Source organism: Aeribacillus composti (assembly GCF_031760945.1).
GTDB lineage: Bacteria > Bacillota > Bacilli > Bacillales > Aeribacillaceae > Aeribacillus > Aeribacillus composti.
In genome coordinates this window covers 2,691,018-2,748,688 of sequence record NZ_CP134501.1, presented here as the reverse complement: position 1 = coordinate 2,748,688, position 57,671 = coordinate 2,691,018, and the positions used below count along the sequence as shown (strand labels likewise).

Here is a 57,671-nt window from a genome sequence, read left to right as displayed (position 1 = left end):
CGTTTATTCGGTTATTTGGGGATTTGTTTATGGAGCGGCTGCGACTTCATCTTGTGCATTGGCTCTGTCTGCATTATTTCCTGTCTTGCCTTTATGGGTATGGGCGGTTATAAGCGGTTTGTTAGGTTTTTTATTAACATGGATGGGGCAATATAAGCTATTTGAAAAAGTTATGAATCTTTTAATTCTACTTATGTTTATTTCGGTTGTCGGCTCAGCTGTTATTGTTCTGCCGGAACTTTCTGATATCATGGACACTGCTGTTCCGGCGTTGCCGAAAGGGTCACTGCTTTACGCACTCGGATTAATTGGGGGAGTTGGCGGATCCATTACCATGGCGTCTTATGGCTATTGGCTGCAGGAAAACAATTGGAAGGATCGATCCTACCTCCGCTACGTTAGATTTGACTCCATGATTGCCTATATTACTACAGCAGTTTTTACAATTTCTTTATTAATTTTAGGGGCTGCATTACTATATGGAACGAATACAAACATTAACGGTGAGCAAGGTCTCATATCATTTGCTACCATTTTAGGAAACGAGCTGTCCCCAACTGTACGTATCTTATTTCTCATCGGTTTTTGGTCAGCTTCCTTTACATCAGTATTAGGTGTTTGGAATGGCGTCTCTTATTTATTTGCTGATTTTGTCTATACAGTTAAAAAACATGATGTGAATAAAGAACAATTAAGTAAGACAAAAGCTTATAAATTTTTTGTTTTTTGGTTAACATTCCCGCCAATGCTCTTGCATTTTATAGGAAAACCTGTGAGCCTCATTATTTTGTATGGTGCCCTTGGTGCGCTATTTATGCCCTTTCTGGCGCTGACCCTTATCTATTTGCTTAATAGTAAAAAGCATCTTCCTCATAAGGAAGATCGAAATAAATGGTTTTTCAACGTACTTTTGAGTTTAAATATTGTTTTATTTTTCATTTTATCGATCAATGAACTAGTCAACCTATTTCGTTAAGCGGCTTCAAATAAAAGGCAGTCTAGCTTTTGTGTTAATTCACCATATACTACTATTTCAAAAAGAAGACGACAAAAGCATTTTGTGGTCTTCTTTTTGATTTCAAAATTTTGCTTTTCTCGGATAGCGCCATATTTTATTTTGCTTCATCCAGTATTCCTTTGAACCAGAAAACAGTGAAGAACCTACTTACTAGGTTGTAGGTAAAAGTTCTTTATCAAGGTCAAAGATAAACATTTGCCTAGATATCGCTTTAAGAAATGCAAAATGGCTTTATTGTCATAAACGGTAAGGACAGGGCATAAACTTGTACAAAATTGCAAAAGGATGATGGATGATGAATCGTCGAGCAAAAGAAATAAAAAAACGAATAGCAAAGCGTAAACGAAAAAGAATGAACAGCATGCTTTCGAGCAGTTCAAGCAGCAGTGATGATATATCTGTTCCATTTATCAATCAAATCACACAAGAAAACGTGCAAGTTGACGCGGACTCCCCTCTTTATGTAGAGGCAGAAGGAAGTAAAAATTTTCATCCATTGTTCCGTTCGGACGTTTTTATAACAAAATTGCTAATCTCTGCCTGCATCGTCCTGATGATCGGTATTATTTTTAAAAATGACCGGGCAGAATTTCTGAAAGCTAGAGATTTCGTCAGCCATGTGATGGAAAAGGAGTTTAACTTTGCATATGTTTCCAAATGGTACGAAGAACAATTTGGGAATCCATTAGCGTTTTTGAAAAAACAATCGAAAGAAGAAAGTGGATCTAAAGAAAGTCAATATGCGGTTCCGGCATCAGGAAAGGTGCTTCAGAGCTTTAAAGATACCGGGCAAGGCGTGATGATCGAAACAAATAATAAAACGGTAGAGGCCATGAATGAAGGAATTGTTATTGAAGCTGGAAAGAAGGAGGATACTGGTCTGACTGTGGTGATTCAACATGCTGATGGAATAGAAACCTGGTATGGGAACCTGGAAGAGCTAAATGTAGCGCTGTATGACTTTGTCGAAACAGGAAAACCTGTAGGCAAAGTAAAGCAAAGCCAAAACCAGCATGGAACATACTATTTTGCCATAAAAAAGGGCGACACATTTATTGACCCGAGTCAGGTGATCTCATTTGAATAAATATTTTTCCTTATTGTCGAAAATACATATTCATCCTATCTTTTGGGTGTTGATTGCAATCGGAGCAATGACAGCGCAATTTAAAGCTCTTTGCATCCTTTTCTCAATAGTTTTTATTCATGAAATGGGGCATGCTGTTTGCGCCAGTTTTTTTTCATGGAGGATCAAGTCCATTCAGCTTCTTCCTTTTGGCGGTGTAGTGGAAATGGAGGAGCATGGAAATCGTCCCTTGAAAGAAGATCTGTTTGTTGTTATATCTGGACCGATTCAGCATTTATGGATGCAAATAGCTGCATGGATTTTTTGGGAAGCGAATTTCATAAACGACTCTACATATGAAATGTTTATTTTTTTTAATATGTCTATTTTCCTTTTTAATCTTGTTCCCATTTGGCCCCTTGATGGAGGAAAGCTTCTTTTTATTTTGCTGAGCAAACAAAAACCTTTTTCAGTTGCTCATAAGGAAATGCTTCGCATATCTGCAGTTGTTTTTTCATGTTTGTTCCTTTTTTTGCTTTTTTTTAACCCTACTCTTTTAAGCGGGTGGATTATCGCAGCCTTTATCGTCCACTCCATTTATACGGAATATAAACAAAGACAATTTGTATATATTCGCTTCTTGATGGAAAGGTATTATGGAAATCATAAAGCGTTCACAGTGTTAAAGCCGATCATTGTTGATCGCGATGATTTGATTTACCACGTGCTGCTGAAATTTCAGCGGGGTTGCAAGCACCCTATTATAGTGGAGGACGATGGAAAAAAACTTTTTCAGCTTGATGAAAATGAGCTTCTGCACAGTTTTTTTTCGGAAAAAAAGACGGACGGAAAAATGGGCGATTTACAGTACGTTTATTGACGCCTGCAGGAAAACATGGTATTGAAATAGGAAACAATACATGAAAAGAGGTTGTTGGGTTGCGGCAATTAATTATAAATAAAAAAACGGATGATGAACGCATTGCATTATTGGAAAACGGACGACTGGCGGAAGTATGGATAAAAGAAAAAAACACGATTGTCGGCAACATTTATAAAGGAAAAGTAACAAAAGTCCTTCCTGGTATGGAGGCTGTTTTTGTTGATTTAGGTCAGGGAAGAAACGGCTATCTTCACCGGAATGACATTATGTCGTATTTTGAGGCGTTCCGAACGAATGAGGCATTAAAAAATAAAAATGTCCGGCATTTTATTTCTCAAGGTGAAGAGGTAATCGTTCAAGTTGTAAAAGAATCAGGAGAATTTAAAGGCCCTAAAGTCACAATGAATATTGAATTGCGGTCCCCTTTTTTTGTATATCAGCCCTTTGGCCGCACGGTGGCAATTTCTAAAAAAATTATTTCCCAGGAAGAAAGAAAAAGATTGCAGCTTCTCGGGGAAACGTTATGCTCAAACAAAGGGGGCATCGTTTTCCGAACTGCTGCGGAAAGAGCGGATGACCAAACAATAAAAAAATGGTTCGATGACATGCTGAGCAGTTTTGAACAACAGCTGAAAAGCAAAAAAGTGCCGAGCTTATTATTCGGTTCAGAAAGTTTTATAGAGCAAATTATCGCTGAAATTTCACCGCATGTATTGGATGAAATTGTCATTGATGACATAAGCACTGTAAAAGAATTGAAAAAAAATTACGGAGATTTGTTCCCATTTTCCATTGATTTTTATTCCGAAAACGAAAATATTTTTTCTTATTATGCAATCGAACATGAAATCGAAAAGGCGCTGAAAAAAATTGTTTGGCTAAAAAACGGCGCGTTTATCGTAATTGAAGAAACGGAAGCAATGATTGTCATTGATGTTAATACAGGGAAATTTTCGGGGAAAAATACGTACCGAGATACGGTTTTAAAAACCAATGAGGAGGCGGCAAAAGAAATTGCCCGGCAGTTAAGATTAAGAAATTTGAGCGGAATCATTTTGATCGATTTTATTGATATGGAGAAGGAAGATCGAAGCCGGATTTTGAGATTGTTTCAAAAAGAATTGGAAAAGGACCGCATTTTCACAAAAGTCATCGGTTTTACCGAATTAAATATATTGCAATTAACAAGGAAAAAAACTCGAAAATCTCTTTCCGAGCTTTTGCTCGAACCATGTCCAGCATGCGGCGGAACAGGAAGAAAAAGGACGGTTGAAAGCATTGCTTTTGAACTTGAAAGAACCCTTCTTGAACATGCTGGATCAGATGACGAAGCCGTCCTTGTAGAAGCGGCCCCAGAAGTTTGCGATTTTTTTACATGTGAATATGAGAAACATTTAAAAAAGCTTGAAGAACTAATAGGCATGAAGATTTTCTTCAGTCCTTCCGATCATGTAAAAGGATTCGAAATTCGCCAATGGGGAACAGAAGAGGAAGTGTCTTTACGGATCTCCAAAATGTATTGACATATACATTCATATTTTGTTAAGATCAATTTGTTATTGTTTTTTGTAGCACCCGTGCTACAACCGCTCAGTTTGGGTTTGAAGCTCGGTTATCCGACACCCTAATCTGGCGAGTCTTAGTTAAATAGGAGGTGCAGAATATGTACGCAATCATTGAAACTGGCGGGAAACAAGTGAAAGTTGAAGAGGGTCAAGCCATTTATGTGGAAAAATTAGACGCTCAAGAAGGTGAAACAGTTACTTTTGATAAGGTGCTTTTCGTTGGAGGAGACAACGTAAAGGTAGGTAACCCGCTGGTAGAAGGAGCTACGGTTACGGCAAAAGTTGAAAAGCATGGCCGAGGTAAGAAAATTATCGTTTTTAAATATAAACCGAAAAAAAATTACCGTAGAAAACAAGGTCATCGCCAACCGTACACAAAAGTTGTCATTGAAAAAATTAATGCATAATAAAGGCTGTTTCATATGATACATGTGACCATCCATCGTTCGAAAGAAGGATTCATCCGGTCGTTTACAATGAAAGGGCATGCGGACTTCGCAGAGCACGGGAAGGACATCGTATGTGCAGGCGCTTCAGCTGTTTCTTTTGGAGCAGTAAATGCGATCAAAGCTTTAGCCAATGTCGATATGAATGTTGAACAATCGGAAGAAGGCGGATTTTTGCACGTACAGGTTCCTGATCAAGTTGACACGGATTCATTTGAAAAAATCCAATTATTGCTTGAAGGAATGCTTGTTTCATTACAAACGATCGAGCGAGGGTATGGAAAGTTTATTCGAATCGTTACAAAAAAAGATTAGGAGGTGGCACTCATGCTAAAATTGGATCTTCAATTTTTCGCATCGAAAAAAGGAGTTGGGTCCACGAAAAACGGACGTGATTCCATCGCAAAACGATTAGGTGCAAAACGTGCGGACGGCCAATTTGTTACAGGCGGCTCCATTCTTTATCGTCAAAGAGGTACAAAAGTTTATCCTGGTTTGAATGTTGGCCGCGGCGGGGATGATACGCTTTATGCGAAAGTAGACGGCATCGTCCGTTTTGAACGATATGGACGCGACAAGAAAAAAGTCAGCGTGTATCCGATAGCAAAAGAAGCATAAGCAAACACTTGAAAAACTCTAGCCTTTTTGGTTAGAGTTTTCTTTTTCGGTGTTTTTTTAATGGAAAGTTGATATAATTTTTGTACATGTTTAAAAAGATAGCTTGATGGGAGTGGAACCATGGCTGATCAAAGAGAGAGATGGAGTATTGTTGACGCATTAAGCCACTCCAGACATGATTGGATGAATAAATTGCAATTAATTAAAGGCCATTTATCATTAAAAAAATACGATCGGGTGAAGGAAATTATTGATGAAATTGTCGTGGAAGCAAAGCAAGAATCAAAACTTTGCAATTTAAACATGCCCAGTTTTGCAGAGCTGCTTTTAACATATAACTGGAAAGGACACCTTCTCATTTTGGATTATGAAGTGCTAGGGGAAGCGATGGATTGTTCTAGTCTAGATGAGGAAATGTTCCATTTTACAACAGATCTTTTTCAAATCCTTAATCAAAATATTGATAAAAAACAAGAAAATCATATAACCGTAACATTAGAACTCTTTAAAACAGAAAACAATGTCCGGTTCTTTTATGATTTTAATGGTATACTAACGGATGATAAGACTCTTTTAACATTTTTAGAGCAGTACCAATCAGATGCAATCACCATTCAACAAATACATTTTGATACATATGAATTTACATTGATGGTCAGTAAGTCGTGATGAAACAATGAAAGGAGGCTGAAGCTCAATGTTTGTCGATCAAGTGAAGGTATATGTGAAGGGCGGAGATGGCGGGAACGGCATGGTTGCTTTCCGCCGTGAAAAATATGTTCCGAAAGGAGGCCCTGCAGGGGGAGACGGCGGAAAGGGCGGAGATGTGATTTTTGAAGTGGATGAAGGTCTTCGGACGTTAATGGATTTTCGCTATAAAAAACATTTTAAAGCTCCAAAAGGCGAAAACGGGATGTCTAAAAATCAGCACGGGAAAAATGCCGAACCCCTTGTTGTGAAAGTTCCTCCCGGTACTGTTGTAATAGATGATGATACAAAAGAAGTGATCGCAGATTTAACCGAGCACGGGCAAAGAAGCGTGATTGCCAAAGGAGGACGGGGCGGCAGAGGAAACACCCGATTTGCCTCGCCAACGAATCCGGCGCCTGAAATATGCGAAAAAGGGGAGCCGGGCGAAGAACGATATGTAACATTGGAATTAAAGCTTTTGGCTGATGTCGGGCTTGTCGGATTTCCGAGCGTTGGGAAGTCCACTCTTTTATCAGTTGTATCAAGTGCTAAACCAAAAATCGCTGCCTACCATTTTACGACGATTGTGCCGAATTTAGGTGTTGTTGAGACCGAAGACGGACGCAGTTTTGTGATGGCAGATTTACCGGGTCTTATTGAAGGCGCTCATCAAGGAGTAGGTCTTGGACATCAATTTTTGCGTCATATTGAAAGAACAAGAGTCATCGTTCATGTCATTGATATGTCCGCAATGGAAGGCCGTGATCCGTATGAGGATTACCTGACGATCAATGAAGAATTAAAACAATATAATTTAAGGCTGACGGAGCGGCCGAAAATTGTTGTCGCCAACAAAATGGATATGCCAAATGCTGCTGAAAATCTTTCACAATTTAAAAGAAAGCTGCAAGACAAAAATGTCAGCATTTTTCCAATATCAGCCGTTACACGCCAAGGAATTCGCGAGCTGTTATTTGCTATTGCCGATTTACTGGAAAAAACACCGGAATTCCCTCTTTACTTTGACGAAACGGAAACATCTGCTCCGAATCGCGTCGTGTATACATTAAAGGATGAAAAGCCGAGCTTTACCATCAGCCGTGACAGCGATGGAGCGTTTATTTTATCAGGTGAAAAAGTTGAAAAGCTGTTTAAAATGACCGATTTTTCAAGAGACGAATCCGTTCGCCGTTTTGCAAGACAGCTTCGCAAAATGGGGGTAGACGACGCATTAAGAGAGCGCGGTGCAAAAGACGGGGATACAGTCAGGCTGCTGGAATTTGAATTTGAATTCATTGAATAAAACATTTTGCACATAAAATCTGTGTCCTTCATGCTTCATCGCATATGGGTGGGAAAGGAGACGGTAGATGAAAGACGAAATTTTTTATTTGGTAAGGGAAGATGTGCTGCCGGAAGCAATGAAAAAAACGCTCGAAGTGAAAAAGCTTCTTGAACGAGGCAAAGTCTCGTCCGTTCAAGAAGCTGTGCAGCTCGTTGACTTGAGCCGAAGTGCGTTTTATAAATACAGAGACGCGGTTTTTCCTTTTCATACTGTTGTCAAAGAAAAAATCATTACGTTGTTTTTCCATTTAGAAGATCGTTCCGGAACGCTGTCGCATTTGCTTAAAGTTGTGGCTGAAGCAGGCTGCAATGTGCTGACAATTCACCAAACCATTCCGATTCAAGGAAGAGCCAATGTGACTTTATCATTAAATACGAACGGAATGAAAGAGGATATGAACGTTTTATTATTAAAATTGCGGAAGCTAGAATTTGTAGAAAAGGTCGAACTATTAAGTTCAGGTGCATAGAATTAGGAAGGAAGATATACAGATGAAAATCAGCTATTTGGGACCGAAAGCAACATTTACTCATTTGGCCGTCTCAAAATTTTTTGAAAACGATGTAAAACTAGTCCCTTACCGAACGATTCCACATGTCATGGATGCAGTCGTCAAGCAAGAAACAAACATTGCTGTTGTTCCGCTTGAAAACGCGCTTGAGGGGTCGGTCAATCTTACAATTGATTATTTAATTCATGAAAATACACTGCATATTGTCGGTGAAATTGTTGTTCCAATCAAGCAGCATTTAATGGTTCATCCTTGCAGGAAGGATGATTGGAAAAAAATCGAAAAAGTATTTTCTCATTCACATGCTATTGCACAATGCCATAAATTTTTACATGAGCATATGCCGGATGTTTCGATCGAATATGCCACATCGACAGGAGCCGCTGCAGAATATATTCATCAACATCCGGAAGAAAATATGGCTGTCATTGCCAATGAGTTGGCGGCAAAAGAGTATGATTTAGCTATTGTGAAATATAATATTCACGATTATGATTACAACCATACACGATTTGTTATTTTACATCCGGATCAAGATTTTCAAATAGAAAATAACCACCATAATAAAGTCGGTGAAAAGACGACATTAGTTGTAACGTTGCCGACAGACCATGTAGGTGCCCTGCATCAAGTATTGTCTGCATTTGCATGGAGAAAACTGAATTTATCAAAAATTGAATCTCGTCCAATGAAAACGGGATTAGGAGATTACTTGTTTATTATAGATATAGAATCAAAAATGGATGATGTTTTAATACCCGGGGCAATCCAAGAACTGGAGGCTTTAGGCTGCGGCGTCAAGATTCTCGGAAGCTTTCCGGCTTATAAACTATAAAAAAAGCCGAGCATCCATTGCAGGATGCCTGGCTTGATTAATCAATGATCGTCACGAATTAAAAATCCTGCTTGATCAAGAGCTGCACAAACATCATTTAAAGTTTTTTCATTGTCGGCAAGAATGGTGTGCAAATGAATGCCGTTCGTTAATTCCGACAAATAAGAGGCGTTTGTTGTTTCGATTTTTTTTATGAACTCATCTACTTCTTTTCGATTGCTTACCATAATCGATGCGGTCAAGTCCCCGTACACTGGATGTTCAACGATCACATCTTTTACAGTCGCTCCGTAATCAACAATAATGTTCAATTCCTCCTTTGTTTTTTCCGGAGCGTGCTTGCAGGCAATAAGACGTTTCGCTTTTTTTGCCTCATTCGTTCTTTCTTTTAAATACATATATCCCTGACTTGTGGCTAAAATCGGTTCTCCGAGTGCTTTTAAAAGAGAAATATCTTGAACGATGACTTGACGGCTGACATTCGTCCGTGAGGCCAATTCCCCTCCCGTGATCGGCCGATTTTCATTTTTTAACCATTCGAGAATCACTTCCCTCCGCTTGTCCCCTAATATTTTTTCCATAAACACCAGCCTTTCAAAACTCTTATTGAACGATGGATAGAATCGCATTGATAAGCTCATCGACTTCCGAGATTGTATTTGTAATTCCAAAGGAAATACGAATAAATTGATGAGCGGAATCTTTGTCAAAGCCGATTGAAAGAAGGGTTTTAGAAGGATGACTATTTCCAGCTTGACAGGCGCTTCCAGTTGAGACCGCAAATCCTTTTCGGTTCAATTCGAGCATTACAAATTGACCTTCTAAACTGTTTGTGACAACACCAACAATATTTGGGAGAACCTCTTTTTTCGTTTCATTGACAATCGTTATCGTGGGCAGCTGTTTCTTTAATTGGCTGATCAAATGCTGCTTGAGCTTGATGAAATGGTTAAAATGCTTCTCTCTTTGATTATAAAACTCATTTGCGGCAGTGACAAAGGAAAAAATGCCTGGAACGTTGACAGTGCCTGGACGAAATCCGTCCTCATGTGTTGTTCCGGGAATCACTGGCGACCAGCTTGCTGCTGGATGAATATACACTGCTCCTACGCCCTTTGGACCGTAAATTTTATGTGAAGAAAATGTATAGGCATCAGCATTCATCTCATCGACGGGAATCAACAGTTTTCCAAACGTTTGCACACAATCAGTATGAAAGTATATTTTCCTCTTTTTTAAAAACAAGCCAATTTCCTTTATATTTTGAATTGTTCCGATTTCGGAATTGCCGTGCTGGATGGTGACAAGGGCCGTATCTTCACGGATTTCTTCTTCAAGATGCTCCATTAAAATATTTCCATTTTGATCATGCTTTAAAAATGTAATGTCATATCCTTTCGCACGCAATAAAGACAAATAATGGTCAATGGATGCATGTTCAAGTGAAGAAGCAATAATATGCTTTTTGTTTGGCGTGCTATTTAATAATGATTGGATGGCCAGTATGTTGCCTTCAGAACCGCCGCTAGTAAAATAAACACCGTTTGGATCTCCTCCTAATAACGCTGCAAATGCTTTCCTTGACGCTGTCAATAGTTCATACGCTTTGCCGCCGATATCATGCAGACTGCTTGAGTTTCCGTAAGCAAATTTTGCCGCTTCGGTGTATGAAGCAATCGCTTTTTCACTCATGGGGGTCGTTGCTGCAAAATCAAAGTATATCAATTGTTTTCGCCCCTCTCTATTCAAGCCTTAAAAATTTTGTGAAAAATTCCTCTTGTCAATATTGTATTTTTGTGTAAATATATGTGTCAAGACATGTGTAAATTTATAAGGGGGGTTGTTGATGACCCATTATGATGTCATCATCGTCGGAAGCGGTATTGCCGCATTAACGGTTGCAAGCGAATTATGTGAAAAAATGAACATATTAATGATTACAAAAACGATGAAAACTAGTTCTAATTCTCATTTAGCTCAAGGTGGAATTGCATGTGCCATACATGAAAATGATCATAGCTGCCTTCATTATGAAGATACATTATATGCTGGGCGCTACCACAATAAAAAGGAAGCAGTTGAGCTGCTCGTACAAGAAGGAAAGGAAATTATTTCATCCCTTATGGATGAGGGCTTTCCATTTGACAAGGACGAGCAAGGAAATGTGGATTTAGGAAATGAAGGGGCGCACTCCTTTCGCCGCATTCTCCATGCAGGAGGAGATGCGACGGGAAGGAAAATGGTAGAGCATTTTTTGAAAAAAATAACAAACCGGATAACAATCAATGAATATCAGTTTGTTTGTGATGTCGTTGTAAAGGACGGAAGGGCAGTTGGCATTATTACCAAAACAGCAGATGAAAATATACATGTCTATACAGCCTCCCATATTATTTTGGCAACCGGCGGCTGCGGTCAAGCTTATGAATGGACATCCAATCATCCGAACGCAACGGGAGACGGACTTGCCATTGCTTTTCGGGCTGGATGCAGGCTGATCGATATGGAGTTTACACAGTTTCATCCAACAATGCTTTATATAAACGGGACATGCAGAGGATTGATTTCTGAAGCGGTCAGGGGTGAAGGCGCTGTATTGATCGATGAAACGGGGCAAAGATTTATGAGCGAAATTCACCCATTAGGTGATTTGGCTCCTCGAGATGTTGTTGCCCGCGCAATTTATCGTAAATATCGGGATGGACATCAAGTGTATTTGGATATTTCAGAAATTCAATTTTTTTCCGAACGTTTTCCGACGATTGCTGAGATGTGTTGGCAAAATCGGGTAAATTTGAGCGAGAAGAAAATTCCTGTAGTGCCTGGCATGCATTTTTTAATGGGCGGAATTGAAACCGATTTAGTCGGCAGAACGAATATCGATCGGCTTTATGCTGTAGGCGAATTGGCGTGTACCGGTGTCCACGGGGCAAATCGTCTAGCATCAAATTCTCTTTTAGAAGGTCTTGTATTCGGAAAAAGGATTGCAAAATTTATACTGGATCAGTGGCTGTCTTCACAGGAGAGTTTTGGGGATTTCCATTGGAACGAACATGAAAAAACAGAGGTTCCAGAAAAAGGAGAAATACGCAAAATATTGACAAAATGGGTTGGAATCGAACGGACGCATGGAGAACTGGCATGGGCTGTTTCATGGCTGAAGCGATATGTCAAATATTTTCCATTAAATGCTATAAGTTATTCAATTGAAGAAATCGAACGGATTAACATGATCACAGCCGGATATTTAATAGCTAAAGGAGCTCTTTTACGAAAGGAAAGCCGCGGCGGCCATTTCAGGATCGATTATCCAGGGGAAAAACCTGAATGGCTGGAAAAACGAATTGTACAAACAAACGAGCAAAGGATAGGGGCGGTTGAAACATGAATCAAATAAAACTCGAGCAGGCATTGAAGCAATTTTTTATGGAGGACATAGGAGACAATGATTTGTCCAGCGATGCGATTTTCTCAGAAAACGACCGAGGATCGGGCGTCATAAAAGCAAAACAAAGCGGAGTTTTTTGTGGAGAAAACGTGGTGAAAACCGCTTTTTCGATGTTAAACCCCAACCTTGAAGTTCACATGTTTGTAAAAGATGGACATGAGCTGACAGCGGGGGAAGAGATTGCTGTCATAAAAGGTTCTATTCGTTCCATCTTACAAGGAGAGCGCGTAGTGTTAAATCTGCTGCAGCGAATGAGCGGGATCGCAACTTTGACAAAACAAGCGGTGCTGACGTTAAATTCAACGCATACAAAAATTTGTGATACAAGAAAAACAACACCTGGGCTTAGAATGTTTGAAAAGTATGCTGTCCGCATAGGGGGAGGATATAATCACAGATTTGGTTTATATGACGGGGTGATGATTAAAGACAACCATATTGCCTTTTGCGGTTCGATTACAAAAGCAGTTGAAAGGGTAAGAAATCGGGTCGGTCACATGGTAAAAATTGAGGTGGAGGTTGAAACGGAAGAGCAATTGAAAGAAGCAATTTCAGTACATCCCGATATTATCATGTTTGACAATTGCCCGCCTGAACAAGTGAAAAAATTTGTTGCTATGACTCCGCCTGATATTATTACAGAAGCTTCAGGCGGAATTACGTTAAAAAATTTAGCGGATTACAAAGATACAAATGTTGATTTTATATCGCTTGGGTTTATTACCCATTCAGCACCTTCAATAGACATTAGTTTATCTTTTTCGGGGAGGAATGAGCTATGAATCTTTTTGAATTGTTGGATGCTTCAAAAACAGAAATGATGCCTGAAGATTATAAACATCGATCTGTGGAAGAATTGGAAAACCGTGTGATAGAAATCAAAAAGAAATTCGGAACAAGGCTGATGATCCCAGGTCATCATTATCAAAAAGACGAAGTGATCCAATTTGCAGATGTAACAGGAGATTCGTTAAAGCTGGCACAAATAGCGCAAGAAACAAAAGATGCCGAATATATTGTCTTTTGTGGTGTTCATTTTATGGCAGAAACAGCAGACATGTTGACATCGCCTTATCAAAAGGTGATTCTTCCGGATATGAGAGCTGGCTGTTCGATGGCGGATATGGCAAATATCAAACAAACAGAAGCCGCTTGGAGCAAGCTGCAAGAGCTTTTTGACGACACGATTTTGCCATTAACATATGTCAATTCATCAGCAGAGATTAAAGCTTTTGTCGGTAAAAATGGCGGAGCAACGGTAACCTCCTCAAATGCTGAAACGATGCTGGCTTGGGCGCTGAAGCAAAAAAAGAGAATTTTGTTTTTACCTGATCAGCACTTAGGGAGAAATACTGCCTTTAAACTGGGTATTCCCCTTAATAAGATGGCTGTCTGGGATCCGATTGAACAAAAGCTGCATTATGATGGAACAAGGGAAGATGTCGCCATCATCTTATGGAAAGGCCATTGCTCAGTGCATGAGAAATTTACAGTAAAAAATATTGAACATATTCGCAGCAAATATCCCGATATGAAAATTATCGTTCATCCTGAATGTACATTTGAGGTTGTTCAGATGGCCGATTATTCGGGATCCACAAAATATATTATTGATACGATTCAAAACTCCCCGAAAGGAAGCAAGTGGGCAATCGGAACAGAAATGAATCTAGTGAATCGGTTAATACAAAATAATCCCGACAAAGAGATCGTTTCTTTAAATCCATATATGTGTCCGTGTTTAACAATGAATCGAATTGATCTGCCCCACTTAGTTTGGGCGCTGGAATCAATCGATAAAGGAAAAATAATTAATCAAATCATTGTGGATGAATCAATTAAAGAGTATGCAGTTCTTGCATTAAATCGCATGCTGGATCATAGCTCATAAAAAGGAAAAATATTGCAATTGCCCATATGCATGCGGGATAGCAAAAGTACGAAGAACAATTTGAATGCCTGGGGTCCCTCCCCGGGTATTTTTATTTTTGTATTTTTGCAGCATAAATCAGCAGCTGTGTACTGATATCGATATCAATTGGCTTTTAAAAAAGAGGATCGTTTTTCTTAGCCTTCATTTTTAAATCATAATCCCACTAAAATTTGCATAAGTTGTGATGAAGAAGATTTATGAATGTTTTGATTCGAAAGTTGTATAGGCAGTACGTTTTCACAGGAGGGGGAAACAGTGAAAATCCACATTGTTCAAAAAGGCGATACACTATGGAAAATTGCTCAAAAATATGGAGTCGATTTCCAAGAGTTAAAAAAGTTGAATTCCCAATTGAGCAATCCTGATCTTATTATGCCAGGAATGAAAATAAAAATTCCAACTGGCGATGTGCCAATTAAAAAGGAAGTGAAACATGAATTAAAGAAAGAAGTGCCAAAAGTAGCTTTTAAAAAGGAAGCAAAGGAACATCCTTTTGCAGAGGAAAAACCTGTTGCTCCTATTGAGACGGAGGAACCGGAAGCAAAGGAGAAGCCGTCTAAGCCATATGTGCCTCCCGTTCCAAAAGTTTATCAGCCTTACTATCCGAAAAAAACTGATGTAAGCAATTATTTTATGCTCAATATGCCGATGATGAATATCCATGAAGAAGCGGAAAAGGCTCCAACGTATCCCTACGCTTCAAAAGATTCAAAACCGCAGCTTCCGAAAAAGCCTGAAAATGTGTTCCATGAAGTTTTGGATAAAGGAGAAGAAAGTAAAGAGGAGGACAACAAAGATATGACGAATCCGCAATTTTCGAATGTCAATCCATATTATGGAGCCCAATGGCAGCCTTATTACGCGCCTGTCTGGCCAAATATTCCGAACCCTGCCCCGAATTATCAATTTGTAAGCCCGCAACAATATGGCGAAGATTTTGATGATGATGATGAATATGATGAAGCGTATGGTTACGAAAACGTTGCACCTAATATTCCGCCCAATATTCCGCCTAATGTTGCACCTAACATTCCGCCAAACGTTTCACCAATACAATACAGTCCGCAACCCGTAGTTCCATATGTACCATATCCTGTTCTTTGTCCACCGTTTCCATTCTTAGGATGCCATCCGGTATCTCCTGTATATCCAGGATCAGGATTGGCGCCGACACCTTATGCTGCACCTTATGGAATACCGCACGGTCAATGGGTAAGCCCGGAGGCGGCGGAAAATCAAGAATTTGCAGAGAATATACCTCATACTGGAGCTTTTCCGAGTCATCAGGATGACTGCGGCTGCGGAGGTCCTGTACCTTATGGATATCGAGCGGCTCCATTTGTACCATATGGAATACCGCATTACCCTTATGCTGTGCCTTACTATGATTATAACCAGTTCGTTGCACCGCAAGATGAAGAAGATGAAGATTAATTTTATTGGAGACGATGATAAAAATCGTCTCTTTTTTCTTTGAAAATTTCATGACATGATTTATTTTTCGTAAAACACAATATGATACAATGGATAATAAAAAGAAATGATGCTAAGGAAGGTGCATGACATAATGCAGGAAAAAATTGCAAAACTAATCGAATGGCTTCAAAATCAAGTAAAAAACGCAGGATTAAACGGTGCAATTGTTGGAATAAGCGGGGGAATTGATTCCGCCGTAGTTGCTCATCTCATTAAGCGAGCGTTTCCTGAGCATTCGCTTGGCCTAATCATGCCATGTAAAAGCAATCCGAAAGATCAAGAAGATGCTTTAAAAGTAGTGAAAAGCTGCAACATTGATTATATGGTGATCGACTTGACCGAAACTCATGAAACGCTTTTTCACGCCATTCAAAAAAATATTCAAGCTAAAAACGATTGGAATGAAGAAGCATCAAGATTAGGCGACGCGAATACGCGCGCGCGGCTCAGAATGACAACATTATACGCTGTGGCAAACAATTATCGTTACATGGTTGTTGGCACTGATAATGCAGCTGAATGGTATACGGGCTATTTTACGAAATACGGAGACGGCGGTGTAGACCTTGTTCCTCTTGTACATTTTACAAAAGGCGAAGTAAGGGAAATGGCAAAAATTTTAGGAGTTCCGGATGAAATTATTAATAAAGCTCCAAGCGCCGGTTTGTGGGAAGGACAAACGGATGAAAACGAAATGGGAACAACATATGATATGATTGACAAATTTTTAAAGGGAGAGGAAATTCCTGAGAAAGATAAAGAAATCATTGAAGCGCTGCATAGACGTTCTGAGCATAAACGAAATTTAGCGGCAGCACCGCCAAAATTTTAATTAATTGCCGGGAACTAACAGCAATAAACCTCCCCTGATAGAACAAGCTATGGATGAGCTATTATGCTCAAATTGTTTTTCAGGGGGTTTTTTCATTGAGAAAATCAGTTTCCGCAGCTATTGCCCTTTCTTTTATGACAATTGGTCTTGCGGCGTGCAACAACAATAATGGTGCATTGGATGACCGTGATCGAAATGGTGCAGCACCAATTGGCTACTATTCAGCTGATCGGGATCGCAATTTTGATTACGTTGATAATGATGGACCGATCACTGAAATGTTTGACGGCGGAATGGATGACAATGATATGCTCCGCGATGCAAATGACCGCAATAGAGACCGCTCGCTGACAGTGAACGATAGAAGAAACAACGGCTTCCAAAGAAGCGATGTCAATTATCATAATCATTTACGGGATGTGGGCTCGAATAATGCTCAATTAGCCGAACGAATTTCTGATCAGGTAAGCCGGCTGAAAAACGTGCAGGATGTTGATACGCTCGTAACAAATGACAGGGTTGTAGTAGCGATCAATACAACTGATCGAAACGAACAGAACGTAAAAAATCGAGCCAAACGAGTTGTATCAAGACTGGCTGGAAATAAAAGCATCCATATTGTAACAGACGAGGAAACTTTTACTCGTGTGCGAAACATTAATAATAACTTGAATAACGGTACGGATGTAGGGGAAGATATCCAACGTCTATTCAATGATATTGGAGAAGCAGTAACAGAGCCTTTTGAGGGAAATAACCGCTAACGAGACAGGGAGAACTCCTCCCTGTTTCTTTTGTGAAGAACAATTTTTCCCGGTAAATAAAATATGTTATATTAAAAATCGAGATTTGTTTATGAGAGGGGATTTTTAGAATGGCAGGACATTCTAAATGGAAAAATATTCAAAGAAGAAAAAATGCCCAAGATGCGAAGCGGGGCAAAATTTTTATGAAATTGGCAAAAGAAATTTATGTTGCGGCTAAACAAGGCGGAGGAGATCCTGACGCGAATCCGAGCCTCAGACTTGCCATTGACAAGGCTAAAGCTGCCAACATGCCGAACGATAATATAGAACGAGCAATTAAAAAAGCGACCGGCAGCCAAGATGGAGCCAACTATGAAGAAATTACATATGAAGGATATGGCCCCGGCGGTGTCGCTGTAATGGTAAAATGTCTGACGGACAATAAAAACCGTACAGCAACAAGTGTTCGCACTGCTTTTAATAAAAACGGAGGAAACTTAGGAGAAACTGGTTGTGTATCCTATATGTTCGAACGAAAGGGATATATTGTTATTGATGGTAACGGAATTGAAGAGGATGACTTGTTTCTTGAAGCAATTGACGCTGGAGCAGAAGAATTAGAAGCGTCAGGCGAGGCGTTTGAAATTTATACCGCTCCTGAAAATTTGAATAATGTAAAAACCGCTTTAGAAGAAAAAGGATATAAACTGGAAACAGCGGAAATCACATGGATTCCTCAAACGTACACGCAACTAGATGAAACAACAGCTGAAAAAATGTACAAATTAATCGATGTCCTTGAAGATGACGACGATGTCCAAGAAGTCTTCCATAATATGCAGGAAGATGAGTGATTGAAAATTTGTTGATATTAACGATTTGAAAAATCTAACAGCTGAAAAAATGAAATTGTTAAGTTATCCATTTTACTTTTTCTAATTGAAACGTATTAATATACAAGCATGCCATGATATACAAGGTAATTTCCATAATATGTAATAAGATGAAGAATCAGGACTAAGGGTTAAAACTTCTCATGATGGCTACAATAAATAAAAACAAATGTGTTATAAGTTCAGGAGTGGTGGCATGTGAAAAAGGTATTTTGCCTCTTTTGTTATACTTTGATGATCTTAGCTTTTTGTCATTTCCATCCTGAAGCATCTTTCGCAAATGCGAATCATCATTCCTCGACAGTTGAAGTCATCTTGAGAAGAGTTTATCTTGATGGCGAAGTGAGCGAAGAGGTCAAAACAGAACATCATCATTCTATCGCAGATGTAATTGCGAAATATCAAGATTGGCAGGTTGTTCGTCAGGATGGCGACGAAATTGTCTTTCAAAAGCAAATTGATGACCTCTCTCCTTTATTAAAAACAAATGGTTTTTTCGGTATTATGGAAGACGGGACTTTGTCGATTTTTAACGGGAAGCCTGACGCAGACAATGAAGTCATTCAGTCTTTTTTCCAGATCGATATAAAAAAACTGGAAAGCTATCGCCACCTGCAACTAAAAAGAGGAATTCCCGTAAAAAATAAAGAGAATTATTTAAATGTCATCAATACCTTTAAAGCTTATTCTGCTGATGAATTCAAATAAAAGGACCGATGCTTTTTGCATCGGTTTATTTTTGCAGTTCTTTCCCTGACGGAGCGAGTTCTTTATGTTAAAATAGGTTAAGTGATGAGAGGTGAACGCAGTGATTGAGTTTATCCGCGGAGTTGTAGATCATATATCAATAGATTCAATTGTGATCGATCGGAACGGAATCGGCTTTCAAATTTTCACTCCCAATCCTTTCAGCTATCAAAAACATATAAAAAAAGAAGTGACAGTTTATACATATCAATATGTAAGGGAGGATCTCCTCGCTCTGTACGGATTTTCAAGCCGTGAAGAAAAGACTCTCTTTTCCAAGCTTTTAAACGTAACAGGAATCGGTCCGAAGGGTGCTCTGGCGATCCTGGCTTATGGGGATGCAAAGCAAGTAGTGGAGGCCATTGAAAATGAAGATGAAGCATTTTTAGTAAAATTTCCTGGTGTCGGAAAGAAAACAGCGAGGCAAATCATCTTAGATTTAAAAGGGAAGCTCGTCGAATTCGTTTCAGAACCGTCTTCCAACATGTTAGCTAATCAGGTACAAACAAACCAAAAACATAGCAATCATTCGCTTATGGAAGCGATCGATGCTCTGAAAGTTTTAGGATACAGTGAGAAAGAGATAGCAAAAATCAAGCCGTCATTGGAAGGCGAATCGCTCTCAACTGATCAATATGTGAAAAAAGCATTGAAACTGCTTTTGAAATAAGGTGATAGCAATGGAGGAAAGAATTGTTGCAGGCGAAGCTGAAGCGGGAGAAAAAGATTTTGAATTCAGCCTTCGTCCTCAATCTTTCGATCAATATATCGGTCAATCAAAGATTAAGGAAAACTTAAAAATATTTATTGAAGCGGCAAAGCTTAGAGAAGAAACGTTGGATCATGTTCTTTTATATGGACCTCCAGGGCTCGGGAAAACAACACTTGCAACGATTATCGCAAATGAGATGGGGACGAATATCCGCCATACTTCAGGGCCCGCGATTGAACGGCCGGGAGAATTAGCGGCTATTCTCACTTCTTTAGAACCGGGGGATGTTTTATTTATTGATGAAATTCATCGGCTTAATCGTTCTATCGAAGAAGTCTTGTATCCAGCGATGGAAGATTTTTGTATAGATATCGTCATTGGAAAAGGATCAAGCGCCCGCACGATCAGGTTGGATCTGCCACCGTTTACACTTGTTGGTGCAACAACTAGAGTTGGCTTATTAACTGCTCCTTTAAGGGATCGATTTGGTGTGTTAAGCCGCTTGGAATACTATCAAGAGCACGAGCTCTCAAAGATAGTCAAACGAACGGCCAACCTGTTAAATATCGAGATTGAAGAGCAGGCAGCCGTTGAAATAGCTAGAAGATCGCGGGGAACGCCAAGAATTGCGAACAGGCTTCTTAAAAGGGTCAGGGATTTTGCGCAAGTGCTCGGATTTGAAAAAATCAGCGCCCATCTTGCCGAAGACGCCTTGGAGCGTTTGCAAGTGGATAAACTTGGATTGGATCATATCGATCATAAACTTCTTTTAGGGATCATTGAAAAATTCCAAGGAGGTCCCGTTGGAATTGAGACCATTTCAGCGACAATCGGTGAAGAAGCGCACACAATTGAAGATGTTTATGAACCGTATTTATTGCAAATCGGTTTTATTCGGCGAACACCGAGGGGAAGAATAGTAACAGATCTTGTGTATAAACATTTTCAAATGGAGGTGCCGAAAAGATGACGGAATTTCCAAAGCTATTGATGGTGCTTGGCGGTATTTTGCTTTTTGTCGGCTTATTTATGCAAGTTGTCGGAAGACTGCCAGGAGATATCGTAGTAAAAAAAGGAAATTTCACCTTCTTCTTTCCGATTGTCACATGCATTGTCATTAGTTTGCTTTTAACGTTCATTTTTTCTTTTTTAGGACGGTTTAAATAATGGACAGAAGCTAGGTGAACAGGATGAATATCGAATTATTTGACTTCGAATTGCCAGAGGAACTGATTGCCCAAACTCCGTTGAAGGAGAGGGATGCTTCAAGATTAATGATTGTTGATAAAAAAAGCGGAGATATTACGCACAGCAGATTTAAAAGCTTAATTGAGTATGTATCTCCGGGTGATTGCCTTGTTTTAAATGATACGCGGGTCATGCCGGCCAGATTGTACGGGGTGAAAGAAGAAACCGGGGCCAAAGTGGAAGTTTTATTGCTAAAAGAAAAAGAAGGGAATGTTTGGGAAACCCTTGTAAAACCTTCAAAGCGAGTCAAAGTAGGGACAACATTAAATTTCGGAAACGGCCTTTTAAAAGGAACATGTGTAGGAACTCTTGAACACGGCGGTAGAATCATTGAATTTCAATACGAAGGCATTTTTTTGGAAATTTTGGATCAGCTTGGGGAAATGCCATTGCCCCCATACATTAAAGAGCAGCTTGATAATAAAGAACGATATCAAACCGTTTATTCCCGAGAAATTGGTTCAGCAGCTGCACCGACTGCAGGTTTGCATTTCACAGATGAAATACTCGAAAATATAAAAAATAAAGGGATTCATATCGCTTTTATAACGCTGCATGTCGGGCTTGGGACATTTCGTCCAGTCAGCAGCACAAACATTACAGAACATAAAATGCATGCGGAATTTTATCAAATGACAGAGGGAACGGCCCGCTTATTAAATGAAGTAAGAGAAAAGGGAGGACGTATTATCGCAGTCGGTACGACTTCAACTAGAACGCTGGAAACAATTGCTGGAAAACATGGAGGCAAATTTGTCGAAGAAAGCGGTTGGACAGACATTTTTATTTATCCGGGCTACAATTTTAAAGGAATAGACGGACTCGTTACAAATTTTCATCTTCCTAAGTCTTCTCTGATCATGCTTGTCAGTGCGCTGGCTGGAAGAGAAACAATTCTTCGCGCGTATGAGGAGGCTATAAAGGAAAAATACCGTTTTTTCAGCTTTGGAGATGCCATGCTGATTATTTGAAGCAGAATAGAGGTACACTGAATAAAGGAGGGGCTTTCATTGAATAAGCCACCTATTCGATATGAATTGATCAAAACATGCAAACAAACAGGCGCCCGCCTTGGAATCGTACATACACCTCACGGTTCGTTTGAAACTCCGGTGTTTATGCCTGTGGGAACATTGGCGACCGTCAAAACTATGTCACCGGAGGAATTAAAAGAAATTGGCGCAAAAATCATTTTGAGCAATACATACCATTTATGGCTCCGACCAGGGGAAGATATCGTTAAGGAGGCAGGAGGTCTCCATTCTTTTATGAATTGGGATGGAGCGATTTTAACCGACTCCGGCGGATTTCAAGTGTTCAGCTTAAGCGAATTCCGGCGAATTGAAGAAGAGGGAGTATATTTTCGCAATCATTTAAACGGGGACAAGCTGTTTTTATCTCCAGAAAAAGCAACTGAAATCCAAAATGCTCTCGGATCAGATATTATAATGGCATTTGACGAATGCCCGCCTTACCCGGCATCATTTGATTATATGAAACAATCTGTAGAACGAACCTCCAGATGGGCTGAACGCTGTCTAGCAGCTCATAAAAGAGAAAATGAACAAGGGATGTTTGGAATTGTACAAGGCGGCGAATATGAAAACTTGCGGAAGCAAAGCGCACGCGATCTTGTCTCGCTTGATTTTTCGGGATATGCGGTTGGCGGTCTTTCTGTCGGTGAACCGAAAGAAGTGATGAATCGTGTGCTAGAATTTACCGTGCCTTTATTGCCAAGCGACAAACCTCGTTATTTGATGGGGGTCGGTTCTCCAGATTCACTGATAGATGGAGCGATTCGGGGCATTGATATGTTTGATTGCGTGCTTCCTACTAGAATTGCGCGCAACGGCACCTTAATGACATCAACAGGTCGGCTTGTCGTAAAAAATGCGAAATATGCGCGCGATTTCGGTTCATTGGATGAATCTTGTGATTGCTACGTTTGCCGAAATTATTCACGTGCTTATATCAGACATTTAATTAAAAGCAATGAAACATTTGGGATTCGATTAACATCTTACCATAATCTCTATTTTTTGATAAAATTAATGGAGCAGATTAGGGAATCAATCCGTGAAGACCGTTTAGGAGATTTCCGAGAAGAATTTTTTGAACGGTACGGATTCAATAAACCAAATGCGAAAAACTTTTAATGCTTAGAAAGGGGTGAAGAAATGTCGGAGAATTTTGTAGCAACAGTGCTGCCTTTTGTGCTGATGATTGCTATTTTTTACTTTTTGTTGATCAGACCTCAGCAAAAAAGGCAAAAGCAAATCCGTGACATGCAGGCAAACTTGAAGAAGGGTGATAAAATCGTAACGATTGGCGGTTTGCATGGGACGGTTGATTCATTGGATGAAGATAAAATCGTCATCCGTACGGGAGACGGCTCCCGCTTAACTTTTGACCGAAATGCTGTGAGAGAAGTCGTAGAACAATCATAGTTCTACAAAAAACAGGGCTGACTTAAATGTCAGCCTTTTTCTTTTTAAGCCTGCCGTTTTGGCGACGAAATATTGACTCCCAGCATTCCTCCAACTATTGAAGTGATCAAAAATCCACCGTGATATAATAGCGATTCTAGCGAAAGCGTTTTTCCGTAACCTAAAAATTGAAACAACAACACAATTCCCGTGTAAGCAACCGCTGTCGCACCGCCTAAAAGCCACCCTTTTTCTTTACCTTTTCCGCCAGCTATAAAACCTCCGATAAAAACGGCTAAAAAACTTATAGATGTGATGACCCAAAAGAGCGAATCTTCTGTTAAACTAGTAAATCGTAATAAAATAGATAAAAGAAAACTGGAAATCAAAGCAATGATCAAAATGGTAAAAACACCGTAAAATACAGCTTTCCCCCACCGCTTTGCTTCAATCATCCATTCATCTCCTCCCATGTTCACCCGTACAAGGGTAATCACTTTTATACAAGCATATTCATAAAAAAAAGATTTAGAATTAAAATTGCCAGATCAGGGTGAAAGGAATGAAACGGATAGATTTTAACGATTTTTCTGCATCGGAATAAAGATTGCTATATACGGACCGATTAGGGGAATTCGCTTTACTTCTTCCTTTTCGACTAGTCGAAAGATGATGAGAAACAGACTGTAAATAACTGTTGTGCTCATGCATGCATACATTAACTTTGGCAGCAAATGCAGTTGTTCCAATAAGATATCGTAAATATGATAGGAGATCCAACCTGTTAAGAATATGGCTGCAAAAGATAGAACATAGTCTCTTAAATAAATTGTGAACTTAAACACTTTCAGCACCGTTGCATAATGAAGAAGAGTAACGATCATAAACCCGCTTATAATGGCAAGAGCTGCGCCGATAATGCCGAGCTGCGGCCTAGTTGCGAAAACAAAAATGAGCGCTGTTTTTAAAATGGAACCAATTAAACTGTTGGTCATCGCTGCTTTTGCTAAATTTAATGCTTGCAATGCTGCTTGCAGTGGACCTTGGAAATAATAAAAGATGAAAAAAGGAGCCATAACTTTCACATAGATGGCAGATTGAGCATTTCCATACATAAAGATCATGATCGGTTCAGCGTACACGTATAAAATAACAACTGCTAGTCCGCCTGTAACAAGCGAGAGCCTTAAAGCTTGCCTCAGCCGATATTCTGCTAATCGAATCCTTTTTTGGGCAATCGCTTCGCTTAATGCGGGCACTAATGATGTTGACAGCGAAAAAGTGATGAAAGAGGGAAGCATTAATAAAGGAAGCGCATACCCCGTCAATTCCCCATATTGTTTTGTAGCTAAAGATGAATGAACTCCGGCGATCAGTAAACTGTGTGAAACAACGATCGGTTCGAGAAACCATGAAATGTTGCCGATAAATCGGCTGCCGGTTGTCGGCAGGGCAATTTTCATGAGCTGACTGAATGTTTCTTTTCCCTTTTTTAACGAACGGAAAAACGATTTTCTCACTCGAATTTGCTTTTTGAAACGGAACGCTATTAGTAAGTAAAGTAAGGAAGCAAGTTCTCCAATTGCTGCCGCAACAAAGGCGCCAGCGGCTGCATATTCGATTCCGTAAGGCAGCATAGCTTTTGTACAAACGGCGATAAAGGCGATTCTGACCGCTTGCTCAAGCACCTGGGAGAATGCCGCAGGCGTCATGTTTTGTTTTCCTTGAAAGTAGCCTCTCAAAACAGAGGATACAGCAATAATAGGAATTACAGGAGTGATGGAAATCAAAGGATAGAATGTTCTTGGGTCTGTAAGCAATGTTTCAGAAATATATGAGGCGGAAAACAACACAAGCGGTGCGATGATAATGCTTAAACTGCACGTAATTGTTAAAGATACAACCAGTATTTTTTTTACCTTTTTGCTGTCTCCTTTTGCATCCGCTTCCGCGACCAGCTTGGAGATGGCAACCGGCAAACCGAGCTGTGTAGCTGCTGCGACAAGGCCAAACGTAGGCATCGCCATCATGTAGAGGCCAACCCCTTCTTCTCCAATCATTCTGGCTATGACAATTCGATTAATAAAACCGAGAATTCTTGTGATGAGGCCTGCCGTCATTAAAATGAGCATTCCTTTTAAAAAGGTTTGCTTCGGCATTTTTCTCCCTGCCTTCTCAAAAAACTTGATATCATATACAATTACTATATGCAGACTCGAAGTACAGGCATGACAACCTTTTAAGAAAGGAGCATAAAAGTGGAGAACTATTCGGTAGATGCCTATCGCAAGTATTTAAGGCCGTTTTTGAAAAGCAAGCTCGAAGAATTCCGGCTGTATGGATACGATAAAATGACAGAGGATGAATTGTGGGCTTTTTTGAAAAGAAAAAAATGGAAAAAAATTGAGGGTGTCAGAGTACATCGGTTAGTAGAAGGGATTATGTCAGTGAAAGTGTCCGATTTCATGAATTATACGACCATTGAGTTTATGAAAGATGCAAAATGGTTAGATAGTAAAGAAGGACAAGAAATATTAAAAGAATTAACCTAAAGATGATAAGGCGATGTTTCGCACATAAGCTTGAGGAGGATCAACATGGCAAAAAAAGGCCGAATTATATCATTTTTTATCATTGTTTTCGCCCTTTTAGGTTTGACTGGCGCAACGACAAAACCAATCGTAGAAGGCATTACGCTTGGTCTTGATTTAAAAGGCGGCTTTGAAGTTTTATATGAAGTGAAGCCGGTAAATAAAGGAGATAAAATTGACCGTCAAGCCCTTTTAAGTGCAGTTGAAGCGCTGGACAAAAGGGCGAATGCACTTGGAGTGAGCGAACCAAATATCCAAATAGAAGGGAATGACCGAATTCGCGTTCAGCTTGCAGGCGTGACGGATCAGACTGAAGCTCGGAAAATTTTGTCGACGCAGGCAGAACTGACCTTTCGTGATGTCAATGACAAAGAATTACTAAACGGTTCAGACTTAGTGCAAGGCGGTGCCAAGCAATCATTTGACCAAAACGGTAAACCGAACGTTGTCGTTGAGCTAAAGGATGCGAAAAAATTTAAAGAAGTGACAGAGAAAATAGTAAAAATGGCGCCTGAAAATAAGCTGATCATATGGCTTGATTGGGAAGAAGGCGACTCGTATAAAAAAGAAGCAGCAAAAGCGAATCCGAAATTTTTGTCCGATCCATACGTAAATGAAGTGTTTGATACGACTACGGTCACGATTGAAGGACAATTTACGGTAGAAGAAGCGCAGCAATTAGCAAGTTTGCTGAATGCTGGTGCATTGCCAGTGAAGCTGCACGAAATTTATTCAACTTCTGTCGGGGCAAAATATGGGGAACAAGCGATGCAATCAACCATTTATGCGGGTTACGTCGGCGTAGGCCTCATTATGCTGTTCATGATCTTTTACTATCGCTTGCCGGGATTGATCGCATCTATCACGCTTGTTTCATACATATACCTCATTTTAGTTGTGTACAATTGGATGCATGCGGTGCTTACATTGCCGGGGATCGCCGCCCTTATTTTAGGGGTTGGGATGGCAGTTGACGCGAACATTATTACAGACGAACGAATTAAGGATGAATTAAAGCTTGGAAAAAGTGTCCGATCTGCTTTTAAAGCAGGAAACAAAAGATCGCTTTTAACCATTTTTGATGCCAATATTACGACAATACTCGCAGCTGTTGTTTTGTTTATTTTTGGAACAAGCTCTGTAAAAGGATTTGCGACAATGCTCATTGTCAGCATTATTATATCCTTCCTTACGGCGATTTATTTAAGCAGATTGCTGCTCGGATTGCTCGTGGAGAGCCGGGCATTTGACAAAAAGCCGCATTGGTTTGGCGTGAGGAAAAGCGATATTTTGGATATTACGAAAACGAATAAAGATACCGATGTCCCAACTCGCTTTGATCATATTGATTTTGTTAAACATCGGAAAAAGTTTTTCGTTTTATCAAGTGTATTAATTGTCGCAGGCATCATCATCCTCTTTGTTGCTAAATTGAATCTAAGCATCGATTTTACGAGTGGAACGCGGGTCGAGCTAGCGACAAATGAGCCGCTATCGGCTGATACAATCGAAAAAGAATTCAAATCAATCGGGCTTAAGCCGGATGAAATTGTATTATCTGGTAATGATAAAAGCACAGCAGTTGTACGATTTGTAGGCGCATTTGATAAAGAAACGATTTCAAATGTAAAAGAACATTTCACAGAGCTGTATGGGATAGAGCCAAATATAAGCACGGTTTCGCCAACAGTCGGAAAAGAGCTGGCGCGAAATGCTCTCATCGGTGTTGCAATTGCTTCCATTGGGATTATCATATATGTATCCATCCGCTTTGAATTTTATATGGCGCTTGCAGCTGTGCTTGCCCTATTGCACGATGCCTTTTTTATCGTTTCCTTTTTCAGTATTACCCGTCTTGAAGTAGACATTACATTTATCGCGGCCGTGTTGACGATTATTGGTTACTCGATCAACGATACGATTGTTACGTTTGACCGTATAAAAGAAAACATGGGAAAAGCGAAAAAAATAAAAACATTTGAGCAGCTTGCGGAAATTGTCAACAAAAGCTTGCGGCAAACCTTTACAAGATCGATTAACACCGTTTTAACCGTGATCTTTGCTGTTGTCGCTCTCATTTTATTCGGAAGCTCGTCCATTTTAAATTTCTCGATTGCTTTGTTGGTTGGATTGATTGCAGGCGTTTATTCCTCTTTGTTTATCGCCAGCCAGCTTTGGCTCGTTTGGAAATGGAAGCAAATTGAAAAACGTTCTGTAAAAGAAAACTAGTGAACAGCCGCTGTAAAAGTTCGAAGGGGCTGTCCAAAAAGTCAGGGTTAACTGACTTTTTGGGGCTCCTTCATTTTAGGGATTTATCGGACAGACTATTTTTCCTATCTTGTGTTTAGGGGCTGTCTTTGAAAGTCAAATCGCCATTGAAAACAAAAAATCATAAACACCGATATATCAACGTTTCTAACACATTAATGGGGGCGTCAATAAGCCGTAAAAACGACTTATTAGACACCCCCTTCTTACCTCTAGTCAAGTATTTTTTATTAAATAATTTGGTTAATATAGATTTTATTTTGGAAGGAAGGGGGACCCCTTCCTTCCAAAATAAATTTTCGCATGACAAATAGACCTCACGATTTCCATTTTTTTCGTCAGGTCTTTGTGATATAATCTTACTTACGATTACTGATGCATTGTTGCCTTTTCGTAATCGTATTTCAGATTATGTGTGATAAGGTGATAAGCCGATTTCAAGAACTTATTCACGCATGCTATGGACGCAACTTTATGAGGTTTCCTCTGGGGTTGCGTTTTTAATTTATCATAATAATCTACAATATGATTTTGTGTGTTTTTCCGTAGTTGGATCATGGTCTGGATCATGTAAAATAGAATCTTTCTAAGTTTGTTATTTCCTCTTTTATTAATCTTGTCTTTATAAAAGGTATTCCCAGATTGATATCTCATAATATCAATACCGACGTAAGCATTCAGTTGTTTATGGTTTTTGAATCGTCGAATATCTCCTAATTCTCCAATTAAACGAACTGCAGTCGTTTCTCCGATTCCTGGAAATGAAATTAAAATCTGATACTCTTGTTTATCTTTCGATAATTTAACCATCTTTTGGACAAGTTGATCTCTTTTCTCCTTCAAGTCTGCAATCCGTTTGGCATAATCCCGCACTTGTTCACAGCGAATATCATCTTTTGAAATTGCTGGATACGCTTCTTTTGCTGCTTCGATTAAAGCGATCCCTTTTTCTTCAGCACGTGCCAATGATAAGTTTTTTCTTGTGTTGGCTTTTAAACGATTACGAATCACTGTTTTTGAACAAACTAACACATGATCCGGATGAGGGTATAATTGAACGACATTCAAAAATAAAGCAGAACGTTTACTGAATAGCTTTTCTAACTCGGGAAAACTCAATTGTAGAATCGCATGTAAACGACTATATAAATGCGTCATTTCACTACTTAATTCATCATAATATCTCGTCATTGCACGCATTTGTTTATAATATTCCCCTTCTTGATAAGTTTGTTCACGTTCAACTCTAAAGTGAGTTTTCGCAAGTTCATGAGCGTCGCTTTTATCTGTTTTTTGTCTCCTCATTGAAGCCATTTGAATATTCGCTTCGAGTGGGTTAACTCGATAATACATATAACCTTGATCACCTAAGAATCGTTCTAGTGGTTTTGAATATACGCCTGTTGCTTCAAAGACAATATCAGGTGCCTGTGCATCTTTTTGTGTTAAAGATATAAGGGTTTCGTTTAATTTCTCGAAAGAGTAGCGGTTATGGGTTATTTCACCCTCATATTCGCATTGACGATAACGGTCATAAATGACCATTGTACTTTTCCCCATACTGACATCAAATGCCACTACGTGTTTCATATTTTCTGCCTCTCCTTTTTAGCCAAACATAGAAGTTCTTCACATTGCCTTATTGATTCCATTTTCTTATACACGGTCTCTTCGGACCCAACATACTAAACTGATTCAAATAAGGATGTGAAGTTGGTCTGTTTTTAATACGGACTCTATTTGGTCCCAGGGGATGTTCGACCTTCCTTCACTTCTACTATAAAAAAATAGTAGCACAAACCTTGGCCTAGGTCTGTACTACTAATGTTAGTATGTTTCTTATGCTCTCTTTCTTCATTACGTTCTCCAAAAGTTTTATGACGGACATTCGGTGCATACAATTTATTCCAGTTGGACTTCATTGCCTCTATGAAGGACATTTACAAATTTTATTCGATTATTTTTGTCCTTCACAATGTATTTCTCCAAACTCCTTCATTTTAGGAACTCATCGGACAGCCCCTCTCTTTCTTATGAAGAAACATCGCCTTGAAAATAGTGTTTGAAAACATTTCATTTCGTTCTGTATAATAGGAGAAGTTGAGGGGTGAAATTATGCTGAGATCTAAATTTCGTTGGAATCGTTTATATAGGGATGAGTCCAACGAAGAGGCTGTTCGAGCATTAATCGACTCTTTGAATATTACATATTTGACTGCTCGATTACTTGTGAATCGCGGCATTCAAAATGTTGAAGAAGCAAAAGAGTTTTTACATATAAAGGAACCTTCATTTCATGATCCTTTTTTGTTGGATGGGATGGAGCGGGCATGTGAGCGTATTTTTGCAGCAATCCGCGCTGGTGAAAAGATTGTCGTATACGGTGATTATGATGCGGACGGCGTTTCCAGCACTGCCGTCCTGTTGACGGCATTAAAGGAATTGGGGGCAAACGTCGATTTTTACATACCGAATCGATTTTCAGAAGGATACGGGCCAAACGAACATGCTTTCCGAATGATTCATGAAAAAGGATGCAGGCTGATTATAACAGTTGATACCGGCATCGCGGCAATCAATGAAGCGGATTTAGCCAAAAGGCTTGGAATCGACCTCATTATAACAGACCATCATGAACCGGGGCCTGTTTTGCCTGATGCGTATGCGATCATTCATCCGAAATTGCCAAATTCAACATATCCTTTTAAGGAGCTGGCAGGTGTAGGCGTTGCTTTTAAAATGGCCCATGCCCTTTATGGAAAGGTTCCAGAATCTCTGATAGAGATCGCAGCCATTGGAACAATTGCTGATTTAGTACCTCTATACGGAGAAAATCGGCTTCTTGCGAAAAAAGGGATTGAAAAATTAAAAACGACGACAAGACCTGGCATAAATTCGCTTCTTTCCATTGCTGGAGTGGACAAATCTTCCGTAAATGAGGAAACGATAGGATTTGTTTTAGGACCGAGAATCAATGCGGCAGGGAGGCTGCAAGAAGCCGATCCTGCCGTTGAATTGTTGTTGACAGATGATAAAGAAAAAGCTGATATGCTTGCTAAGGAAATCGATCAATTAAATAAGCAAAGGCAGAAGCTTGTACAAGAGATAACGGACGAAGCGATTAAGGAAATTGAGAAAAATTTTCCAATCGAAGACAATCCTGTTTTAGTCGTCGCAAAAGAAAACTGGAATTCTGGAGTGATCGGAATCGTTGCTTCCAGATTGGTCGAAAAATTTTACCGTCCTGCCATCGTGTTGAGCATTGATCGTGAGACAGGTCTTGCCAAAGGGTCTGCGCGAAGCATTCAAGGGTTTGATCTATTTAAAAACTTATCGGAATGCAGGGAGCTTCTCCCTCATTTTGGAGGCCATACGATGGCTGCTGGCATGACGCTGAAAGCAGAGCATATTGACGAGCTGCGCCAAAAAATGATCGATCTTGCAAATAGTCAGCTTTCAGATGAAGATTTTATTCCTGTAAAAAACATTGAATGTGCCTGTTCATTGGAGCATGTCACAATAAAAGCAGTCGAAGAGCTGGAGAAGCTTGCCCCTTTCGGAGTCGATAATCCGAAGCCGCTCTTTTTACTAGAGAATGTCAATGCGGCAGATGTTAGAAAAATTGGGGTAAACGGAAATCATTTGAAAATGAAGATTGAGGAGAAGGAATTTGAATTAGATGTCGTCGGCTTTGGACAGGGAGAATTGGCAGAAGAAATATCTCCTTTCGCAAACGTTTCTATTGTCGGTGAGCTTGCGATCAACGAATGGAATTATGTAAAAAAGCCGCAGCTATTGCTTCAAGACCTTGCCGTGCCAGCGTGGCAGCTTTTTGATTGGCGAGGTTCAAGAGGAACGGAGGCTTTGCTCTCTAAACTTCCTGCTGAAAAACGATTGCTGATCGCCTTTCATGAAGAATCTATAAAATTATATAAAGATCAACCGTACATTCATGAAATTCATATAATATCAGAAATAAAGGATTACAAAAATATAGATGTTTCCAATAAGTATGTTGTATTTCTCGATATGCCCCCGGCAATCGAATTTCTTGTTTCAGCATTTGAGCAAGGAATGCCTGAAAGAATTTATGCTATTTTTTATCAGCATGCAGACCACTTTTTTCAAACAATGCCGACAAGAGAGCATTTTAAATGGTATTACGCATTCTTAACGAAAAAAAGTTCTTTCGATTACAAAAAATATGGGGAAGATTTAGCCAAATACCGTGGCTGGACAAAAGAAACGATCTTTTTTATGACAAAGGTGTTTTTTGAACTTGAATTTGTTACAATAAACAATGGTGTGATTACATTAAACAAAAAGGTGAAAAAACGGGATTTATCAGAATCCGGGACATATCAGCAGAAGCTGGATCAAATGAAACTGGAACAGCAGCTTCTCTATTCTTCTTATCAAGAACTGAAGGAATGGTTTGAAAAGGCAGTCTTGAAACGAGATGCCGATAAATTTTTACAAGTTCATGAATGGTAAACAACCGAGGAGGACGAGTGATGGATTTAAAAAAATACGTGACAATTGTTGAAGATTTTCCAAAACCGGGCATTTCTTTTAAAGATATCACAACATTAATGGACAACGGGGAAGCATTTAAATATGCAACAGACCAAATTGTTCAATATGCGCGTGAAAAGAAGATTGATATTGTTGTCGGTCCAGAAGCAAGAGGGTTTATCATCGGCTGCCCAGTTGCTTACTCTCTCGGAGTTGGTTTTGCACCTGTTCGAAAAGAAGGCAAGCTTCCGCGCGAAACGATCAAGGTGGAATACGGGCTTGAGTACGGAAAAGATGCATTAACCATTCATAAAGATGCGATTAAGCCTGGCCAGCGAGTGTTAATAACCGATGATTTGCTGGCGACTGGAGGAACGATTGAAGCTACCATTAAATTAGTGGAACAGCTTGGCGGAGAGGTTGCCGGCATTGCCTTTTTAATTGAATTGTCTTATCTTGAGGGCAGAAAAAGGCTTGAAGGCTATGATATATTAGCATTGATTAAATATTAATCGGCGCAAATCTATAAATGAAGCACTCTTAATGGGTGCTTTTTTTTAAAACAATAAAATGAAAAACTTTAGAAATTGTAATATTTTCCATCCACTCGCAAAATAGCTGCAGCAGCTCTATTTTTTTTACCCCTTTTCAAAAGGATCGTATTCTTCTCTTTACATGTTTGTTAATTTTATTTAATAATAAAAACAATAACGTATATACAATTAAAGGTGATCCCATGGCAAACGAACAAATGTTGACAGCTGAACAGATCTTCGAAAAAGCGGAAAAGTATCTTCCGCCTGACGATATAGAGTTTATAAAAAAAGCATACGAGTTTGCAAAAAACGCCCATCATGGGCAATATCGCAAATCAGGCGAACCATATATTATGCATCCGGTGCAGGTTGCCGGGATTCTAGTAGATTTGGAGCTGGATCCTACAACGATTGCCGGCGGCTTTTTACATGATGTTGTGGAAGATACGGATGTGACATTAGACGAGCTTCGACAAGAATTTAACGATGAAGTCGCTATGCTTGTGGATGGAGTAACAAAGCTGGGAAAAATTAAATATAAATCAAAAGAAGAGCAGCAGGCGGAGAATCACCGGAAAATGTTTGTCGCTATGGCGAAGGACATTCGGGTCATTTTAATTAAACTGGCAGACCGTCTTCACAATATGCGTACGTTAAAACATTTGCCGCAGGAAAAGCAGCGAAGAATCGCCAATGAAACGTTGGAAATATTTGCTCCTCTCGCCCATCGCCTCGGAATCTCAAAAATCAAATGGGAACTTGAAGATACAGCCTTGCGGTATTTAAATCCGCAGCAATACTACCGAATTGTCAATTTGATGAAAAAGAAACGTGCAGAACGGGAAAAGTATGTTGAAGAGGTAATTGAAGATTTAAAGAAGCGAATTGAAGAAGTAAAGATAAAGGCAGAGCTGTACGGCCGGCCGAAGCATATTTATTCCATTTATCGAAAAATGGTTCTCCAAAATAAACAATTTAACGAAATATATGATTTGCTGGCTGTGCGAATTATTGTGAACAGCATAAAAGACTGCTACGCAGTGCTTGGCATCATTCACACATGCTGGAAGCCGATGCCTGGCAGATTTAAAGATTATATTGCAATGCCAAAAACAAACATGTATCAATCCATTCACACGACTGTCATCGGTCCGAAGGGGGATCCCCTTGAGGTTCAAATTCGCACATACGAAATGCATGCGATCGCTGAATACGGGATTGCTGCCCATTGGGCTTATAAAGAAGGAAAAAGCATTACATCTTTTGATAAAAAACTGAGCTGGTTTAGAGAAATATTGGAGTTTCAAAACGATTCTTCCAACGCCGAAGAATTTATGGAGGCATTGAAAGTTGATCTGTTCTCTGACATGGTGTTTGTATTTACTCCAAAAGGAGATGTCATTGAGCTTCCCGCCGGGTCGATTCCGATTGATTTCGCCTACAGAATTCATTCTGAAATAGGCAATAAGACGATCGGAGCAAAAGTAAACGGAAAAATAGTGCCTCTTGATTATAAATTAAAAACCGGAGATATAGTGGAAATATTGACGTCGAAGCATTCTTACGGTCCGAGCCAAGATTGGCTTAAATTGACGCAGACCTCTCAAGCGAAAAATAAAATTCGCCAATTTTTCAAAAAGCAGCGCCGAGAGGAGAATGTTGAAAAAGGAAAAGAATTAATTGAAAAAGAAATTAAAGCGATGGATTTTGATGTGAAAGAAGTCCTTACTCAGGAAAATATAAAACGTGTCGCGGAAAAATTTAATTTTTCAAACGAGGACGATATGTATGCGGCAGTTGGCTTCAACGGCATTACTGCTTTACAGGTTGCAAACCGCCTAGTCGAAAAAATTCGCAAACAGCGGGATATAGAAGAGCAGGAAAAATTGATGGAAAAGGTGGTTCAACAAGGTGCAAGGCGGCCGAAGCGCCGTGATGCAGGAGTGTCTGTAAAGGGTATTGATAATTTGTTAATCAGGCTTTCCCGCTGCTGCAACCCAGTTCCTGGCGATGATATTGTCGGATTTATTACAAAAGGAAGAGGGGTATCTGTTCACCGGTCTGATTGTCCAAATGTCAATAAAGAGGATGCAAAAGACAGGTTAATTGAAGTGGAATGGGAAAATCAGCTGGACGGCCGGAAGGAATACAATGTGGAAATTGAGATTTTAGGTTTTGACCGGCGCGGCTTATTAAATGAAGTGCTCCAGTCTGTAACAGAGACGAAGACAAACATTACGACAATTTCGGGAAGAACGGACCGTAACAAAGTAGCGAACATCCATTTAGGAATTTCGATTCAAAATGTCAGCCATCTTCAAAAAGTTGTGGATCGGATCAAGCAAATACCGGATGTATATTCAGTGCGGAGAATTATGAATTAAGAAAGGAAATACATGATGAAAGTTGTAGTACAACGAGCAAGGAATGCAAATGTCAAAGTAGATGGACAAGTTGTTGGTTCGATTGAGTTCGGTTTAATGGTGCTAGTCGGTGTTACGCACGAGGATACGGAAAAAGATGCAGAGTTTTTAGCGGATAAAGTGGCCAATTTGCGCATATTTGAGGATGAAGAAGGGAAAATGAATTTATCTCTTTTAGATGTTGGGGGCGAAGTTTTATCCGTCTCCCAATTTACGCTGTACGGCGATTGCCGGAAAGGAAGAAGGCCAAATTTTATGCAAGCAGCCAAACCGGATATTGCTGAAAAACTATATGAATCTTTCAACGACAAACTGAGAGAAAAAGGCGTACGTGTTGAAACGGGTTCTTTCGGAGCGATGATGGCTGTTGAATTTACAAACGTTGGCCCAGTAACATTGATTATCGAAAGCAAATAAAAAAATCGTGAGCGAGCTGCTCACGATTTTTTTATGAGTTTACATATTTGACGACCGCTTTATAAATCGCTTGTGAGATTTTCTCTTGGTAAGCGTTTGTGCTGACTGTCCACTCTTCCATAGGATTGCTCAAAAAACCTAGTTCAAGCAAAGCAGCAGGACGTTTATTTTCACGCAGCACAAAATAATTTCCAAATTGAACACCACGGTTTCTTAAATTGACATGCCTCACCATCTCTTTGTGAATTACATTTGCTAATGCTTTATCCTTTGCAGAATTGTAATAAAAAGTTGTGATTCCATTTGCGCTTGGAATGATTGAGCTATTATAATGGATGCTCACAAAGGCGTTTGCGTTGTTTTTTACAGAAATTCCTACACGGGATTGCAGGCTGATATATGTATCGTCGCTTCTAGTTAAAACTGCATTTACACCTGCTCTTTTTAATTTGTTGTACACAAGTTTAGCTGTTTTTAAGGTTAAATGTTTTTCCAGCGTCCCTCTGACACCGATCGTCCCGCTGTCATAGCCTCCGTGGCCCGGATCGATAATGACTTTTTTACCGTTTGACGGTATGCTTGTCCCTTTATTGGAATTGTTTTCGCTTGTTGTTGTGACGACCCAGCTTGCTACATAAGCTGTTTGACCGTTTCGGAGCTGAATTTTATACCAATTATTATAAATCCCTACAATTGGAAAAGTCTGCCCTTTGTTTCCTCTTTGAACAATTTTTGCAGAAGTGGAAGGTGCACTGCGCAAATTTGTTCCGTCGTATAAAAGGACAACTGATTGAGCGCCGTTTGTTTTCTTTGAGCCAGCTTCGATATATCTTTTGGATGCCCAGCCTGTTTTGTTTTTCGCATATCTAATTTGATACCAATCTCCGTTTGCACCTATGATTTCTACCTCTGTTCCTTTTTTAATGGTACCGACAATTTTTGAGTGTAAAGACGGGCCGCTTCTAACATTTAACGAACTGGCTGTAATCCTTCCTTTTTGCGGGGAAGTGCTGCTGCTTTTAGCTGCTGCTTTGGTAATATATTGCTTCGACACCCACCCCGTCACATTGTTGTAGCGAATTTTATACCAATTGCCTTGTTCCGAAATGATTTCAACTTTCATGTTTTTTGTCAGCTTGCCGGTAATTGATGATTGTGCATTTGGTTTTGAACGAACATTTAATATAGTGGCTGTAACCGTACCGAGGCTATGCTTCTGATTCGAAGGAGTTTTGCTTGCTGCTGGAGCTACATATGCAGAAGAGACCCATCCTTGCCGGCCATTATAGGAAATTTTCACCCATTTCCCCTGTTTCATCAACACATGCGCTTTTTCCCCTTTAGGAAACTGTCCAACAACTTTATAGTTTGTCCCGGGGCCAGAACGGATTCTTAACCCGGTAGTCGTAGAAACGACATAATCCTTTTTTTGAAGCTCGGTTTCTACTGAAAGAAGCCAATCGGCTACCCACCCGGAAGAGCCCTGTTTTAATTGAATTTTCACCCAATCTCCTTTCCTTGCGACAATCGGGTATTTTTCACCGTACCGAACGCTTTTCATTACGGGATAGCTTAAACCGGGACCTGTCCGGACATTTACTTTATCTTGCTTAATGACTGCATTTTGCGTATCCGCTTGGGCTGAATGAAAAACTGGAGCGGTAGAAGTAAAAAGCAGTGAAAGCAACAGAACGATTAAAAAGCATTTTTTTCGCAATGGCCATGCTCCTTTCACATTCATGCAAAAAACTATTTCTATTTTATTTCGGCATTTCCTTTTTTACATTGAGTATTTTTTCATTTTTTTGCGGGAAGACTAAGACGCAAATTCTGATGAAAAAGAAAGGGGAAAAATATGCGGTCCAGTGAAAAACATTCTTTCTCCGCATCAATTTTTCATGACCAGTTTGGTATTTCTTTCATTGATCGTACGATGCAGGATATTTTAATAGAGGTTTCGTTTGAGCATGGTTTAAATCAAGAGGAGGCGAAAAAGCTCCGTGATCGGCTCAGCCGTTCTTGACATGACACAGTATTGTTCGTATGATAATATAAAATTCTAGATTTAAAAATAACGTACATAAACAACCGATGACGGAGACAAGTAGCTGGGATGCACATGGACAGAGAGGAAAGGCCTTAGGCTGAAAGCCTTTCCCCATGATCGCTTAGTGAAGAACACTCCGGAGGTTTTCCTCTGAAAGGTGTAAAAGTAGGAGGAAACGTAAATAGGCGTTAACTTTTAAGTGGAAGCATTGCTTCAATTAGGGTGGCACCACGGGAGACTCTCCCGTCCCTACGGGAATCGTCAGGGGACGGGTTTTTTTATGGAATTTATTTTATAAGTGGAGGAGAATCGACAATGGCTTTTCAAATCCCGCGAGGTACACAGGATATTTTGCCGTCGGAGGCTTCAAGATGGCAATATGTTGAGAAAAAAGCTAGGGAAATATGCCGTCTTTATCGCTTTCAAGAAATTCGAACCCCCATTTTTGAACATACGGAATTATTTCAAAGGGGTGTAGGCGAATCAACCGATATTGTCCAAAAAGAAATGTACACTTTTTCCGACAGGAAAGGAAGAAGTTTAACATTAAGACCGGAAGGAACGGCAGCAGTCGTCCGCGCTTTTGTTGAAAAGAAAATGTACGCCGATCCGAACCAGCCTGTAAAGCTTTTTTACATCGGTCCGATGTTTCGGTATGAAAGACCGCAATCAGGGCGTTTTCGGCAATTTGTTCAATTCGGTGTGGAGGCTCTCGGCTCGGACGACCCTGCGCTGGATGCTGAAGTTATTTCTTTGGCGATGGCGTTTTATCAATCGCTCGGCTTAAAAAAATTGAAGCTTGCCATTAACAGTTTGGGAGATCAAGAGAGCAGAGCTGCACATCGTGCTGCTTTAGTCAACCATTTTAAGCCGAGAATTGGAGAATTTTGCTCTGATTGCCAAAAGCGGCTTGAGCAAAATCCGTTAAGAATACTTGATTGTAAACAAGACCGCGAGCATGAATTGATGAAAAGCGCCCCTTCCATCATTGACTTTTTAAACGATGAATCAAAGCAATATTTTGATCAAGTGTTAAAATATTTAACGGAGCTTGGCATTGAGTATGAAATCGATCCAAATCTCGTCCGCGGATTGGATTATTATAACCATACAGCATTTGAAATCATGAGCAATGCGGAAGGGTTTGGGGCGATTACGACTTTATGCGGCGGCGGAAGATATAACGGCTTGGTCGAAGAAGCCGGAGGGCCAAGCACGCCGGGGATCGGCTTTGCTTTAAGCATTGAACGCCTGTTAGCAGCAATTGATGCTGAAAACATCGCTCTTCCGATTGAAAAAGGTCTAGATTGTTATATTGTGGCACTGGGAGATCGGGCGAAGGAACGGTCGGTATCTCTATTGCAGGAAATGCGGAAAGCCGGCATTTCTGCAGACAAAGATTATGAAAATAAGAAAATGAAAGCACAACTGAAGCAAGCGGACAGGCTTCAAGCCAAATTTGTCATCATCATAGGTGATGAGGAATTAGAAAAAGGCGTGGCGAACGTAAAAAACATGGCAACAGGCGAACAAGATGCGGTGGCATTTGAACGACTTGCAGAGTATATAAAAGAGAGAAAGTAAAGGAGAGTATGTAGGATGTTTGGACGTTCGTATTATTGTGGAGAAATTTCCGAAAAAGCAATCGGCGAAAAGGTCGTTTTAAAAGGATGGGTGCAAAGACGCCGCGATTTAGGAGGACTTATTTTTATCGACTTGCGCGACCGGACAGGAGTTGTCCAAATTGTTTTTAATCCTGAAGTTTCAAAGGAAGCGTTAGAAATAGCTGAAAAAATCCGCAGCGAGTATGTATTGGACATTGAAGGCGAAGTGGTGAAAAGATCGGAAGAGACGATTAATCCGAACATTCGAACAGGAAAAGTGGAAGTGGTTGTTCAATCGGTAACCATTTTAAACAGCGCCAAAACTCCTCCTTTTTCACTTGCGGATCAAAAAGCGGACATTTCCGAAGAGGTTCGTTTAAAATACCGTTATTTAGATTTGCGCCGTCCAGTCATGTTTGAAACGTTAAAAATGCGGCATCAAATTACGAGAGCGATTCGCAACTTTTTGGATGAAAATGGATTTATTGATGTGGAAACCCCCATTTTAACGAAAAGCACACCGGAAGGAGCACGGGACTATCTTGTCCCTTCTCGCGTCCATGAGGGGGAATTTTATGCGCTCCCGCAATCGCCGCAAATATTCAAACAGCTTCTAATGGTTTCAGGATTTGATAAATATTATCAAATTGCAAGATGCTTCCGCGATGAGGATTTGCGCGCAGACAGACAGCCGGAATTTACCCAAATAGATATAGAAACTTCTTTTATGAGCCAAGAAGATATTATGAATCTAACCGAAAAGATGATGGCTCATGTGTTAAAAGAAGTGAAAGGAATCGAGCTTACTCTTCCATTCCAACGCATGCCATATGATGAGGCGATGGCGCGCTTTGGGTCGGACAAGCCGGACGTTCGATTCGACCTGGAGCTTGTTGATGTATCTGAAATTGTGAAAAACTCCGCTTTCAAAGTTTTCAGTCAAGCAGTTGCAGGTGGAGGGCAAGTAAAGCTAATCAATGTAAAAGGAAAAAAAGACGAATTTTCACGCAAAGATCTAGATGCTCTCCAAGAGTATGTTCACAATTATGGAGCGAAAGGTTTGGCTTGGCTTAAAGTAGAAGAAAATGAAGTAAAAGGCCCAATTGCAAAATTTTTATCAGAAAATGAACAAAATAGTATTTTGCAAGCAGCTGAAGGACAGAATGGAGACTTGCTTCTGTTTGTTGCCGACAAGCCGAATGTTGTTGCTGATTCGTTGGGGGCTCTCAGATTAAAACTAGGAAAAGATTTAGGGCTGATCGAAGAAGATAAACTTGAATTTTTATGGATTACGGATTGGCCGCTCGTTGAATATAATGAAGAAGACGGCCGCTATTATGCATTGCATCATCCGTTTACTATGCCGTTTCGTGAGGACTTGGAGTACTTTGAGAAAGACCCTCTCAAAATGCGGGCTCAAGCATATGACTTAGTGTTAAATGGATATGAACTTGGCGGAGGGTCGATTCGGATTTTTGAAAAAGACGTTCAAGAAAAGATGTTCAAACTTCTTGGTTTTACAGAGGAACAAGCAAGAGAACAGTTCGGATTTTTGCTGGAAGCCTTCGAATACGGTACGCCGCCGCATGGTGGAATTGCACTAGGATTGGATCGGATTGTAATGCTTTTGGCAGGAAGAACAAATTTACGGGATACGATTGCCTTTCCGAAAACAGCAAGTGCGAGCTGTTTGTTAACGGAGGCACCAAGCCAAGTAAGCAAAGAGCAATTGGATGAACTGCATCTTGAAGTGAAACATAGCTCAAGGTAATAATTTCCATTATTTGTTTTTTATCTTGAAATCTCATGCTAATTATGATATTCTTTATTCAAAATTTAAGTCCTGATGTGTGCGTCGTACACCTAGTTTTGACCGAACAACGATTTAAATGGGAGCCCGGAGTTTCTAAAGTGAGTAAATGCCTCATATGCATATGGCACGAGGACTTACAAAGCTTTAGAACAGGGCACCCACCTGCTGAGAGCGGGTTCAAAACGAAGGAAACGGCGACGGCACAATTGGGACTTTTTTAGTTTGTACACTGAATTTTGACAAATTGGAGTGATTTTTTTTGCTTCATCAGTTTTCCCGAAATGAACTAGCGATTGGAAAAGAAGGTTTACATAAATTGAAAAACAGCTCCGTAGCCGTTTTAGGGGTTGGCGGAGTTGGATCTTTTGCCGTCGAAGCTCTTGCACGATCAGGCATCGGGCGATTGATTTTGATCGATAAAGATGATGTCGATATTACGAATATTAACCGGCAAATCCATGCGCTTTTGTCGACAGTTGGAAAACCGAAAGTGGATTTAATGAAAGCAAGAATTGCTGACATTAATCCGGATTGTGAAGTAATTGCATTAAAAATGTTTTACACGGAAGAGACGTATGAAGACTTTTTTAAGCTAAACCCTGACTATGTGATTGACGCCAGCGATACGATCAGCTATAAAATTCATTTAATGAAGGAATGCCTGAAACGGAATATTCCTATTATTTCAAGCATGGGGGCAGCCAACAAAACGGATCCAACCCGTTTCCGAGTAGCAGATATTTCAAAAACACATACAGATCCGATTGCCAAAGTGATTCGAACGAAACTGCGAAAAGAAGGGATCCGAAAGGGAATTCAAGTCGTATTTTCTGATGAACGCCCTGTTGTTATTAGAGAAGATGTCAGAAAAGAAGTCGGCAATAACGAATCAACGATCCGCAAAGCAAAAATGCCCCCGTCATCAAATGCCTTTGTGCCATCCGTAGCCGGATTGATTATGGCTGGTCATGTGATTAATGAATTGCTGAAGGATATAAAAATTTATCGTGTCGGCGACGACGATTAAAAAATGGGGGTGTCAAATAAGCCGTTTTTCGGCTTATTGACGCCCCCTTTTATTTACGTTTTCCATGGGGTTTTGACATTTTGGACAATCCTATTTATATTTCCAAGATGACGCGGACATGACCGCAGCTTCCTATTCGTCCTTTTCTTTTTTCTTTTTCTCGATATTTTCATATATTTGCGCTAAAGCCTGCTCGAATTTGCCCGTTCTTTTTGGCTTGTAATATTTTTTATGCTTGATGGGGTCAGGCAAATATTGCTGGTTTACCCAGCCTGATTCATAATCGTGCGGATATAAATAGTTCACTCCTCTGCCAAGCTGCTTTGCTCCTTTATAATGAGCATCCCGCAAGTGGGAAGGGACCTCGCCTGTCACTCCTGAGCGAATGTCGGCTAAAGCTGCATCAATCGCTTTATAAGCAGAGTTTGATTTAGGGGATAAACATAGTTCAATCACCGCATTGGCCAAAGGGATGCGTGCTTCGGGAAAACCGATGCGCTCAGCTGCTTCTATAGCCGAAAGAGTTCTAGGTCCCGCTTGCGGATTTGCAAGGCCAATATCTTCATAGGCGATGACCGTTAAACGCCTTGCAATCGAAGAAAGATCCCCTGCCACAATTAATCTGGCCAAATAGTGAAGCGCTGCGTTTACATCGGACCCGCGAATAGACTTTTGAAAAGCAGATAAAACATCGTAATGATGATCTCCGTCTTTATCGTGGGAAAAGCTCTTTTTTTGCATGCACTCTTCAGCAATTTCAACCGTAATGCAAATGTTCCCATTCTCATCTTCCTTTGTTGATAAAACGGCGAGTTCCAATCCATTTAACGCCGCACGCACATCTCCGCCGGAGCTTTCGGCAAAATGTCTTAGAGCTTCGTCGCTGATTTGAACAGGAAAGTCGCTCAGTCCTCTTGGGTCTGTAAGAGCTCTTTTCAGGGCAATCATAATGTCATCTGGAGAAAGAGGGTGCAATTCGAAAATTTGACAGCGGCTCCGAATCGCCGGGTTAATGGCATGATACGGATTGCTTGTCGTTGCACCGATTAAAATAATCATGCCGTTTTCTAAATATGGAAGCAAAAAATCTTGTTTCCCTTTATCAAGTCTGTGCACTTCATCTAAAATGAGAATGATTTGCCCTGACATTTTTGCTTCTTCTACAACAATTTCCATATCTTTTTTATTGTGGACAACCGCATTCAGCTTTCGAAAAGGCGTGTTAGTGCTGCCTGCTATTGCTGTTGCAATAGATGTTTTTCCGATTCCAGGAGGTCCGTATAAAATCATCGAGCTTAAATATTTAGCTCGCACCATTCGTTCAATAATCTTTCCTTTTCCAACTAAATGTTCTTGTCCAATAATATCTTCTATTTTGGTTGGACGCATTCTATACGCTAAAGGTTCCATTTTATCGCTCCCAAATAAAAATCATATCATCTCATTTACCCACTAATAAAATAATATGCTATAATGTCTAAAGTTTAAAGTAGAACCAAGATGGTGAAAATCTTGAAAAAAACTAAAAAATAGGAGTGTAGAAACGTGAGAATTTCAACGAAAGGACGCTATGGTTTAACGATTATGATTGAATTGGCGCGAAAGTACGGAGAAGGACCGACATCTTTGAAAAGTATTGCACAATCTCATGATTTATCAGAGCATTATTTGGAACAATTAATTGCTCCTCTCCGCAATGCCGGACTTGTCAAAAGCATTCGCGGAGCTTATGGCGGATATATTTTAGCGAACGATCCGTCCAAAATAACGGCTGGTGACGTTATCCGTGTGTTGGAAGGACCGATCACCCCTGTTGAAGGAATTGAAGATGAACCGCCTGCTCAAAGGCATCTATGGTTAAAAATCCGCGATGCGGTGAAGGACGTTCTTGACAACACGACACTTGATGATTTAGCAAGCCATACAGGAGATAATGAGCAGGACGCTTACATGTTTTACATTTAAAGTCGGGAGGAATTAACTTTGGAACGGATATATTTGGATCATGCGGCAACATCGCCAGTCCATCCCGCAGTTTTGGATAAAATGACAACCTTTATGAAGGATTATTTCGGCAATCCGTCTAGCATCCATTCTTTTGGCAGAGAAAGCAGACGAGAAGTGGATGAGGCTCGAGAGCTCCTTGCCAAAAGTATTCATGCCGATCCAAAAGAAATCATATTTACAAGCGGAGGAACAGAAGCAGATAATTTAGCGGTGATTGGAACAGCGCTTGCTAATAAAGAAAAAGGAAACCATATTATCACAACAGAAATTGAGCATCCGGCTGTCCTCCAATCTTGCCGCTATCTAGAAAAAAACGGATTTCACGTTACGTATTTGCCTGTCAATCAATCGGGAGTTATTTCTGTCGATGATCTTAAAAAAGCTTTAAAAGATGAAACGATTCTTGTCACAGTCATGTATGGAAATAATGAAGTAGGTGCCTTACAGCCTATTTCAGAAATAGGAAGCTTATTACAAAACCATCAAGCGTATTTTCATACCGATGCAGTTCAAGCATACGGACTCGTTCCAATTGATGTTCGCGAGCTGAATGTCGATCTGCTGTCGGTTTCCGGTCATAAAATAAATGGGCCGAAAGGGATCGGTTTTTTATATGCAAAAGCTGGGGTGAAATTCACTCCGCGCATGCATGGCGGTGAGCAGGAATTGAAGAGAAGAGCCGGAACGGAAAATGTTCCAGCGATTATCGGGTTTGCGGAAAGCGCAAAAATTGCAGAACAAACAAGAAAGGAAAAAACAGAGCAATATGTGCATTTTAAACAAATAATGATCGATGTGTTTGAACAAGAGGGCATTTCCTTCGCTGTGAACGGCTCGATTGACAACAGCCTGCCTCATATATTAAACGTTTTCTTTCCGGGAACAAATGTTGAATCGCTTCTTGTCAACCTCGATTTGGCGGGAATTGCGGCATCAAGCGGCTCAGCTTGTACAGCAGGATCAGTTGAACCGTCGCATGTGCTCGTTTCAATGTTTGGCAAAAATTCAAAAGAAATAACTTCATCGGTTCGATTCAGCTTCGGCTTAGGAAATACGGAGGCACAAATTGAATCGGCTGCCAAAAAAACAGCCGAGATTGTTAAAAGGTTAACGTCAAAATAGAAAGAGGTGAGAGAGATGGAAAAGGCGCCGCATGAAACAAGAGTCGTAGTCGGGATGTCTGGCGGAGTAGATTCATCTGTAACTGCTTTGCTCCTAAAAGAACAAGGGTACGAAGTCATCGGGGTCTTTATGAAAAATTGGGATGATACGGATGAAAATGGCGTATGTACGGCAACGCAAGATTATGATGATGTAATCCGTGTATGCAATCAGCTTGGGATTCCTTATTATGCAGTGAATTTCGAAAAAGAGTATTGGGATAAAGTGTTCACTTACTTTTTAGAGGAATATAAAGCTGGAAGAACGCCAAATCCCGATGTCATGTGCAATAAAGAAATTAAATTTAAAGCTTTTTTGGAGCATGCAGCTGACTTAGGCGCGGACTATATCGCAACAGGTCATTATGCACGGGTAAAATACCGCGATGGTGTGTACAAATTGCTCAGAGGAAAGGATCCAAACAAAGATCAAACGTATTTTTTGAATCAGCTGAATCAGAAGCAGCTGTCAAAGGTCATGTTCCCCATCGGGCATCTTGAAAAAAAAGAAGTTAGAGAAATTGCGGAAAAAGCAAACTTGGCAACAGCAAAGAAAAAAGATTCAACAGGCATCTGCTTTATTGGCGAGCGGAACTTTAAAGAATTTTTAAGCCAGTATTTACCTGCTCAACCCGGCAAAATGGAGACGTTGTCTGGTGAGGTAAAAGGGAAGCATGACGGGCTTATGTATTATACGATCGGTCAACGCCATGGACTCGGAATAGGAGGAAATGGCGATCCTTGGTTTGTGGTTGGAAAAAATTTGAAAAATAATATTTTATATGTTGAACAAGGATTTCATAATGAACATTTATATTCAGACTCCATTATCGCAACAAATGTAAACTGGATAACCGGTGTAAAACCAACAGATGAGCTTGTTTGCACCGCAAAATTTCGCTACCGCCAGCCTGATCAGCCGGTAAAAGTGAAAATGATCGGTGATCAAACTGCACAAATTTCGTTTGAACAGCCGGTCCGTGCCGTTACACCAGGACAAGCTGTCGTTTTTTATAATGGAGAGGAATGTCTGGGAGGCGGCATTATCGATAAAGTATTTCGCAACGGCGAAAAACTGTGGTATGTCGGTTAAAGAGATAAGCTGTACCGATCGGAATGAGATTTGTTAACTTGGCGCAGCCTCTTTGTCTTTGGATGTGAAAGGATGAAATGGATGCATAAAAATCAACTGGCTTTAGAAGCAATAAAAGAAGGGAAATGGGAAGAAGCAGCGAAATATTTTGCAGAAGCATTGGAAGAAAATCCAAACGACCCTGTGTTATACGTAAATTTTGGGAATTTGCTTGCCTCTTCAGGTGATGCAGAAAGAGCATTGAAATTTTATGAAAAGGCGATTGAGATTGATAAAGGGACGGCTACTGCGTATTACGGCATTGGAACCGTTCATTATAATGCGGGAGATTATCATAAAGCGAAAACATTTTTTGATCAGGCGGAAAAGTATGGGCTTGCTCATAAAGATGTCTATTTTATGCTTGGAATGTCTCTTTACCAGCTTGAACAGCCCCGTCTTGCACTTCCATATTTTTTGCGGGCGGTTGAGCTGGATGAACAAGACGCCAGCGCTCACTTTCAATATGGTTTATGTTTAGCACAAGCAGGCCACATTCAAGAAGCAAAAAAAGAGTTTGAAAAAACGATCGACCTCGATCAACATCACGCAGATGCTTATTATAATTTAGGTGTTGCGTACGCATTTGAAGAAAATAGAGAAGAAGCTTTAAAAATGTTTGATATGGCGCTTTCCATTCAACCGGATCATTTGCTTGCGGGCAACGGGAAAAGGCTGTTAGAAGAGATGATTTAAACGAAATTAGGAGGAAAGAGGATGGGCGGTCAACAGGAGAGTTTGTTTCATGAGGAAAGTACTCCTTTTGTTCGCGGAGTCATTAAACATATTGTGTTCCAGAATGAGCAAAATTTTTATACTGTTATTAAAGTGAAAATTGAAGAGACGAATGAACAGTTTGAGCAAGATCAAGTGACCGTGACGGGTTTTTTTCCTCTTCTCCAATTACATGACAGCTATACGTTTTTTGGCGCAAAAAAATACCATCCAAAATTCGGCGTACAATTTCAAGCTGAGCGTTTTCAAAAGGAGCTTCCAACTACGAAAGAAGGAGTTATTCAATATTTATCAAGCGGGCTTTTTAAAGGAATCGGCAAAAAAACAGCGGAAGCGATCGTGAATGAACTGGGGGAACATGCGATTTCGATTATTTTGGAGGATCCCGATTCATTAAAAAGAGTGAAGAAGCTTTCAAAGGAAAAAGCCAAAATACTGGCTGAAACACTGAAGGAACATCAAGGTTTAGAAGGGGTTTTAATCGGATTAAATCAGCTTGGCATTGGGCCTGCACTTGGGATGAAAATTTATCAGCTATATCGGGAGGATACGCTTAAAATCATTCAAAAAAACCCATATCAATTGGTGGAAGATATTGAAGGGATCGGCTTTATTCGAGCGGATGAAATTGGGAGAGAGCTTGGGATCTCCGGCAATCATCCCGACCGGCTGAAGGCGGCTTGTTTGTTCACTATTGAACAAGATGCTGTAAAAGAAGGACATGTATATGTTACAAAAGTTCAGCTGATGGAAAAAGCGAAAAAATTGCTCACCCAAAATGGAGAAGACATATCTGATCAGGATATTGAAAGAATCATTCTTGAATTGGAAGAAGATCGAAAAATTATCGTCGAGGAAGATCGAATTTATTTACCCTCTCTTTACTATGCTGAAGTGGGACTTGCCAATAACATTGAAGAAATTTTAACCCAAAACCAATTTCAAGATATGTTTCCTGAATCAGAATTTTTGCTGGAGTTAGGAAAACTGGAAGAAAAAATGAATGTTCAGTATGCCCCCTCTCAAAAAGAAGCCATTCAGCGGGCTATTCATTCGCCGATTCTTTTGCTGACCGGCGGGCCTGGAACGGGAAAAACAACCGTTATCAAAGGCATCGTTGAAATTTATGCGAACCTCCATGGCCTTTCATTGAACCCAAAAGAATATCAAAAGAAGGAAGAGCCGTTTCCCATTGTACTGGTGGCACCTACCGGACGAGCTGCAAAAAGAATGGCAGAAGCAACCGGTCTTCCTGCCGTCACAATCCACCGCCTTTTAGGATGGAATGGTTCAGAAGGATTTGAACACAATGAGGATCATCCGATTTCTGGAAAGCTTCTGATTGTTGATGAAGTATCAATGGTTGATATTTGGCTCATGCATCAATTGTTTAAATCGCTTCCTTCGGACATACAAATTGTTCTTGTCGGAGACGAACACCAGCTTCCGTCCGTTGGACCCGGCCAAGTGCTTCGCGATTTGATTCAATCCGGACGAATCCCAGTTGTTACACTGACAGATATTTATAGACAAGCAGAAGGATCTACAATTATTGATTTGGCCCATTCAATCCGCCAAGGAACTCTTCCAGCGAACCTTTTGCAAACGACACAAGACAGATCGTTTATTCCTTGTACAACATCACAAATAAAAGAAGTTATAACGAGAGTAATTGAGAACGCTTTGAAAAAAGGATATTCTGCGAAGGATATACAGGTGTTGGCACCGATGTACAGAGGGATTGCCGGCATTGATCAGTTGAATGAAATGCTTCAGGAAATGTTAAACCCCCCTTCAAAAGAAAAAAGAGAGATCAAGCATGGCAACGTTATTTACCGAATCGGGGACAAAGTGCTGCAGCTCGTCAATCAGCCTGATCAAAACGTGTTTAATGGCGATATTGGGGAGATTGTTTCTATTTTTTACGCAAAAGAAAATGTCGAAAAAGAAGATATGGTGGTCATTTCTTACGACGGTATCGAAGTAACCTATACGAAGCAAGATTTTAATCAGTTTACTCATGCTTACTGCTGCTCCATCCATAAAGCGCAGGGAAGCGAATTTCCGATTGTCATTTTGCCGGTAGTAAAAGGCTACTTTCGGATGTTGAGAAGAAATTTGATTTATACAGCTGTTACAAGGAGCAAGCAATTTTTAATTATGTGCGGAGAATGGGAAGCGTTAAAAATGGGAGTATACAACAATCAGGAGTCGATGAGGCAGACAACCTTAAAAGAGAGGCTGAAAACGTCTGAACTTGTCGAGCTGAAAGAGGAGCTTCCTTTTCCACTAGAAGATGCCAACATTGGGATGGAGAACATCACTCCATATGATTTTATGGAAGAGGGCGAAGGATAATAAATTTGTTCCTTTCCATAAGATCGATAACGATTGACAGATGATGCTACAAACAGGGGACAAATTGTTTAAGCATAAAAAGCATGCTTTATAGAGACGTATAATTTTTTTGAAAATGGTAACAAATAGTAGTGTGCATAGCGAGAACATACCGGATTAATAAATAATTAAATAAATGAATAAAGAAGGTGTCCCTGTTTGTTTACATGTCCGAATTGTAAAAGCAAAGATATTGGAAAAATCGGAGTCAATCAGTATTATTGTTGGCATTGTTTTATTGAGCTTACCGTTACAAAAGGCATTATTCACACACATCAAGTAGAAGAAGACGGAACACTAAGTTCTTTAGATGACTTGTTTCCTGAAGAAGATCGTGCGATTTGAGGCGCCTAAAATGGGCGCCTTCATGCATATTTTCGTGAGCATTCCTCAAAATAATAAGAGGAGGGATGCGGGATGAATGAGCGAGAGCGGAAATGGCTTTTCCGAATCATTTTTTTTCTCATTTTATCATTGTTTGTATATATGGTTCTTCAGCTAAAAGTCATTTGGTTTCCTATTTTCAAAATGTTAAAAGCTGTTTTAATTCCTTTTATGCTTTCCGGCTTCATTACCTACTTGCTTCATCCCGTAGTGGAAAAACTTTACCGTTCAGGTGTTCCAAGAACATGTTCGATTCTCATCATCTATTTTATTTTTTTCGGAGGAGTCGGTTTTAGCTTTTATAAAGGTGTCCCAATTTTTGTTGAACAAATGAAAGACCTTTCCGAAAATATCCCTATGTTTACAAAATATTACCAAAGCTGGACGGATAAAATTCATGACGGAACAACCAATTTACCTGGAGAAATTCATCATCGAATTGAATCTTTTATTGCTGGAATGGAAACATCCGTCGCTGCCTTTCTTGAACGGATGCTTTCAAGCATGAAGTCAATTATTGATTATGCTGTTATTATTGGTGTCATTCCCTTTCTCGTTTTTTATATGTTGAAAGATTATGAGAAAATGAAAAAGGCCATTTGGTACTTCACCCCGAAGAAATGGAGACGTGAAGGGAGACGTTTTTTAGAAAACGTCGATGAGTCGCTCGGAAGTTATTTGCGGGGGCAACTATTTGTTTGTTTTCTGATCGGGCTGGCGGCTTCGATTTTGTTTTGGCTGTTTAAAATTAAATATCCGTTAATTTTAGGGACGATTATCGGAATGACCAATATTATTCCTTATTTCGGTCCATTTATCGGTGCGGTTCCTGCTTTGATGGTCGCTGCGACGCTCTCCATTAACAAAATAATTGTAGTGCTTTTCATCATTTTTGGGCTGCAATTTATTGAAAGTAATATTCTTGGCCCTTTCATCGTTGGGAAAAGCCTGCATATGCATCCGATGGTGATTATTATGGCGCTCTTGGCGGGCGGAGAAATCGGCGGAGTGATCGGTTTAATTTTAGCTGTGCCTTTTATCACTGTTCTGAAAGAGATATTGCTGCATATCATCCGTCTGAGGAAAGCGCATTGACAAGCGATTTTTCGTTGTCTATAATTCGTGATAGACATGGAATAAGTGCATGAAAGCGATGACGAATCGAGTATGTTGCAGTCCATCTTAAAAGAGAGGGGCTTCCGAGGCTGAAAGAAGCTCTAGATGAAGGGCAACAGAACGCTAATTCTGAGTGCAGGCAAAACCTGACGAAAATGCCACGTTACGGCAAATGAAGGTGATGAGCAATTGGCTCATAATCAGGGTGGTACCGCGAGTAACTCTCGTCCCTGTGTAAATCAGAGCATTTACATAGGCGAGAGTTTTTATTTTGCGAGAAAAATGAAGACATTTTAGGAGGAATGCCATGAAAAAGCTCACTTCAGCACAAGTTCGTCAAATGTTTTTAGATTTTTTTAAGGAAAAAGGACATTCGGTTGAACCGAGCGCTTCTTTAATTCCGGTTGATGATCCGTCACTATTGTGGATCAACAGCGGTGTCGCAACATTGAAAAAATATTTTGACGGAAGGGTTGTTCCTGAAAATCCGAGAATTACTAACGCACAAAAATCAATCCGAACAAACGATATTGAAAATGTCGGAAAAACAGCGCGCCATCATACATTTTTCGAAATGCTCGGAAATTTCTCAATCGGCGACTATTTTAAAGAAGAGGCGATTGAATGGGCATGGGAATTTTTAACAAGCGAAAAATGGATTGGCTTCGACCCAAATAGATTATCAGTTACTATTCATCCGGAAGATGAAGAGGCGTATGACATTTGGAAAAATAAAATCGGGTTGCCGGAAGAACGAATTATCCGTTTGGAAGGGAATTTCTGGGATATTGGTGAAGGGCCAAGCGGACCAAATACTGAAATATTTTATGATCGTGGAGAAGAATTTGGAAACGATCCAAATGATCCGGAACTTTATCCCGGTGGGGAAAACGAACGCTATTTGGAAGTTTGGAATCTTGTTTTTTCTCAATTTAATCATAATCCTGATGGAACTTACACTCCGCTTCCAAAAAAGAATATTGATACAGGCATGGGCTTAGAGCGAATGGTTTCTGTCATTCAAAATGCGCCGACCAACTTTGACACAGATCTCTTTTTACCGATCATTCAAGCTACCGAAAAGATTTCGGGGGAAGCTTATCGAACCGACAAAGAGAAAGATGTCGCTTTTAAAGTGATTGCCGACCATATCCGCACGGTTACATTTGCTGTTGCAGACGGTGCGCTACCTTCTAATGAAGGCAGAGGGTATGTACTTCGCCGTCTTATCCGCAGAGCGGTTCGGTATGCAAAAACGATCAACATAGACCGCCCGTTTATGTATGAATTAGTTCCGGTTGTAGCGGAAATTATGAACGATTACTATCCGGAAGTAAAAGAAAAAGCATCCTTTGTTCAAAAGGTAATTAAAAATGAGGAAGAGCGTTTCCATGAGACTCTCCATGAAGGGCTTGCCATTTTAGCGGATGTAATCAAAAAGCAGAAAGAACAGGGTAGCCGAATAATTCCAGGCGAAGATGTGTTTCGGCTTTACGACACATATGGTTTTCCAGTGGAATTGACGGAGGAATACGCACAAGATGAAGGCATGGAGCTGGATTATGAAGGCTTTGAACGAGAAATGGAGCATCAAAAAGAACGTGCAAGAAAAGCCAGACAGGATGTCGACTCGATGCAAGTGCAAAGCGGAATTCTTGTGGAATTAAAAGAGGAAAGCAAATTTGTCGGCTACAATACCCTAGAAGCAAATGCACGGGTGCTTGTGATCATAAAAGATGGGGAATTAGTCGATCAAGCCGAGAGCGGGGAAGAGGTCCAAATTATATTGGACGAGACGCCTTTTTATGCTGAAAGCGGAGGTCAAATTGCTGACAAAGGAATCATCAAAAATGATGATGTGGTCTTAAACGTAAAAGATGTGCAAAAAGCGCCGAACGGCCAACACTTGCACCGGGCTGTCATCGAAAAAGGCGTTTTGACAAAAGGAGCAGCAGTTTACGCTTCCGTTTGTGCAGAGTCTAGAAAATCCATCGTGAAAAATCATACAGCGACACATTTGCTGCACCAAGCGCTGAAGGACGTGCTGGGCGTACATGTCAACCAAGCTGGATCGCTTGTTGCTTCCGACCGTCTCCGTTTTGACTTTTCACATTTTGGACAAGTTTCAACAGAAGAGCTGGAAAAAATTGAACGAATTGTAAATGAGAAAATTTGGGAAAGCATTCCAGTCTCTATCGAGCACATGCCTCTTGACGAAGCGAAAGCGATGGGCGCGATGGCTTTATTTGGAGAAAAATACGGAAAAATTGTTCGCGTTGTTCAAGTAGGCGATTATTCGCTTGAGCTTTGCGGCGGATGCCATGTAACAAATACAGCGGAAATCGGACTGTTTAAGATTGTTTCCGAAACTGGAATTGGTGCAGGAACCCGCCGAATTGAAGCGGTGACAGGAAAAGAAGCGTACCGGTTTATGAATGAACAATATTTATTGTTAAAGGAAATTGGGGCAAAACTGAAAGCGAATGTAAAAAATCTGCCGGAGAGAATTGACAGTCTGCAGCAAGAAATAAAAGAACTACAGCGGGAAAACGAATCTCTTACGATGAAGCTTAGCAATCTGGAAGCGGGGAACATCGCTGAAAAAGCGGTAACGATCAAAGGTGTAACAGTTCTTGCGGAAAAAGTTCAAGTGAAAGATATGAACAGATTGCGCGGCATGGTCGATGAACTGAAGCAAAAGCTCGGCTCGGCTATTGTTGTGCTAGCAACGGTATCAGACGGAAAAGTAAATTTAGCAGCCGGCATCACAAAAGACTTAGTTGACAAAGGGTTCCATGCTGGAAAATTAATTAAGGAAATTGCAAGCCGCTGTGGAGGCGGCGGCGGCGGAAGACCTGACATGGCTCAAGCGGGAGGAAAAAATCCTGAACGGTTAGCTGAAGCTCTTCGTTTTGTCGAAGACTGGGTGAAATCCGTTTCATAAATTTCATTCATAGTGTAAAATGGATGTAGACAAGCAGATTCGCTTTTTAGTCTAGGAAAGAGGTGCAAAAATTGAGTTCCTTCGATAAAACGATGAAGTTTAATTTTTCAGAAGAACCTGTTGAGACAAATGTCAAGGAAGTTCTAAGTGCCGTATACAATGCACTGGAAGAAAAAGGTTATAATCCGATCAATCAAATCGTCGGCTATTTGTTGTCCGGAGATCCTGCTTACATTCCTAGACATAACGGCGCACGCAATCTGATTAGAAAAATTGAACGAGATGAATTAATTGAAGAGCTTGTAAAATTTTATTTGAAAAACAACCGTGAGGAATAAAATGCGAATCATTGGGTTAGACTTAGGTTCAAAAACATTAGGAGTTGCGGTAAGCGATGAGCTGGGATGGACTGCTCAAGGTGTGGAAACGATCAGCATAAATGAAGATGAAGGCGAGTTCGGGATTCAAAGACTCGCTGAACTGATAAAGAAATACGAGGTAGAAAAAATAGTAGTCGGGTATCCGAAAAATATGAACGGCACCGTTGGACCAAGGGGAGAAGCAAGCGAGCGCTTTGCCGCGCTTTTGAAGGAGCAGTTTCAGCTTCCGGTCATTTTATGGGATGAGCGCCTTTCGACGATGGAAGCCGAAAGATTTCTCATTGAGGCGGATGTAAGCCGGCGAAAAAGACGGCAAGTCATTGATAAAATGGCTGCGGTGATTATTTTGCAAAGTTATTTGGACAGTCAACAATAAATTGAGGTGAAATAAGTGGAAGGTGAAAAACATATTACCGTTATTGATGAAAACGGTAATGAACAACTATACGAAATTTTGTTTACGTTTAATTCGGACGAATTTGACAAATCTTACGTTCTTTATTATCCGATCGGCATCGATGATGAGGAAGACGAAGATGGAATAGAAATTCATGCAGCAAGCTACATTCCCAATGAAGACGGTGAAGGCGGAAAGCTGGAGCCTGTGGAAACCGATGAAGAATGGGAAATGATCGAGGCCGTTTTAAATACATTTTTAGAAGAGGAATAAGCACCGTTTTGCGGTGCTTTTTTTGTTGAGGTGATTTACATCCAAATGAAAAAAACAATTTCTTCCTATAAAAAAATGGAGATTTTTGACGAATAAATGCGTGTATGTAGTATAATAATCGGGACGGAAGGAGGATGAATTGATGGCGGATTCGGATTCGAATAAGGAATTTTTGGATAAGAAACTCCAAGAAAAACTGTATATAGCGAAAATTGTTCGAAAAACTGTGTTAACTGTCCTGATTGCCTTTGTTGTTATATTTGCTGGAGTGATTGGCGGCGGGTATTTATATGTGCGATCTGCATTAAAGCCTGTTGATCCGGATAATAAGGAACCTGTAAAGGTACAAATTCCGATTGGATCTTCCGTATCGCAAATTGCTTCTATTTTAGAAAAAAATGACATCATTAAAAGTGCGATCGTGTTTAAATATTACGTGAAATTTAAAAATGAATCAGGGTTTCAAGCAGGAAATTATCAATTTAATCAATCGATGACGATTCAAGAAATCGTTGAACGCTTAAAAAAAGGCGAATTAATGGGAGAAGCAGCTATTAAATTGACGATCCCGGAAGGATTGCAACTATCAGAAATTGCTGACATCATCGCCAAACATACTCCCTATTCAAAAAAAGAAATTATGAACCAATTAACAAACCAACAGTTTATCAAACAAATGCAAAAAAAGTATCCTAATACAATAACAGATGACATTTTCAACGGACGTATAAAATATGCATTGGAAGGATATTTGTATCCGGCTACTTATTCGTTTTATGAGGAATCTCCTCCGTTGTCGGAAATCATTGAAACAATGATTAAAAAGACAGATGAAATGCTTGTTCCTTATAGAAACAAAATGAAAGAGCTGAGTCTTTCCACTCATCAATTTTTAACATTAGCGTCTTTAGTGGAGGAGGAAGCGACGGAAAAAGCCGACAGGGAAAAAATAGCCAGCGTTTTTTACAATCGTTTAGAAAAGAACATGCCTCTCCAGACAGATCCAACCGTTTTATATTCATTAGGAAAGCATAAGGAGCGCGTATACTATAAAGATTTAGAAGTCAATTCTCCCTATAACACATATAAAAATAAAGGACTTCCGCCGGGGCCGATTGCCAATGCTGGCAAGCAGTCACTAGATGCTGTAGCAAATCCTGCCGATACAAACTATTTTTATTTTCTCGCAACGAAAGAAGGGGAAGTTATATTTACGAAGACGCTGGATGAGCATAACAAAGAAAAAGCTAAGCATATTACGGAAAAGGATTAAAGGTTTGCGATTCGCATTCCTTTTTCTTTTATGTTAAAATATATCGAGCTAAAAAAACAAACTTGAAGAGTTCGAACAGAACTCTTCTTTGATTAAGGGAGTTTTTTAGGAGTGTCCATTTTGTCAAACAAAAAAATCGAGGAATATTTAGCAAATTTTTCTACTAACAAAGATGAAAAATTAGTTCAATTAGAAGCATATGCAAAAGAGCAGAAGGTGCCGATTATGGAAGAGCGGGCGCTGTCTGTCATGCTTCATATTTTAAAGCTCCATCAGCCGAACAAAATATTGGAAATTGGGGCGGCGATCGGCTATTCGGCGATTCGGATGGCAAAAGCGCTGCCGAACACAAAAATTGTAACGATTGAAATAGATCCTCATCGATTTGAACTAGCGGAACAAAATATTCGAGCTTGCGGTCTTGAAAATCAAATTACCATTTATCACGGTGATGCTCTAGAAATCGTACAGGAAGTCAAGCTTGACGGCCCGTTTGATGCGCTCTTTATCGATGCGAGCAAAGGGCAATATAAACGTTTTTTTCAAGCATATGAACCTTTGCTGTCAAAAAGAGCGGTCGTTTTTTCGGATAATGTTCTTTTTAAAGGACTAGTCGCTGAAGAAATGATAGAATCAAAAAGGTTAAAATCTTTAGCGAAGAAAATTAAAGAATATAATGAATGGCTAATGAATCAGTCCGAATGGGATACCGTTATTATTCCGATAGGCGACGGATTAGCCTTCAGTATAAAAAGGGGTGAAGGGGAATGAAAAAACCCGAACTGCTCGTCACA

55 protein-coding genes, 1 other RNA gene, 1 pseudogene and 3 other annotated features (2 of these 60 cut by a window edge) are annotated in these 57,671 nt (G+C 40.1%); of the genes and pseudogenes, 50 read left to right on the top strand and 7 right to left on the bottom strand.

Annotated features, from left to right (window positions below; all coding sequences use genetic code 11):
* The 11 genes from RI196_RS13405 to pheA all read left to right on the top strand — a co-directional run.
* On the top strand, nt 1-976 hold the 3' portion of the coding sequence (locus RI196_RS13405) for an Nramp family divalent metal transporter (protein ID WP_130156089.1). Its footprint begins 263 nt before the window's first position; only the last 976 of its 1,239 coding nucleotides appear in the window; its start codon lies beyond the left edge, outside the window; it ends in the stop codon at nt 974-976.
* A 334-nt stretch (nt 977-1,310) separates the two neighbouring features.
* On the top strand, nt 1,311-2,105 hold the full coding sequence (locus RI196_RS13400) for a M23 family metallopeptidase (protein WP_063387950.1): 795 nt from the start codon (nt 1,311-1,313) through the stop codon (nt 2,103-2,105).
* Nucleotides 2,098-2,964: a M50 family metallopeptidase gene (locus RI196_RS13395; protein ID WP_311066362.1), complete on the top strand. Its 867-nt coding sequence runs from the start codon at nt 2,098-2,100 to the stop codon at nt 2,962-2,964. Before RI196_RS13400 ends, RI196_RS13395 begins: the two co-directional genes overlap by 8 nt.
* Before the next feature lie 59 nt (nt 2,965-3,023).
* Nucleotides 3,024-4,490, top strand: a complete 1,467-nt coding sequence (locus RI196_RS13390) for an Rne/Rng family ribonuclease (protein ID WP_311066361.1) — start codon at nt 3,024-3,026, stop codon at nt 4,488-4,490.
* A gap of 51 nt (nt 4,491-4,541) precedes the next feature.
* Nucleotides 4,542-4,617, top strand: a sequence feature (ribosomal protein L21 leader region).
* Between the two features lie 13 nt (nt 4,618-4,630).
* Nucleotides 4,631-4,939 carry a 50S ribosomal protein L21 gene (gene rplU / locus RI196_RS13385; RefSeq protein ID WP_063387953.1) on the top strand — a complete coding sequence of 103 codons (309 nt, stop codon included), beginning with the start codon at nt 4,631-4,633 and terminating at the stop codon, nt 4,937-4,939.
* A 15-nt stretch (nt 4,940-4,954) separates the two neighbouring features.
* Nucleotides 4,955-5,293: a ribosomal-processing cysteine protease Prp gene (locus tag RI196_RS13380; protein WP_063387954.1), complete on the top strand. Its 339-nt coding sequence runs from the start codon at nt 4,955-4,957 to the stop codon at nt 5,291-5,293.
* A 12-nt stretch (nt 5,294-5,305) separates the two neighbouring features.
* Nucleotides 5,306-5,596, top strand: coding sequence for a 50S ribosomal protein L27 (gene rpmA / locus RI196_RS13375; protein WP_063387955.1), 291 nt, complete (start codon nt 5,306-5,308; stop codon nt 5,594-5,596).
* A 120-nt stretch (nt 5,597-5,716) separates the two neighbouring features.
* Nucleotides 5,717-6,265, top strand: coding sequence for a Spo0B C-terminal domain-containing protein (locus RI196_RS13370; RefSeq protein ID WP_063387956.1), 549 nt, complete (start codon nt 5,717-5,719; stop codon nt 6,263-6,265).
* A gap of 28 nt (nt 6,266-6,293) precedes the next feature.
* A complete protein-coding gene (gene obgE, locus RI196_RS13365) occupies nt 6,294-7,589 on the top strand; it encodes a GTPase ObgE (RefSeq protein WP_311066360.1) in 1,296 nt (431 codons plus the stop codon).
* Between the two features lie 67 nt (nt 7,590-7,656).
* Entirely contained in the window at nt 7,657-8,100 is a 444-nt protein-coding gene (gene thrR / locus RI196_RS13360) for a transcriptional regulator ThrR (RefSeq protein ID WP_063387958.1), read from the top strand.
* A 22-nt stretch (nt 8,101-8,122) separates the two neighbouring features.
* Nucleotides 8,123-8,977: a prephenate dehydratase gene (gene pheA / locus RI196_RS13355; RefSeq protein ID WP_063387959.1), complete on the top strand. Its 855-nt coding sequence runs from the start codon at nt 8,123-8,125 to the stop codon at nt 8,975-8,977.
* A gap of 41 nt (nt 8,978-9,018) precedes the next feature.
* On the opposite strand, the gene RI196_RS13350 is transcribed toward pheA, so the two are convergent.
* Both RI196_RS13350 and RI196_RS13345 read right to left on the bottom strand, forming a co-directional pair.
* Nucleotides 9,019-9,558 carry a transcription repressor NadR gene (locus RI196_RS13350; RefSeq protein WP_198318535.1) on the bottom strand — a complete coding sequence of 180 codons (540 nt, stop codon included), beginning with the start codon at nt 9,556-9,558 and terminating at the stop codon, nt 9,019-9,021.
* Nucleotides 9,559-9,580: 22 nt separating this feature from the next.
* Nucleotides 9,581-10,702 (bottom strand): IscS subfamily cysteine desulfurase, encoded by a 1,122-nt coding sequence (locus tag RI196_RS13345; protein ID WP_311066359.1) that lies wholly within the window; start codon nt 10,700-10,702, stop codon nt 9,581-9,583.
* Between the two features lie 121 nt (nt 10,703-10,823).
* Here RI196_RS13345 and nadB point away from each other — a divergent pair, with 121 nt between their 5' ends.
* From nadB to yajC, 14 genes and pseudogenes are all read left to right on the top strand, one after another.
* Nucleotides 10,824-12,365 (top strand): L-aspartate oxidase, encoded by a 1,542-nt coding sequence (nadB, locus tag RI196_RS13340; RefSeq protein WP_311066358.1) that lies wholly within the window; start codon nt 10,824-10,826, stop codon nt 12,363-12,365.
* The gene (nadC, locus tag RI196_RS13335; protein ID WP_311066357.1) at nt 12,362-13,207 is read left to right on the top strand and encodes a carboxylating nicotinate-nucleotide diphosphorylase; all 846 of its coding nucleotides are present in this window, start codon (nt 12,362-12,364) and stop codon (nt 13,205-13,207) included. Before nadB ends, nadC begins: the two co-directional genes overlap by 4 nt.
* A complete protein-coding gene (gene nadA / locus RI196_RS13330; protein WP_130156075.1) occupies nt 13,204-14,316 on the top strand; it encodes a quinolinate synthase NadA in 1,113 nt (370 codons plus the stop codon). The genes nadC and nadA overlap by 4 nt, the downstream gene beginning before the upstream one ends.
* Nucleotides 14,317-14,613: 297 nt before the next feature.
* Nucleotides 14,614-14,761 (top strand): annotated as a pseudogene (safA, locus tag RI196_RS18745) (SafA/ExsA family spore coat assembly protein); the annotation flags it as partial.
* A 1,164-nt stretch (nt 14,762-15,925) separates the two neighbouring features.
* Entirely contained in the window at nt 15,926-16,666 is a 741-nt protein-coding gene (nadE, locus tag RI196_RS13320) for an NAD(+) synthase (RefSeq protein ID WP_130156071.1), read from the top strand.
* Nucleotides 16,667-16,761: 95 nt separating this feature from the next.
* A complete protein-coding gene (locus RI196_RS13315; protein WP_311066355.1) occupies nt 16,762-17,430 on the top strand; it encodes a YhcN/YlaJ family sporulation lipoprotein in 669 nt (222 codons plus the stop codon).
* A 110-nt stretch (nt 17,431-17,540) separates the two neighbouring features.
* The gene (locus tag RI196_RS13310) at nt 17,541-18,266 is read left to right on the top strand and encodes a YebC/PmpR family DNA-binding transcriptional regulator (protein WP_144597700.1); all 726 of its coding nucleotides are present in this window, start codon (nt 17,541-17,543) and stop codon (nt 18,264-18,266) included.
* 237 nt (nt 18,267-18,503) lie between these two features.
* Complete coding sequence (locus RI196_RS13305; RefSeq protein WP_235600442.1) at nt 18,504-19,013, top strand: BofC C-terminal domain-containing protein; 510 nt, start codon at nt 18,504-18,506, stop codon at nt 19,011-19,013.
* A gap of 100 nt (nt 19,014-19,113) precedes the next feature.
* Entirely contained in the window at nt 19,114-19,722 is a 609-nt protein-coding gene (ruvA, locus tag RI196_RS13300) for a Holliday junction branch migration protein RuvA (RefSeq protein ID WP_063387968.1), read from the top strand.
* A gap of 10 nt (nt 19,723-19,732) precedes the next feature.
* On the top strand, nt 19,733-20,734 hold the full coding sequence (gene ruvB / locus RI196_RS13295; RefSeq protein ID WP_117016756.1) for a Holliday junction branch migration DNA helicase RuvB: 1,002 nt from the start codon (nt 19,733-19,735) through the stop codon (nt 20,732-20,734).
* Nucleotides 20,731-20,931 carry a DUF2905 domain-containing protein gene (locus RI196_RS13290; protein WP_311066354.1) on the top strand — a complete coding sequence of 67 codons (201 nt, stop codon included), beginning with the start codon at nt 20,731-20,733 and terminating at the stop codon, nt 20,929-20,931. Before ruvB ends, RI196_RS13290 begins: the two co-directional genes overlap by 4 nt.
* A 23-nt stretch (nt 20,932-20,954) precedes the next feature.
* On the top strand, nt 20,955-21,983 hold the full coding sequence (gene queA, locus RI196_RS13285; protein WP_063387971.1) for a tRNA preQ1(34) S-adenosylmethionine ribosyltransferase-isomerase QueA: 1,029 nt from the start codon (nt 20,955-20,957) through the stop codon (nt 21,981-21,983).
* Between the two features lie 39 nt (nt 21,984-22,022).
* Entirely contained in the window at nt 22,023-23,168 is a 1,146-nt protein-coding gene (gene tgt / locus RI196_RS13280) for a tRNA guanosine(34) transglycosylase Tgt (protein ID WP_311066353.1), read from the top strand.
* Nucleotides 23,169-23,189: 21 nt separating this feature from the next.
* A complete protein-coding gene (gene yajC, locus RI196_RS13275) occupies nt 23,190-23,459 on the top strand; it encodes a preprotein translocase subunit YajC (protein WP_063387973.1) in 270 nt (89 codons plus the stop codon).
* Nucleotides 23,460-23,503: 44 nt separating this feature from the next.
* Here yajC and RI196_RS13270 read toward each other — a convergent pair whose 3' ends face one another.
* Both RI196_RS13270 and spoVB read right to left on the bottom strand, forming a co-directional pair.
* Nucleotides 23,504-23,893 (bottom strand): TIGR04086 family membrane protein, encoded by a 390-nt coding sequence (locus RI196_RS13270; RefSeq protein ID WP_066249537.1) that lies wholly within the window; start codon nt 23,891-23,893, stop codon nt 23,504-23,506.
* A gap of 123 nt (nt 23,894-24,016) precedes the next feature.
* Entirely contained in the window at nt 24,017-25,597 is a 1,581-nt protein-coding gene (gene spoVB / locus RI196_RS13265) for a stage V sporulation protein B (protein ID WP_311066352.1), read from the bottom strand.
* A 99-nt stretch (nt 25,598-25,696) separates the two neighbouring features.
* Between spoVB and RI196_RS13260 the strand changes: the two genes are divergently transcribed.
* Together RI196_RS13260 and secDF are read left to right on the top strand one after the other, a co-directional pair.
* Entirely contained in the window at nt 25,697-25,990 is a 294-nt protein-coding gene (locus RI196_RS13260) for a post-transcriptional regulator (protein ID WP_066249531.1), read from the top strand.
* Nucleotides 25,991-26,035: 45 nt separating this feature from the next.
* Nucleotides 26,036-28,258: a protein translocase subunit SecDF gene (secDF, locus tag RI196_RS13255; RefSeq protein ID WP_066249528.1), complete on the top strand. Its 2,223-nt coding sequence runs from the start codon at nt 26,036-26,038 to the stop codon at nt 28,256-28,258.
* Between the two features lie 408 nt (nt 28,259-28,666).
* Here the strand turns inward: secDF and RI196_RS13250 are convergent, their stop codons facing one another.
* Nucleotides 28,667-29,887, bottom strand: a complete 1,221-nt coding sequence (locus RI196_RS13250; protein WP_063388609.1) for an IS110 family RNA-guided transposase — start codon at nt 29,885-29,887, stop codon at nt 28,667-28,669.
* A 525-nt stretch (nt 29,888-30,412) separates the two neighbouring features.
* Between RI196_RS13250 and recJ the strand changes: the two genes are divergently transcribed.
* The 4 genes from recJ (at nt 30,413) to dtd (ending at nt 36,188) form a co-directional block, all read left to right on the top strand.
* The gene (gene recJ, locus RI196_RS13245) at nt 30,413-32,791 is read left to right on the top strand and encodes a single-stranded-DNA-specific exonuclease RecJ (RefSeq protein ID WP_117016752.1); all 2,379 of its coding nucleotides are present in this window, start codon (nt 30,413-30,415) and stop codon (nt 32,789-32,791) included.
* A 20-nt stretch (nt 32,792-32,811) separates the two neighbouring features.
* On the top strand, nt 32,812-33,324 hold the full coding sequence (locus RI196_RS13240) for an adenine phosphoribosyltransferase (RefSeq protein ID WP_063387979.1): 513 nt from the start codon (nt 32,812-32,814) through the stop codon (nt 33,322-33,324).
* A 224-nt stretch (nt 33,325-33,548) separates the two neighbouring features.
* Entirely contained in the window at nt 33,549-35,732 is a 2,184-nt protein-coding gene (locus RI196_RS13235) for a RelA/SpoT family protein (protein WP_063387980.1), read from the top strand.
* A gap of 15 nt (nt 35,733-35,747) precedes the next feature.
* Nucleotides 35,748-36,188 carry a D-aminoacyl-tRNA deacylase gene (gene dtd / locus RI196_RS13230; RefSeq protein ID WP_063387981.1) on the top strand — a complete coding sequence of 147 codons (441 nt, stop codon included), beginning with the start codon at nt 35,748-35,750 and terminating at the stop codon, nt 36,186-36,188.
* Nucleotides 36,189-36,219: 31 nt separating this feature from the next.
* On the opposite strand, the gene RI196_RS13225 is transcribed toward dtd, so the two are convergent.
* Nucleotides 36,220-37,905, bottom strand: coding sequence for an N-acetylmuramoyl-L-alanine amidase family protein (locus RI196_RS13225; RefSeq protein WP_311066351.1), 1,686 nt, complete (start codon nt 37,903-37,905; stop codon nt 36,220-36,222).
* Between the two features lie 138 nt (nt 37,906-38,043).
* Between RI196_RS13225 and RI196_RS13220 the strand changes: the two genes are divergently transcribed.
* From RI196_RS13220 to RI196_RS13200, 5 genes are all read left to right on the top strand, one after another.
* On the top strand, nt 38,044-38,211 hold the full coding sequence (locus RI196_RS13220; protein WP_157728017.1) for a hypothetical protein: 168 nt from the start codon (nt 38,044-38,046) through the stop codon (nt 38,209-38,211).
* 59 nt (nt 38,212-38,270) lie between these two features.
* Nucleotides 38,271-38,489 (top strand) — a binding site (T-box leader).
* A gap of 61 nt (nt 38,490-38,550) precedes the next feature.
* Nucleotides 38,551-39,819, top strand: a complete 1,269-nt coding sequence (hisS, locus tag RI196_RS13215; protein ID WP_063387983.1) for a histidine--tRNA ligase — start codon at nt 38,551-38,553, stop codon at nt 39,817-39,819.
* Between the two features lie 15 nt (nt 39,820-39,834).
* Nucleotides 39,835-41,610, top strand: coding sequence for an aspartate--tRNA ligase (gene aspS, locus RI196_RS13210; protein ID WP_311066350.1), 1,776 nt, complete (start codon nt 39,835-39,837; stop codon nt 41,608-41,610).
* A gap of 66 nt (nt 41,611-41,676) precedes the next feature.
* Nucleotides 41,677-41,869: non-coding RNA, 6S RNA (gene ssrS, locus RI196_RS13205), on the top strand.
* A gap of 42 nt (nt 41,870-41,911) precedes the next feature.
* Nucleotides 41,912-42,679 (top strand): tRNA threonylcarbamoyladenosine dehydratase, encoded by a 768-nt coding sequence (locus tag RI196_RS13200; RefSeq protein ID WP_063387985.1) that lies wholly within the window; start codon nt 41,912-41,914, stop codon nt 42,677-42,679.
* Nucleotides 42,680-42,811: 132 nt separating this feature from the next.
* On the opposite strand, the gene RI196_RS13195 is transcribed toward RI196_RS13200, so the two are convergent.
* Nucleotides 42,812-44,089: a replication-associated recombination protein A gene (locus tag RI196_RS13195; RefSeq protein WP_311066349.1), complete on the bottom strand. Its 1,278-nt coding sequence runs from the start codon at nt 44,087-44,089 to the stop codon at nt 42,812-42,814.
* A 135-nt stretch (nt 44,090-44,224) separates the two neighbouring features.
* Here RI196_RS13195 and cymR point away from each other — a divergent pair, with 135 nt between their 5' ends.
* The 14 genes from cymR to RI196_RS13125 form a co-directional block, all read left to right on the top strand.
* Nucleotides 44,225-44,644: a cysteine metabolism transcriptional regulator CymR gene (gene cymR / locus RI196_RS13190; protein ID WP_063387987.1), complete on the top strand. Its 420-nt coding sequence runs from the start codon at nt 44,225-44,227 to the stop codon at nt 44,642-44,644.
* An 18-nt stretch (nt 44,645-44,662) separates the two neighbouring features.
* The gene (locus RI196_RS13185; RefSeq protein ID WP_130158149.1) at nt 44,663-45,808 is read left to right on the top strand and encodes a cysteine desulfurase family protein; all 1,146 of its coding nucleotides are present in this window, start codon (nt 44,663-44,665) and stop codon (nt 45,806-45,808) included.
* A gap of 15 nt (nt 45,809-45,823) precedes the next feature.
* The gene (gene mnmA / locus RI196_RS13180) at nt 45,824-46,939 is read left to right on the top strand and encodes a tRNA 2-thiouridine(34) synthase MnmA (RefSeq protein WP_063387989.1); all 1,116 of its coding nucleotides are present in this window, start codon (nt 45,824-45,826) and stop codon (nt 46,937-46,939) included.
* Between the two features lie 81 nt (nt 46,940-47,020).
* Nucleotides 47,021-47,674, top strand: a complete 654-nt coding sequence (locus RI196_RS13175; RefSeq protein WP_063388167.1) for a tetratricopeptide repeat protein — start codon at nt 47,021-47,023, stop codon at nt 47,672-47,674.
* A gap of 21 nt (nt 47,675-47,695) precedes the next feature.
* Nucleotides 47,696-50,071: an SF1B family DNA helicase RecD2 gene (recD2, locus tag RI196_RS13170; RefSeq protein WP_063387990.1), complete on the top strand. Its 2,376-nt coding sequence runs from the start codon at nt 47,696-47,698 to the stop codon at nt 50,069-50,071.
* A 198-nt stretch (nt 50,072-50,269) separates the two neighbouring features.
* Nucleotides 50,270-50,455, top strand: a complete 186-nt coding sequence (locus RI196_RS13165) for a YrzR-like zinc ribbon domain (RefSeq protein ID WP_063387991.1) — start codon at nt 50,270-50,272, stop codon at nt 50,453-50,455.
* 72 nt (nt 50,456-50,527) lie between these two features.
* Nucleotides 50,528-51,589: an AI-2E family transporter gene (locus tag RI196_RS13160; RefSeq protein ID WP_063387992.1), complete on the top strand. Its 1,062-nt coding sequence runs from the start codon at nt 50,528-50,530 to the stop codon at nt 51,587-51,589.
* 49 nt (nt 51,590-51,638) lie between these two features.
* Nucleotides 51,639-51,845, top strand: a binding site (T-box leader).
* Nucleotides 51,846-51,917: 72 nt separating this feature from the next.
* Nucleotides 51,918-54,554: an alanine--tRNA ligase gene (gene alaS / locus RI196_RS13155; protein WP_311066348.1), complete on the top strand. Its 2,637-nt coding sequence runs from the start codon at nt 51,918-51,920 to the stop codon at nt 54,552-54,554.
* Between the two features lie 71 nt (nt 54,555-54,625).
* A complete protein-coding gene (locus tag RI196_RS13150) occupies nt 54,626-54,892 on the top strand; it encodes an IreB family regulatory phosphoprotein (protein ID WP_063387994.1) in 267 nt (88 codons plus the stop codon).
* A gap of 1 nt (nt 54,893) precedes the next feature.
* Nucleotides 54,894-55,310 carry a Holliday junction resolvase RuvX gene (ruvX, locus tag RI196_RS13145; protein WP_094246262.1) on the top strand — a complete coding sequence of 139 codons (417 nt, stop codon included), beginning with the start codon at nt 54,894-54,896 and terminating at the stop codon, nt 55,308-55,310.
* Nucleotides 55,311-55,325: 15 nt separating this feature from the next.
* The gene (locus tag RI196_RS13140; RefSeq protein ID WP_063387996.1) at nt 55,326-55,604 is read left to right on the top strand and encodes a DUF1292 domain-containing protein; all 279 of its coding nucleotides are present in this window, start codon (nt 55,326-55,328) and stop codon (nt 55,602-55,604) included.
* 142 nt (nt 55,605-55,746) lie between these two features.
* Nucleotides 55,747-56,877 (top strand): endolytic transglycosylase MltG, encoded by a 1,131-nt coding sequence (gene mltG / locus RI196_RS13135; protein ID WP_311066347.1) that lies wholly within the window; start codon nt 55,747-55,749, stop codon nt 56,875-56,877.
* 120 nt (nt 56,878-56,997) lie between these two features.
* Nucleotides 56,998-57,648, top strand: a complete 651-nt coding sequence (locus RI196_RS13130) for an O-methyltransferase (RefSeq protein ID WP_063387998.1) — start codon at nt 56,998-57,000, stop codon at nt 57,646-57,648.
* Nucleotides 57,645-57,671, top strand: partial view of a peptidase U32 family protein gene (locus RI196_RS13125; RefSeq protein ID WP_063387999.1) — the beginning only. Its footprint extends 903 nt past the window's final position; only the first 27 of its 930 coding nucleotides appear in the window; its start codon is at nt 57,645-57,647; the stop codon falls past the right edge of the window. Before RI196_RS13130 ends, RI196_RS13125 begins: the two co-directional genes overlap by 4 nt.

Excerpts from the sequence above, each read along its gene's own strand:
- hisS (WP_063387983.1), top strand. The coding sequence starts at position 38,551 with ATGGCTTTTCAAATCCCGCGAGGTACACAGGATATTTTGCCGTCGGAG.
- mnmA (WP_063387989.1), top strand. The coding sequence starts at position 45,824 with ATGGAAAAGGCGCCGCATGAAACAAGAGTCGTAGTCGGGATGTCTGGC.
- RI196_RS13370 (WP_063387956.1), top strand. The coding sequence starts at position 5,717 with ATGGCTGATCAAAGAGAGAGATGGAGTATTGTTGACGCATTAAGCCAC.
- recD2 (WP_063387990.1), top strand. The coding sequence starts at position 47,696 with ATGGGCGGTCAACAGGAGAGTTTGTTTCATGAGGAAAGTACTCCTTTT.
- pheA (WP_063387959.1), top strand. The coding sequence starts at position 8,123 with ATGAAAATCAGCTATTTGGGACCGAAAGCAACATTTACTCATTTGGCC.
- secDF (WP_066249528.1), top strand. The coding sequence starts at position 26,036 with ATGGCAAAAAAAGGCCGAATTATATCATTTTTTATCATTGTTTTCGCC.
- thrR (WP_063387958.1), top strand. The coding sequence starts at position 7,657 with ATGAAAGACGAAATTTTTTATTTGGTAAGGGAAGATGTGCTGCCGGAA.
- RI196_RS13270 (WP_066249537.1), bottom strand. The coding sequence starts at position 23,893 with ATGATTGAAGCAAAGCGGTGGGGGAAAGCTGTATTTTACGGTGTTTTT.
- ruvX (WP_094246262.1), top strand. The coding sequence starts at position 54,894 with ATGCGAATCATTGGGTTAGACTTAGGTTCAAAAACATTAGGAGTTGCG.
- nadE (WP_130156071.1), top strand. The coding sequence starts at position 15,926 with ATGCAGGAAAAAATTGCAAAACTAATCGAATGGCTTCAAAATCAAGTA.
- RI196_RS13350 (WP_198318535.1), bottom strand. The coding sequence starts at position 9,558 with ATGGAAAAAATATTAGGGGACAAGCGGAGGGAAGTGATTCTCGAATGG.
- spoVB (WP_311066352.1), bottom strand. The coding sequence starts at position 25,597 with ATGCCGAAGCAAACCTTTTTAAAAGGAATGCTCATTTTAATGACGGCA.
- RI196_RS13195 (WP_311066349.1), bottom strand. The coding sequence starts at position 44,089 with ATGGAACCTTTAGCGTATAGAATGCGTCCAACCAAAATAGAAGATATT.
- RI196_RS13400 (WP_063387950.1), top strand. The coding sequence starts at position 1,311 with ATGATGAATCGTCGAGCAAAAGAAATAAAAAAACGAATAGCAAAGCGT.
- nadA (WP_130156075.1), top strand. The coding sequence starts at position 13,204 with ATGAATCTTTTTGAATTGTTGGATGCTTCAAAAACAGAAATGATGCCT.
- aspS (WP_311066350.1), top strand. The coding sequence starts at position 39,835 with ATGTTTGGACGTTCGTATTATTGTGGAGAAATTTCCGAAAAAGCAATC.
- obgE (WP_311066360.1), top strand. The coding sequence starts at position 6,294 with ATGTTTGTCGATCAAGTGAAGGTATATGTGAAGGGCGGAGATGGCGGG.
- RI196_RS13310 (WP_144597700.1), top strand. The coding sequence starts at position 17,541 with ATGGCAGGACATTCTAAATGGAAAAATATTCAAAGAAGAAAAAATGCC.
- RI196_RS13160 (WP_063387992.1), top strand. The coding sequence starts at position 50,528 with ATGAATGAGCGAGAGCGGAAATGGCTTTTCCGAATCATTTTTTTTCTC.
- nadC (WP_311066357.1), top strand. The coding sequence starts at position 12,362 with ATGAATCAAATAAAACTCGAGCAGGCATTGAAGCAATTTTTTATGGAG.
- recJ (WP_117016752.1), top strand. The coding sequence starts at position 30,413 with ATGCTGAGATCTAAATTTCGTTGGAATCGTTTATATAGGGATGAGTCC.
- RI196_RS13235 (WP_063387980.1), top strand. The coding sequence starts at position 33,549 with ATGGCAAACGAACAAATGTTGACAGCTGAACAGATCTTCGAAAAAGCG.
- RI196_RS13380 (WP_063387954.1), top strand. The coding sequence starts at position 4,955 with ATGATACATGTGACCATCCATCGTTCGAAAGAAGGATTCATCCGGTCG.
- RI196_RS13175 (WP_063388167.1), top strand. The coding sequence starts at position 47,021 with ATGCATAAAAATCAACTGGCTTTAGAAGCAATAAAAGAAGGGAAATGG.
- RI196_RS13220 (WP_157728017.1), top strand. The coding sequence starts at position 38,044 with ATGCGGTCCAGTGAAAAACATTCTTTCTCCGCATCAATTTTTCATGAC.
- ruvB (WP_117016756.1), top strand. The coding sequence starts at position 19,733 with ATGGAGGAAAGAATTGTTGCAGGCGAAGCTGAAGCGGGAGAAAAAGAT.
- queA (WP_063387971.1), top strand. The coding sequence starts at position 20,955 with ATGAATATCGAATTATTTGACTTCGAATTGCCAGAGGAACTGATTGCC.
- nadB (WP_311066358.1), top strand. The coding sequence starts at position 10,824 with ATGACCCATTATGATGTCATCATCGTCGGAAGCGGTATTGCCGCATTA.
- mltG (WP_311066347.1), top strand. The coding sequence starts at position 55,747 with ATGGCGGATTCGGATTCGAATAAGGAATTTTTGGATAAGAAACTCCAA.
- RI196_RS13240 (WP_063387979.1), top strand. The coding sequence starts at position 32,812 with ATGGATTTAAAAAAATACGTGACAATTGTTGAAGATTTTCCAAAACCG.
- alaS (WP_311066348.1), top strand. The coding sequence starts at position 51,918 with ATGAAAAAGCTCACTTCAGCACAAGTTCGTCAAATGTTTTTAGATTTT.
- RI196_RS13290 (WP_311066354.1), top strand. The coding sequence starts at position 20,731 with ATGACGGAATTTCCAAAGCTATTGATGGTGCTTGGCGGTATTTTGCTT.
- rpmA (WP_063387955.1), top strand. The coding sequence starts at position 5,306 with ATGCTAAAATTGGATCTTCAATTTTTCGCATCGAAAAAAGGAGTTGGG.
- dtd (WP_063387981.1), top strand. The coding sequence starts at position 35,748 with ATGAAAGTTGTAGTACAACGAGCAAGGAATGCAAATGTCAAAGTAGAT.
- RI196_RS13250 (WP_063388609.1), bottom strand. The coding sequence starts at position 29,887 with ATGAAACACGTAGTGGCATTTGATGTCAGTATGGGGAAAAGTACAATG.
- yajC (WP_063387973.1), top strand. The coding sequence starts at position 23,190 with ATGTCGGAGAATTTTGTAGCAACAGTGCTGCCTTTTGTGCTGATGATT.
- rplU (WP_063387953.1), top strand. The coding sequence starts at position 4,631 with ATGTACGCAATCATTGAAACTGGCGGGAAACAAGTGAAAGTTGAAGAG.